This is a genomic window from Streptomyces sp. NPDC006385 (genome assembly GCF_040612485.1).
GTDB lineage: Bacteria > Actinomycetota > Actinomycetes > Streptomycetales > Streptomycetaceae > Streptomyces.
In genome coordinates, this window is the sequence record NZ_JBEXQG010000050.1 from 1 (window position 1) to 54,241 (window position 54,241).

Annotated in this window: 61 protein-coding genes and 2 pseudogenes; 31 read left to right on the forward strand and 32 right to left on the reverse strand. The window is 70.4% G+C overall.

Translation table 11 applies throughout. The features are described from left to right. Positions 1–42 precede the first annotated feature (42 nt). The 4 genes and pseudogenes from ABZ078_RS30260 to ABZ078_RS30275 form a co-directional block, all read right to left on the reverse strand. Positions 43–408, reverse strand: a pseudogene (locus ABZ078_RS30260) (cytochrome c biogenesis protein CcdA); the annotation flags it as partial. Next, positions 408–980: a thioredoxin-like domain-containing protein gene (locus tag ABZ078_RS30265; RefSeq protein WP_086755798.1), complete on the reverse strand. Its 573-nt coding sequence runs from the start codon at positions 978–980 to the stop codon at positions 408–410. The pseudogene ABZ078_RS30260 and the gene ABZ078_RS30265, both read right to left, overlap by 1 nt. 128 nt (positions 981–1,108) lie before the next feature. Then, positions 1,109–1,411, reverse strand: a complete 303-nt coding sequence (locus tag ABZ078_RS30270; RefSeq protein ID WP_086755797.1) for a mercury transporter — start codon at positions 1,409–1,411, stop codon at positions 1,109–1,111. Further along, complete coding sequence (locus ABZ078_RS30275; RefSeq protein ID WP_107468970.1) at positions 1,408–1,794, reverse strand: metalloregulator ArsR/SmtB family transcription factor; 387 nt, start codon at positions 1,792–1,794, stop codon at positions 1,408–1,410. The genes ABZ078_RS30270 and ABZ078_RS30275 overlap by 4 nt, the downstream gene beginning before the upstream one ends. 125 nt (positions 1,795–1,919) lie before the next feature. On the opposite strand from ABZ078_RS30275, the gene merA (ABZ078_RS30280) reads away from it, so the two are divergent. Next, positions 1,920–3,344 (forward strand): mercury(II) reductase, encoded by a 1,425-nt coding sequence (gene merA, locus ABZ078_RS30280; protein WP_086755795.1) that lies wholly within the window; start codon positions 1,920–1,922, stop codon positions 3,342–3,344. Positions 3,345–3,346: 2 nt separating this feature from the next. Here the strand turns inward: merA (ABZ078_RS30280) and ABZ078_RS30285 are convergent, their stop codons facing one another. The 4 genes from ABZ078_RS30285 to ABZ078_RS30300 form a co-directional block, all read right to left on the reverse strand. Beyond that, positions 3,347–3,724 (reverse strand): hypothetical protein, encoded by a 378-nt coding sequence (locus tag ABZ078_RS30285; RefSeq protein ID WP_086755794.1) that lies wholly within the window; start codon positions 3,722–3,724, stop codon positions 3,347–3,349. A 21-nt stretch (positions 3,725–3,745) separates the two neighbouring features. Then, complete coding sequence (locus ABZ078_RS30290) at positions 3,746–4,033, reverse strand: hypothetical protein (RefSeq protein ID WP_086755793.1); 288 nt, start codon at positions 4,031–4,033, stop codon at positions 3,746–3,748. A gap of 74 nt (positions 4,034–4,107) precedes the next feature. After that, a complete protein-coding gene (locus ABZ078_RS30295) occupies positions 4,108–4,431 on the reverse strand; it encodes a hypothetical protein (protein WP_198427656.1) in 324 nt (107 codons plus the stop codon). Continuing rightward, a complete protein-coding gene (locus ABZ078_RS30300; RefSeq protein WP_086755792.1) occupies positions 4,418–4,840 on the reverse strand; it encodes a metalloregulator ArsR/SmtB family transcription factor in 423 nt (140 codons plus the stop codon). The genes ABZ078_RS30295 and ABZ078_RS30300 overlap by 14 nt, the downstream gene beginning before the upstream one ends. Positions 4,841–4,963: 123 nt before the next feature. Between ABZ078_RS30300 and merA (ABZ078_RS30305) the strand changes: the two genes are divergently transcribed. From merA (ABZ078_RS30305) to ABZ078_RS30350, 10 genes are all read left to right on the forward strand, one after another. Further along, positions 4,964–6,388 (forward strand): mercury(II) reductase, encoded by a 1,425-nt coding sequence (gene merA, locus ABZ078_RS30305; RefSeq protein WP_086755791.1) that lies wholly within the window; start codon positions 4,964–4,966, stop codon positions 6,386–6,388. Between the two features lie 93 nt (positions 6,389–6,481). Next, complete coding sequence (locus tag ABZ078_RS30310; protein ID WP_086755790.1) at positions 6,482–6,988, forward strand: DUF1440 domain-containing protein; 507 nt, start codon at positions 6,482–6,484, stop codon at positions 6,986–6,988. A gap of 93 nt (positions 6,989–7,081) precedes the next feature. Next, positions 7,082–8,440, forward strand: coding sequence for an NAD(P)/FAD-dependent oxidoreductase (locus ABZ078_RS30315; RefSeq protein WP_086755789.1), 1,359 nt, complete (start codon positions 7,082–7,084; stop codon positions 8,438–8,440). A gap of 63 nt (positions 8,441–8,503) precedes the next feature. Next, positions 8,504–9,265, forward strand: a complete 762-nt coding sequence (locus ABZ078_RS30320) for a glycoside hydrolase family 15 protein (RefSeq protein ID WP_086755788.1) — start codon at positions 8,504–8,506, stop codon at positions 9,263–9,265. A 245-nt stretch (positions 9,266–9,510) separates the two neighbouring features. After that, positions 9,511–9,960 carry a MerR family transcriptional regulator gene (locus ABZ078_RS30325; RefSeq protein WP_237277184.1) on the forward strand — a complete coding sequence of 150 codons (450 nt, stop codon included), beginning with the start codon at positions 9,511–9,513 and terminating at the stop codon, positions 9,958–9,960. Between the two features lie 109 nt (positions 9,961–10,069). Then, complete coding sequence (merB, locus tag ABZ078_RS30330) at positions 10,070–10,717, forward strand: organomercurial lyase MerB (RefSeq protein WP_086755787.1); 648 nt, start codon at positions 10,070–10,072, stop codon at positions 10,715–10,717. 51 nt (positions 10,718–10,768) lie between these two features. After that, on the forward strand, positions 10,769–11,110 hold the full coding sequence (locus ABZ078_RS30335) for a MerR family DNA-binding protein (protein WP_086755786.1): 342 nt from the start codon (positions 10,769–10,771) through the stop codon (positions 11,108–11,110). 182 nt (positions 11,111–11,292) lie between these two features. Further along, a complete protein-coding gene (locus ABZ078_RS30340; protein WP_356580465.1) occupies positions 11,293–11,904 on the forward strand; it encodes a hypothetical protein in 612 nt (203 codons plus the stop codon). Then, positions 11,901–13,187, forward strand: coding sequence for a methyltransferase domain-containing protein (locus ABZ078_RS30345; protein ID WP_356580467.1), 1,287 nt, complete (start codon positions 11,901–11,903; stop codon positions 13,185–13,187). The genes ABZ078_RS30340 and ABZ078_RS30345 overlap by 4 nt, the downstream gene beginning before the upstream one ends. Beyond that, positions 13,184–13,813, forward strand: coding sequence for a class I SAM-dependent methyltransferase (locus ABZ078_RS30350; protein WP_356580468.1), 630 nt, complete (start codon positions 13,184–13,186; stop codon positions 13,811–13,813). The genes ABZ078_RS30345 and ABZ078_RS30350 overlap by 4 nt, the downstream gene beginning before the upstream one ends. On the opposite strand, the gene ABZ078_RS30355 is transcribed toward ABZ078_RS30350, so the two are convergent. Then, positions 13,795–13,959, reverse strand: coding sequence for a hypothetical protein (locus ABZ078_RS30355; RefSeq protein ID WP_356580470.1), 165 nt, complete (start codon positions 13,957–13,959; stop codon positions 13,795–13,797). The two genes, ABZ078_RS30350 and ABZ078_RS30355, sit on opposite strands and share 19 nt — an antisense overlap. Before the next feature lie 71 nt (positions 13,960–14,030). On the opposite strand from ABZ078_RS30355, the gene ABZ078_RS30360 reads away from it, so the two are divergent. Then, the gene (locus tag ABZ078_RS30360; RefSeq protein ID WP_356580472.1) at positions 14,031–15,113 is read left to right on the forward strand and encodes an NUDIX domain-containing protein; all 1,083 of its coding nucleotides are present in this window, start codon (positions 14,031–14,033) and stop codon (positions 15,111–15,113) included. A 208-nt stretch (positions 15,114–15,321) separates the two neighbouring features. Next, positions 15,322–15,411: pseudogene (locus ABZ078_RS30365) on the forward strand (transcriptional regulator); the annotation flags it as partial. A 251-nt stretch (positions 15,412–15,662) separates the two neighbouring features. Here the strand turns inward: ABZ078_RS30365 and ABZ078_RS30370 are convergent. The 5 genes from ABZ078_RS30370 to ABZ078_RS30390 are packed head-to-tail and all read right to left on the reverse strand — an operon-like array spanning position 15,663 to position 21,331. Next, complete coding sequence (locus ABZ078_RS30370) at positions 15,663–17,084, reverse strand: NADH-quinone oxidoreductase subunit N (protein ID WP_356580473.1); 1,422 nt, start codon at positions 17,082–17,084, stop codon at positions 15,663–15,665. Next, complete coding sequence (locus ABZ078_RS30375; RefSeq protein ID WP_356580475.1) at positions 17,081–18,586, reverse strand: NADH-quinone oxidoreductase subunit M; 1,506 nt, start codon at positions 18,584–18,586, stop codon at positions 17,081–17,083. Before ABZ078_RS30375 ends, ABZ078_RS30370 begins: the two co-directional genes overlap by 4 nt. Before the next feature lie 5 nt (positions 18,587–18,591). Next, complete coding sequence (locus ABZ078_RS30380) at positions 18,592–20,463, reverse strand: proton-conducting transporter membrane subunit (RefSeq protein ID WP_356580477.1); 1,872 nt, start codon at positions 20,461–20,463, stop codon at positions 18,592–18,594. Further along, the gene (locus ABZ078_RS30385) at positions 20,460–20,765 is read right to left on the reverse strand and encodes an NADH-quinone oxidoreductase subunit K (RefSeq protein WP_356580479.1); all 306 of its coding nucleotides are present in this window, start codon (positions 20,763–20,765) and stop codon (positions 20,460–20,462) included. The genes ABZ078_RS30380 and ABZ078_RS30385 overlap by 4 nt, the downstream gene beginning before the upstream one ends. Further along, a complete protein-coding gene (locus ABZ078_RS30390) occupies positions 20,762–21,331 on the reverse strand; it encodes an NADH-quinone oxidoreductase subunit J (protein WP_356580481.1) in 570 nt (189 codons plus the stop codon). Before ABZ078_RS30390 ends, ABZ078_RS30385 begins: the two co-directional genes overlap by 4 nt. 230 nt (positions 21,332–21,561) lie before the next feature. Between ABZ078_RS30390 and ABZ078_RS30395 the strand changes: the two genes are divergently transcribed. Beyond that, on the forward strand, positions 21,562–22,758 hold the full coding sequence (locus ABZ078_RS30395; RefSeq protein WP_356580483.1) for an IS110 family transposase: 1,197 nt from the start codon (positions 21,562–21,564) through the stop codon (positions 22,756–22,758). Between the two features lie 29 nt (positions 22,759–22,787). Here ABZ078_RS30395 and ABZ078_RS30400 read toward each other — a convergent pair whose 3' ends face one another. The 7 genes from ABZ078_RS30400 to merA (ABZ078_RS30430) form a co-directional block, all read right to left on the reverse strand. Next, positions 22,788–23,672 (reverse strand): NADH-quinone oxidoreductase subunit H, encoded by an 885-nt coding sequence (locus tag ABZ078_RS30400; RefSeq protein ID WP_356580566.1) that lies wholly within the window; start codon positions 23,670–23,672, stop codon positions 22,788–22,790. Positions 23,673–23,709: 37 nt separating this feature from the next. Next, positions 23,710–25,137, reverse strand: a complete 1,428-nt coding sequence (locus tag ABZ078_RS30405; RefSeq protein ID WP_356580485.1) for a hypothetical protein — start codon at positions 25,135–25,137, stop codon at positions 23,710–23,712. Continuing rightward, positions 25,128–25,478, reverse strand: coding sequence for an NADH-quinone oxidoreductase subunit A (locus ABZ078_RS30410; protein WP_356580487.1), 351 nt, complete (start codon positions 25,476–25,478; stop codon positions 25,128–25,130). Before ABZ078_RS30410 ends, ABZ078_RS30405 begins: the two co-directional genes overlap by 10 nt. A 358-nt stretch (positions 25,479–25,836) precedes the next feature. Further along, positions 25,837–25,992: a multicopper oxidase domain-containing protein gene (locus tag ABZ078_RS30415; RefSeq protein ID WP_356580489.1), complete on the reverse strand. Its 156-nt coding sequence runs from the start codon at positions 25,990–25,992 to the stop codon at positions 25,837–25,839. 407 nt (positions 25,993–26,399) lie between these two features. Continuing rightward, on the reverse strand, positions 26,400–26,612 hold the full coding sequence (locus ABZ078_RS30420; RefSeq protein ID WP_356580491.1) for a hypothetical protein: 213 nt from the start codon (positions 26,610–26,612) through the stop codon (positions 26,400–26,402). 54 nt (positions 26,613–26,666) lie between these two features. Continuing rightward, on the reverse strand, positions 26,667–27,083 hold the full coding sequence (locus ABZ078_RS30425) for a MerR family transcriptional regulator (RefSeq protein ID WP_356580493.1): 417 nt from the start codon (positions 27,081–27,083) through the stop codon (positions 26,667–26,669). Between the two features lie 27 nt (positions 27,084–27,110). After that, positions 27,111–28,550: a mercury(II) reductase gene (gene merA / locus ABZ078_RS30430; protein WP_356580495.1), complete on the reverse strand. Its 1,440-nt coding sequence runs from the start codon at positions 28,548–28,550 to the stop codon at positions 27,111–27,113. Positions 28,551–28,789: 239 nt separating this feature from the next. Between merA (ABZ078_RS30430) and ABZ078_RS30435 the strand changes: the two genes are divergently transcribed. Both ABZ078_RS30435 and ABZ078_RS30440 read left to right on the forward strand, forming a co-directional pair. Continuing rightward, the gene (locus ABZ078_RS30435; RefSeq protein WP_356580497.1) at positions 28,790–29,476 is read left to right on the forward strand and encodes a DUF305 domain-containing protein; all 687 of its coding nucleotides are present in this window, start codon (positions 28,790–28,792) and stop codon (positions 29,474–29,476) included. Between the two features lie 229 nt (positions 29,477–29,705). Next, positions 29,706–30,089: a class F sortase gene (locus ABZ078_RS30440; protein WP_356580568.1), complete on the forward strand. Its 384-nt coding sequence runs from the start codon at positions 29,706–29,708 to the stop codon at positions 30,087–30,089. Between the two features lie 390 nt (positions 30,090–30,479). Here the strand turns inward: ABZ078_RS30440 and ABZ078_RS30445 are convergent, their stop codons facing one another. The 6 genes from ABZ078_RS30445 to ABZ078_RS30470 all read right to left on the reverse strand — a co-directional run bounded on the left by ABZ078_RS30445 (position 30,480) and on the right by ABZ078_RS30470 (position 36,328). Continuing rightward, positions 30,480–30,728 (reverse strand): DUF2933 domain-containing protein, encoded by a 249-nt coding sequence (locus ABZ078_RS30445; protein ID WP_356580499.1) that lies wholly within the window; start codon positions 30,726–30,728, stop codon positions 30,480–30,482. A 447-nt stretch (positions 30,729–31,175) separates the two neighbouring features. Beyond that, positions 31,176–32,567, reverse strand: a complete 1,392-nt coding sequence (locus ABZ078_RS30450; RefSeq protein ID WP_356580570.1) for an ATP-binding protein — start codon at positions 32,565–32,567, stop codon at positions 31,176–31,178. Further along, on the reverse strand, positions 32,560–33,264 hold the full coding sequence (locus ABZ078_RS30455) for a response regulator transcription factor (protein WP_356580501.1): 705 nt from the start codon (positions 33,262–33,264) through the stop codon (positions 32,560–32,562). The genes ABZ078_RS30450 and ABZ078_RS30455 overlap by 8 nt, the downstream gene beginning before the upstream one ends. Positions 33,265–33,309: 45 nt before the next feature. Next, entirely contained in the window at positions 33,310–35,844 is a 2,535-nt protein-coding gene (locus ABZ078_RS30460; protein WP_356580503.1) for a heavy metal translocating P-type ATPase, read from the reverse strand. Next, the gene (locus tag ABZ078_RS30465) at positions 35,841–36,086 is read right to left on the reverse strand and encodes a heavy-metal-associated domain-containing protein (protein WP_356580505.1); all 246 of its coding nucleotides are present in this window, start codon (positions 36,084–36,086) and stop codon (positions 35,841–35,843) included. Before ABZ078_RS30465 ends, ABZ078_RS30460 begins: the two co-directional genes overlap by 4 nt. A gap of 32 nt (positions 36,087–36,118) precedes the next feature. Then, entirely contained in the window at positions 36,119–36,328 is a 210-nt protein-coding gene (locus ABZ078_RS30470; protein WP_356580507.1) for a metal-sensing transcriptional repressor, read from the reverse strand. A gap of 845 nt (positions 36,329–37,173) precedes the next feature. Between ABZ078_RS30470 and ABZ078_RS30475 the strand changes: the two genes are divergently transcribed. The 10 genes from ABZ078_RS30475 to ABZ078_RS30520 all read left to right on the forward strand — a co-directional run bounded on the left by ABZ078_RS30475 (position 37,174) and on the right by ABZ078_RS30520 (position 44,651). Then, a complete protein-coding gene (locus tag ABZ078_RS30475; RefSeq protein WP_356580509.1) occupies positions 37,174–37,548 on the forward strand; it encodes a BlaI/MecI/CopY family transcriptional regulator in 375 nt (124 codons plus the stop codon). An 801-nt stretch (positions 37,549–38,349) separates the two neighbouring features. Then, complete coding sequence (locus tag ABZ078_RS30480) at positions 38,350–38,724, forward strand: BlaI/MecI/CopY family transcriptional regulator (protein ID WP_356580511.1); 375 nt, start codon at positions 38,350–38,352, stop codon at positions 38,722–38,724. Beyond that, positions 38,721–39,695: a M56 family metallopeptidase gene (locus tag ABZ078_RS30485; RefSeq protein ID WP_356580513.1), complete on the forward strand. Its 975-nt coding sequence runs from the start codon at positions 38,721–38,723 to the stop codon at positions 39,693–39,695. Before ABZ078_RS30480 ends, ABZ078_RS30485 begins: the two co-directional genes overlap by 4 nt. Before the next feature lie 78 nt (positions 39,696–39,773). Continuing rightward, a complete protein-coding gene (locus ABZ078_RS30490; RefSeq protein ID WP_356580515.1) occupies positions 39,774–39,989 on the forward strand; it encodes a hypothetical protein in 216 nt (71 codons plus the stop codon). Next, positions 39,980–40,435 (forward strand): hypothetical protein, encoded by a 456-nt coding sequence (locus ABZ078_RS30495; RefSeq protein ID WP_356580517.1) that lies wholly within the window; start codon positions 39,980–39,982, stop codon positions 40,433–40,435. The genes ABZ078_RS30490 and ABZ078_RS30495 overlap by 10 nt, the downstream gene beginning before the upstream one ends. A 115-nt stretch (positions 40,436–40,550) precedes the next feature. Continuing rightward, on the forward strand, positions 40,551–41,183 hold the full coding sequence (locus ABZ078_RS30500) for a DUF3105 domain-containing protein (protein ID WP_356580519.1): 633 nt from the start codon (positions 40,551–40,553) through the stop codon (positions 41,181–41,183). Positions 41,184–41,197: 14 nt separating this feature from the next. Further along, positions 41,198–41,836 (forward strand): DUF305 domain-containing protein, encoded by a 639-nt coding sequence (locus tag ABZ078_RS30505; RefSeq protein WP_356580572.1) that lies wholly within the window; start codon positions 41,198–41,200, stop codon positions 41,834–41,836. A gap of 696 nt (positions 41,837–42,532) precedes the next feature. Beyond that, on the forward strand, positions 42,533–43,945 hold the full coding sequence (locus ABZ078_RS30510; RefSeq protein WP_356580521.1) for a rhodanese-like domain-containing protein: 1,413 nt from the start codon (positions 42,533–42,535) through the stop codon (positions 43,943–43,945). A 1-nt stretch (position 43,946) separates the two neighbouring features. Then, entirely contained in the window at positions 43,947–44,354 is a 408-nt protein-coding gene (locus ABZ078_RS30515) for a DUF302 domain-containing protein (RefSeq protein ID WP_356580522.1), read from the forward strand. A gap of 51 nt (positions 44,355–44,405) precedes the next feature. After that, a complete protein-coding gene (locus ABZ078_RS30520) occupies positions 44,406–44,651 on the forward strand; it encodes an SHOCT domain-containing protein (protein WP_356580524.1) in 246 nt (81 codons plus the stop codon). A gap of 129 nt (positions 44,652–44,780) precedes the next feature. On the opposite strand, the gene ABZ078_RS30525 is transcribed toward ABZ078_RS30520, so the two are convergent. After that, positions 44,781–45,443, reverse strand: a complete 663-nt coding sequence (locus ABZ078_RS30525) for a class I SAM-dependent methyltransferase (RefSeq protein ID WP_356580526.1) — start codon at positions 45,441–45,443, stop codon at positions 44,781–44,783. Between the two features lie 84 nt (positions 45,444–45,527). Then, positions 45,528–45,767, reverse strand: coding sequence for an SHOCT domain-containing protein (locus tag ABZ078_RS30530; RefSeq protein WP_356580528.1), 240 nt, complete (start codon positions 45,765–45,767; stop codon positions 45,528–45,530). A 539-nt stretch (positions 45,768–46,306) separates the two neighbouring features. On the opposite strand from ABZ078_RS30530, the gene ABZ078_RS30535 reads away from it, so the two are divergent. The 5 genes from ABZ078_RS30535 (at position 46,307) to ABZ078_RS30555 (ending at position 50,432) form a co-directional block, all read left to right on the forward strand. After that, a complete protein-coding gene (locus ABZ078_RS30535; RefSeq protein ID WP_356580530.1) occupies positions 46,307–46,981 on the forward strand; it encodes an SCO family protein in 675 nt (224 codons plus the stop codon). Beyond that, entirely contained in the window at positions 46,978–47,478 is a 501-nt protein-coding gene (locus tag ABZ078_RS30540) for a copper chaperone PCu(A)C (protein WP_356580532.1), read from the forward strand. Before ABZ078_RS30535 ends, ABZ078_RS30540 begins: the two co-directional genes overlap by 4 nt. Next, positions 47,468–48,694, forward strand: a complete 1,227-nt coding sequence (gene efeB, locus ABZ078_RS30545; RefSeq protein WP_356580534.1) for an iron uptake transporter deferrochelatase/peroxidase subunit — start codon at positions 47,468–47,470, stop codon at positions 48,692–48,694. The genes ABZ078_RS30540 and efeB overlap by 11 nt, the downstream gene beginning before the upstream one ends. 76 nt (positions 48,695–48,770) lie before the next feature. Further along, positions 48,771–49,718, forward strand: coding sequence for a cytochrome c oxidase assembly protein (locus ABZ078_RS30550; protein WP_356580574.1), 948 nt, complete (start codon positions 48,771–48,773; stop codon positions 49,716–49,718). A gap of 363 nt (positions 49,719–50,081) precedes the next feature. After that, the gene (locus ABZ078_RS30555; protein WP_356580536.1) at positions 50,082–50,432 is read left to right on the forward strand and encodes a DUF2752 domain-containing protein; all 351 of its coding nucleotides are present in this window, start codon (positions 50,082–50,084) and stop codon (positions 50,430–50,432) included. 964 nt (positions 50,433–51,396) lie between these two features. On the opposite strand, the gene ABZ078_RS30560 is transcribed toward ABZ078_RS30555, so the two are convergent. The 3 genes from ABZ078_RS30560 to ABZ078_RS30570 all read right to left on the reverse strand — a co-directional run bounded on the left by ABZ078_RS30560 (position 51,397) and on the right by ABZ078_RS30570 (position 53,776). Beyond that, the gene (locus ABZ078_RS30560; protein ID WP_356580538.1) at positions 51,397–53,016 is read right to left on the reverse strand and encodes an AMP-binding protein; all 1,620 of its coding nucleotides are present in this window, start codon (positions 53,014–53,016) and stop codon (positions 51,397–51,399) included. Next, entirely contained in the window at positions 53,013–53,426 is a 414-nt protein-coding gene (locus ABZ078_RS30565) for a DUF2892 domain-containing protein (protein WP_356580540.1), read from the reverse strand. The genes ABZ078_RS30560 and ABZ078_RS30565 overlap by 4 nt, the downstream gene beginning before the upstream one ends. Positions 53,427–53,503: 77 nt before the next feature. Continuing rightward, a complete protein-coding gene (locus tag ABZ078_RS30570) occupies positions 53,504–53,776 on the reverse strand; it encodes a hypothetical protein (RefSeq protein ID WP_356580542.1) in 273 nt (90 codons plus the stop codon). Positions 53,777–54,241: the final 465 nt, after the last annotated feature.

Genomic DNA, 54,241 nt, shown 5'->3' on the forward strand with positions numbered 1-54,241 from the left:
CCCCTACTCCGTGGGCGGTGTGTTCGTGTTGCGGGGGGCGGGGGGCGGGCCCCCCGACCCCCTGGTACCGGTGGACAGGTTCAGCCGCAGGCCGAGCGAGCGGCCGGTGAGCATGACGGCGCCCAGGAGCAGCAGGAGGACGCCGGTGGCCAGGCCGAGCCAGGGGGCGGCGCTGATCAGTGCGCGGGCGCCGGCGCTGACGATGAGCCCGGCGACCGCGAGGGTGCCGGCGAAGCCGAGGGTGAGGGCGGCGCCGGAGCGCAGGGCGCGGGCCAGGCGTACCGGCACCGGCGAGGTGTCGTTCTCGCCGAGGGCGGCGGTGATCCATGCGGGCAGCAGGGCGAAGCCGCACGGGTTGACCGGGGCGAGCATGCCGGCGGCGAAGGCGAGGGCGAGCAGGCCGTTCACTACGCGCCCGCCTTCTTCAAGGCGTCCTGGATCTGGTCCGCGGAGGGGTCGGTGGCCCGGTAGGTGACCTTGCCCTGGGGGTCGACGACGATCAGCGTGGACAGGGCCGAGACCTTATAGCGCAGGGACAGGGCGGCGCCCTTGTCGACGGTGGTGGGCAGGGAGGGGGCCTTGATGTACTGGAGGAACTGCATGATGGTCGTCTTCGACTCGCTCGGGTCCATGTCCACCGCGAGGAAATTGGCCTTCTTCCCGGCCTTCTCGAACTCCTTGGCGGCCGTATCCAGCGACTTCGCGCCGCCCGCGCACTCGCCGCAGCCCACGGAGAAGAAGAACAGCGCGGCGGGCTCCTTCGCGGGCAGCGCCAGCGTGGTGTCGTCAAGAAGGGTGACGGTGTCCGCCTTGGCAGCGGCGGAAGTGCCGCTGACGGTATCGGTCTTGGCCGCGGAGTCGGCGGTGGTGCCGGTGCCGCAGGCGGACAGAGTGAGTGCGGCGGTAGCGGCCGCGGCGAGGGCCAGGGCGGTACGGCGGCGCAGGCGGGTGCGGCGGGCGGTGGGGGACGGGGAAGTCATAGGTGGTGCGGGCCTTCCTCGGATGCCAGGACCGGAGCTGGTCCCGGCCGACAGCGGAGCGGACGGGTGAGTGCGGCGGGTGACCGGAAGGTGTCACCGCGGGCGCGGTGCGGCAGCGCCGGGCGGGATCAGTGCTTGCGGAGCAGGTCGCGGTCGTGCTGGTCGGTGCGGGTGGCCGGGGGGCAGCAGGAGTCGCCGCCGGCGGTGCTGCGGCGGCGCATCCACCAGGCGAGAGCGCCGGCCAGCAGGATGGCGGCCGGGGCCAGCAGCCAGGGGCTGACCAGCACCCCGCCCAGCCCGGCCAGGGCGCCGCTGGCCAGCAGCACCGGCCCGGCGCAGCAGATGATCGGCAGCAGCATGACGCCGACCATCCCGAGGGTGCCGAGCAGGCCGCCACGGCGGTCAGGTGTCTGGGTGGGCGGAGGCGTCATCGCTGCTCCCCCTCTCCGGGGATGCGGGTGCAGCAGTCAAGCGCGGCGGCGTTGTCGGCGGCCAGGGACCGGGCCAGCATGATCAGGTCCGCGACGCGGGGGTCGCCGACGGAGTAGCGCAGTTTCTTGCCGTCCCGGCGGGCGCTGACATAGCCGCAGTCCACCAGGCACGACAGGTGTACCGACACCCGCGGCTGCGAGATGCCGGCGTACTCGACGCACTGCGCGCTGGTGCGCTCGCCGCGCTGGATGAAGTCCAGCAGCTTCAGCCGGGTGGGGTCCGCAAGGGCGCGGAAAAACTTGGCCGTGGTGTCCAGGTGGAGACACGGCACCTCGGCCGCATCGGCCGTGGCAGGGGAGCCGGCAAGGGCAGGGGTTTTCATGGGCGGGGCCTTTCCACAAGCAGCTATTCGCTTGCCCGCATAGTATGGTGGTCCTCTGCCATTCGGCAAGCCGCATAGAAAAGGGGTCCGGCACGGAGCCTGGCCCCACTGAGGGAGGTAGTGCTGTGCTCCAGGCACACACTGGTTACGACCTGGCGATCATCGGTTCGGGAGGCGGCGCGTTCGCCGCGGCCATCGCGGCCCGCAACAAGGGCAAGCGCGTGGTCATGGTCGAGCGCGGCACCACCGGCGGCACCTGCGTGAACGTCGGCTGCGTGCCGTCCAAGGCGCTGCTGGCCGCCGCCGAGGCCCGCCACGGCGCGCAGGCGGCCGGCCGGTTCCCCGGGCTGGCCCCGGCCACGGTGCCGGTCGACTTCCCGGCCCTGATCGGCGGCAAGGACGCCCTGGTCGAGCAGCTGCGTACGGAGAAGTACACCGATCTGGCCGCCGATTACGGCTGGCAGATCGTGCACGGCACCGCCACGTTCGCCGACGGCCCCGTACTCCAGGTCGCGCTGAACGACGGCGGCACCACCACCATCGAGGCCGCCCACTACCTGATCGCCACCGGCTCCACGCCCTGGGCCCCGCCCATCGACGGCCTGGACGAGACCGGCTACCTGACCTCCACCACCGCCATGGAGCTGGAGGAGCTCCCCGAGCACCTGCTGGTGCTCGGCGGCGGCTACGTCGGCCTGGAGCAGGCCCAGCTCTTCGCCCGCCTCGGCAGCCGTGTCACCATGGCCGTCCGCTCCCGCCTGGCCTCCGGCGAGGAGCCGGAGATCTCCGCCGGCATCGAGGCCGTCTTCGCGGACGAGGGCATCACCGTCCACACCCGCACCCAGGTCAGCGCGGTACGCCGCGACGGCGACGGCATCCTCGCCACCCTCACCGGTCCCGGCGGCGAGCAGCAGGTGCGCGCCAGCCACCTGCTGGTCGCCACCGGACGCCGGCCGGTCACCGACGGCCTCGGCCTGGAGCGGGTGGGCGTGAAGACCGGCGAGCGCGGCGAAGTCGTGGTGGATGAGTACCTGCGCACCGGCAATCCCCGCATCTGGGCGGCCGGGGACGTCACCGGGCACCCCGACTTCGTGTACGTGGCCGCGGCCCACGGCACGCTCGTCGCAGACAACGCCCTGGACGGCGCGGAGCGCACCCTGGACTACACCGCGCTGCCGAAGGTCACCTTCACCAGCCCCGCCATCGCCTCGGTCGGAATGACCGACGCCCAGCTGGCCGAGGCCGGCATCGCCTGCCAGTGCCGCACCCTGCCGCTTCAGTACGTACCCCGGGCGCTGGCCAACCGCGACACCCGCGGCCTGGTCAAGCTCATCGCCGAACGCGGCACCGGAAAGCTGCTCGGCGCCCACGTCCTGGCCGACGGCGCGGGCGACATCATCACCGCCGCCACCTACGCCATCACCGCCGGGCTGACCGTCGACCAGATCGCCCGCACCTGGCACCCCTACCTGACCATGGCCGAAGCATTGAAGCTGGCCGCTCAGACGTTCACCTCGGACGTCGCCAGGCTCTCCTGCTGCGCCGGCTGAACTCAGCCGCCGTCCCGGGGCCCCTGCCTGAGGGGATCCCGCCCGACGGCGCCCTCGCCAACGACGCGATGACCGGACGGAGCTTGCTTGGGCGGGCAGCAGGCCCGCGTACGCTGACGCCGCACGATCAGCGAGGCAGCAATCAGCGTGGTCCCGGCCGTCAGAAACAGCCAGGACCAGGGGCCTGCCACAGCGCCGCCCGTGGCGGCCGTGCCCGCACCCGTGACGGCCAGGCCGCCACAGCACAGGCCGACCAGCGCCACCCCCGCGCCAAGCGTGGCGGCCAGGGCACCGAGAGCGGCAAGCGTGACTTCCAGCAGCCGCCGAGCAGCCCGGCCCAGCGCAGTGCGCTGGGCCGGTGCGGATGAGGCGGCCGTCATCGCAGGATTCCTCCCTGCGGTTCAGCAGCACCGCCTGCGGCGCCGGCGGGCCTGGTCGTCCGGGGAGGACGCGTCGCGCCGCAGAGAGCGGCGCACGAGCACGGTGGCGACGGTAGCGATGGCCAGAACGACCGCGACGTCGACCGCCCACGTGATCGACAAAACGAGGCCGATCCCGGCCAGGACCCCGGCGGCGAGCAGGGCAAGGCCGGTAATGCGAGCAGGGGGCGGCAGCCAGGCGGTGCCTGCGGCTGCGCCGTCACCGGACCGGTCCGGCTCGCGGCGTGAGGGCTGGGAAGGGGCATACATGACGGCCTCCTCGGTGTCAGTCACACGCGGCCAACTGGTTGCGCGGATATGAGCCGGGGCGGGCGACAGCAGTGTCAGCGGTCATGCGGGCCGCCTCCCTGGCGGGGTTCGCGGTGGCGCGTCGCGGAGGTGCCCGAGGCGTCCCCGGGCGGGCAGCAGTCGTCGCGGTGGGCGCGGCGGCGTACGAGGACGGTGACGGCCGCGACGGCCAGGACCACGGCCGCGGCGATCACCCAAGGATTGCCGAGCCAGGCGCCGATCCCGGCGAGGGCACCGGAAAGGATGAGGACGGGAAGCGCGCAGCAGGCAATCATCAGCAGGACGATCCCGATGCCCGGGGCAGCGTCCATGCCGGGCCGGTCCGGTTCGCGGCGGGGAGGCCGGTCAGAGGTCGGCATGGCGGTTCCTTCCGAGCATCGGTCCCGGCTGGGCGTGATCACCGGAGCAGCGGTCCGGGACGCCGTCGTGGTCCGCGGCGACGGCGCGGGCGAGGACGACCAGGTCCGCCACCCGGGGGTCGCCGACGCGGTAGCGCAGCCTCCTGCCGTCCCGGTGGCCGGTCACATACCCGCAGGCCGTCAGGCAGGCCAGTTGGACCGAGACCCGCGACTGGGAGACACCGGCGTATCCGACGCACTCGGGGCAGGTGCGCTCCCCGCGAAGGATGAACTCCAGCAGCTTCAGCCGGGTGGGATCGGACAGGGCTCGGAAGAACCGGGCAGCGGCGTCGGTATGCGCGCACCCGCTGTCGGCCTGGCGGGCGGCCGTTATGACTGCGGTGCGGACCAGGACAGGCGCAGGGCCCATAGCCACCAGCCCTCTTCCACATGCATCTATTCGCTTACTCGAATAGTATGGCGGCGTTCGGGCATTCGGCAAGGCGTATAGAAAGCGGACCGGGTAACCCGGTCCCCCAGGGAGGTGGTGGCTGTGAGCACGCGGCACAACGGCTTCGACCTGGCGGTCATCGGTTCGGGCGGGGCGGCGTTCGCCGCCGCAATCGCCGCACGGAACAAGGGCGCCAAGGTGGTGATGGTCGAGCGCGGCGCCACCGGCGGCACCTGTGTGAACACCGGGTGCGTGCCGTCCAAGGCGCTGCTGGCCGCCGCCGAGGCCCGCCACGTGGCCCTCGCCCAGCCGTTCCCCGGTATCCGCACCGAGGCGGGACCGGTGGACTTCACCGCCCTGATCAGCGGCAAGCAGGCCCTGGTGGAGGCGATGCGGGCGGAGAAGTACACCGACCTGGCCGCCGAGTACGGCTGGACGATCCTGGCTGGCACCGCCCGCTTCGCTTCTGGCCCGGTCCTTGAGGTCACCCTGAACGACGGCGGTACGACTACGATCGAGGCCGCCCACTACGTCATCGCGACCGGCTCCGCCCCGTGGGCGCCGCCCATCGACGGCCTGGACGAGGCCGGCTACCTGACCTCCACCACCGCCATGGAACTCGACCACCTGCCCGAGTCGATGCTCGTGGTCGGCGGCAACGCCATCGGCCTGGAGCAGGGCCAGCTCTTCGCCCGTCTCGGTACCCAGGTGACCGTCGTCGAGGCGCTGGACCGGCTCGCCCCGTTCGAGGAGCCCGAGGTCTCCGCAATGATCGAGGACGTCTTCACCGGCGAGGGCATCGGCGTGCACACCGGCCTCACCGTCACCGCCGTGCGCCGCGACACCAGCGGCTACCGGCTCACCGCCGCCCGCAGGGGCGAGGTCTTCGAACTCCAGGCGGAGCAACTGCTGGTGGCCACCGGCCGCCGCCCCGTCACCGACGGCCTCGCCCTGGAAACGGTGGGAGTCAAGACCGGGGAGCGCGGCGAAATCATCGTGGACGAGCACCTGCGCACCGGCAACGAACGGATCTGGGCCGCCGGTGACGTGACCGGGCACCCGCAGTTCGTGTACGTCGCCGCTGCCCACGGCACACTGGTCGCGGACAACGCCCTGGACGGCGCCGAGCGCACCCTGGACTACCACCACCTGCCGCGGGTCACCTTCACCACCCCGGCGATCGCCGCCGCCGGTCTCACCGACGCACAAGCCGTGGCACAAGGCTTCGCGTGCGACTGCCGCATCCTGCCCCTGGAATACGTGCCTCGCGCACTGGTCAACCGCGACACCCACGGCCTGATCAAACTCGTCGCCGAACGTGGTACCGGCAAGCTGCTCGGCGTCCATGTCATCGCCGACGGCGGTGGCGATGTCATCGCCACCGCCGTCTACGCCCTGGCGAACCGGATGACGGTGCACCAGATGGCCGACCTGTGGTGCCCCTACCTGACCATGGCCGAAGGGCTGAAGCTCGCCGCCCAGACCTACACACGGGACGTGAGCAAGCTGTCCTGCTGCGCCTCCTGACGCTCCGCCGCAGCCGTCACAAAAGGAAGGGGGAGCACCCATGAAGTCCGGGTTCAGCAGCGCGCCCACCGTCGGACGTGCGGGAGGAAAGCCATGAAGGCCCAGCATCTTGTCGAGGACCTGGCACTCGGCGCCGCCTCCGGCTACCTGGCCACCAAGGTGATGGAACCGGTCAGCAGCACGCTGTACGCATGGGAGTCACAGGAGTCCCGGGCGCGCGAGGACGCCGCCCGGCCAGGCCCGCCGTTCCAGATCGCCGCGGAGAAGAACGCCCGGCTGTTGGGGTTCGACCTGTCCGAGGAGCAGTTGGAGCGGGCGGGAATGGCGTTCCACTACGGGTTGGCGATGAGCTGGGCGCCGCTGTACGCACTGATCCGCCGCCGGTGGCACACGCCGCCGTTGACGACCGCGCTGGCAACCGGGGCGGCGATGTCCCTCATCGTCGACGAGGCCCTGACCCCCGCGCTCGGCTACAGCGCCCCCAACCGGGCCTATCCGGCCGTCACCCATGTGCGCGGAATTCTGGCCCACCTGGCCTTCGGGGCGGCCGTGGCCGTGGTGACCGAGGCGGGCTGGGCGCTGCGGCACCGCCGCCCCTGACAGCGGCAGGGATGCCCGGCCGCCACCGCAGCGTCACACAAGACACCCGCAGCGTCGCAACACCCGACCCGTACCGCCGAAAGGAACGACAGTATGCCTACGGATTTCGACGTGATCGTCATCGGAGCCGGCCCCGGAGGAGAAGTCGCCGTCTCACGCCTCGTCGCGGGCGGTCTGCGGGTGGCCCTGGTGGAGCGCGAACTCATCGGCGGTGAATGCGCCTACTGGGCCTGCATCCCCTCCAAGACCCTGCTGCGCCCGCCCGAGGCCCGCGCCGAAGCCGCGGGCGCGGCGGGCCTGTCCACCCCCGAGCAGGACTGGCCGGCCCTGCGCGACTACCGCGACTACATGATCCGCCACCTCGACGACGCTGCCCAGATCGACGGCTACCGCGAGCAGGGTGCCACCGTCATCAAAGCCGCCGCCCGCCTGACCGGCCGCGGCCCCTGGCGGATCGAGGCAGACGGCCGGCAGATCACTACCGAGCACCTCGTGATCGCCACCGGCTCCGAGGCCCTGCGTCCGCCCATCGACGGACTGGACCAGGTGGAGGTGTGGACCAACCGGGAGGCCACCACGCTGCGGGAGATCCCCCGGCGCGCCGTGATGATCGGCGGCAGCGCGGTCGGCGTGGAGTTGGGCCAGTTCCTGGCCCGCATGGGCAGCCAGGTCACGATCGTCCAGCGCGGCCAGCGGCTGCTGGACCGCGAGGAGCACCGCCTCGGCGAGCTGGTCGCCGACCGGCTCGGCAAGGACGGCATCGACGTACGTGTAGGCCGCCAGGCCACGGCCGTCCGCCAAGAGGGCGATGACACCGTGGTCGAGTTGGACGACAGCAGCCGCGTGCATACCGACGTGATGGTGCTCGGGGCGGGCCGCCGCCCGCGCACCGGCGACCTCGGGCTGGACGCCGTCGGGATCCGGGCAAACGACCGCGGGGCCCTGGACGTCGACATGCACTGCCGCGTCACCGATGACGGACTGTGGGCGCTCGGCGACGTCACCGGCATCGCCCTGTTCACCCACGTCGCCCAGTACCAGGCCCGGGTGGTCGCCGACACCATCCTCGGCACACCCCGCCGCGCCGACTACACCGCCATCCCCCGCGTCGTCTTCGCCCAGCCGGAGATCGCCGCCGTCGGCCTCACCGGCGAACAAGCACGCGAGCAGGGCATCAACCTGGCCACCAGCGAACTCGACCTCGCAGCCTCCCTCGCCCGTCCCTGGACCTACGAGACGGAACCCACCGGTCACCTCGGGCTGCTCGCTGACCGTGAGCGACGGATCCTCGTGGGCGCGTGGGCCATCGCCCCACAGGCCGGGGAGTGGATCCACCAGGCCGCTCTGGCCATCCGCGCGCAGATCCCGATCGACACCCTGCTGGATCAGGTCGCGCAGTTCCCCACCTACAGCGAGGCGTATCTGAAGGCCACCGAACGCCTGGACCTGTGACTCTTCCCCACCGCGCGCCGTAACCGCCGTTAGCAGCCCAGACAACCAGACAGGGAGTCCGCCATGCGTGCCGTCGTCACCACGCCCAGGACAGCGGATACCCACCGGCTGGTAGAACTGCCCGACCCGAAGCCCGCGCAGGGGCAGGCCCTGGTGGAGGTGCTCTCGGTCGGGCTGGACGGCACGGACGTCGGGATCGCCCGCGGTGGCTACGGCGAGGCACCCGACGGCGAGGACGAACTCCGCGCCTACGACGACCCAGCAGTGGATGGCGCACTGCTCATGCTCCCCCTCGTCGGCTTCATCGACGGCACCCGACCCGCGCAGACCGCCACCATCGACGCCATCCTCGACCACCTCGCCCCACCCAGCGGCCCCCATCAGCCATCCCTTCTGTGGCGGTACCCGCCGGCCACCCCACGCAGCAGCCCCGACGGCCTCCCCGGCGCCGAAGGCGCCTTCATCCTGTGCAGCTTCTGGCTCGTCGAAGCCCTCACCCTGGCCGGACGCCCCGCACGAGCCGAGCGTCTGTTCACCGCCCTGTGCGACCTAGCCCAGCCCCTGGGCTCCCTCGCCGAACAAATCGACCCCGCAACCGGCGAACAGCTCGGCAACACACCACAAGCCTTCACCCACATCGGATTGATCAACGCGGCCCTCCGCCTGGCAGGAACCACGGCCAAGGGCAGCCGCCGACCACCGCCCCCAACCCCACAGGCACACGAGAAGGAGGCCGGTAAACATGGCGCCCTACGGCGCGATCATGGCCGGCTGGGTCCCCGGGAGACCCAGGTCTTCTGCCCGCAGGAGGTAGACGGCCGTTGAGCGCAAAGTGCCCGGCCGAAAGCGCCCTACGGGAGCGTGCATCGCCGACCGAGACACTCCCCGACCGGCGGGTCCTGCCCCGACCGGCCACATCACACGGTCCGCAGCCTCACCGCACCGATCACCCTGCGCACTCGCCTGGCCGCCATCACGGAGAGAACGCTCAACCCAGCCGCACCAGCGGCCATTACTGACCCGATCCGCCCCGACACATCCTCGACAGAACCCGCGCCCAGTATCCGGAGATGCCTGTGACCAGCGAGCCGCCCGCGCAGCCGATGACCATCGGCGAACTGTCCCGGCGCACCCAGGTGACCGTCAAGGCACTGCGCACCTACACCGACTGGGGCCTGATCTACACTGCTGGCCGCAGCCCGGCCAACTACCGTCTGTACGACACTGACGCCCTGTGGTGCGTACGGCTGATCGGCGAACTGCGCAGCCTCGGCCTCACCCTTGCCGAGATCCGCGACCTCCTCAGCACCTACGCGGACAACGGCGAGCGAGCCCTCGGCCCCTCACTCGCCGAACGTCTGCGCACCGCCCGGGCCCGCATCGACAGCAAGATCGCAGACCTAGAAAAGACACGGCGCCGCATCGACGCCTTCGAAGCCACTCACCAGGCTGAACTTGCCCACGGCAGCGGCCCCGGCCTGCTGGCGGACGATCCGCGACGGTGCACACGGTGCGCTTGACTCTGCCCCCGGGGACAGACCCTACGGTCAACACCAGACGCCACCATCCGGACGCACGGCAGCCGGCCCTCTGCCGGCCTCCGCCCGAAGACGACAAGGAATCTCCACCATGGACACCTCCGCCCAGCAGCTCGCCGACCGCCTGACCACCGCCCTGGGCGGCGGTGAAACCGTCACCGGCCAGCCCTGGCTGTGGCGCCCGCTGCTCCAGCTGCTGGCCACCGGCCAGCCCGTCACCACCGCCCAGCTCGCCACCGCCACCGGCCACAGCGAAGACGACGTCCGCCACGCCCTGGCCGCCATGCCCGACACCGAATACGACGACAGCGGCCGCATCATCGGCAGCGGCCTGACCCAGCGCCCCACCCCCCACCGCTTCGAAGTCAACGGCAAGCAGCTGTACACCTGGTGCGCCCTGGACACCCTCGTCTTCCCAGCCGTCCTCGGCCGCACCGCCCACATCGAATCCCCCTGCCACGCCACCGGCACCCCGATCAGCCTCACCGCGGCCCCCGACGGCGTCACCGACCTCGCCCCGGCCGACGCCGTCGTCTCGATCGTCACCCCCGACGACATGACCTCCGTACGCTCGGCCTTCTGCAACCACGTCCACTTCTTCGCCAACCCGGCCGCCGCCCAGGACTGGCTCACCGACCACCCCGGCATGACCGTCCTGCCCGTCGCCGACGCCTACCAGCTCGGCCGCCCCCTCACCCAAAACCTCCTCGACGGGACAACCCCGGAGTCCTGCTGCTGAACCGCGCCCAGCCTTGACCTTCCCCCCTGCTGGAAGGTCAACGCTGGAACCATGCGCATCAGCACCCTCGCCACGGCCACCGGCCTCACCACCAAGACCATCCGCTACTACGAGCAAAGCGGACTGCTGCCCGCACCGCCCCGGACTGCGGGCGGCTACCGCGACTACCCGCCCGAGGCCCAGCCCCGGCTCACCTTCATCCGCGACGCCCAAGCCGCCGGACTCACCCTCGCCGAGATCCGCGGCGTACTCGCCCTGCGCGACAGCGGCCAAGCCCCCTGCCCCCACACCGCCGCACTGATCGAAGCCCACCTGCGCCACATCGAGGAACGCATCACCGCCCTCACCCGCACCCAAGCCGCACTACGCCAACTCACCACCCAGGCCCCCTGATCCATCCCACTCGCGTCTCAGGGCCCGCTACAGTGTGGCCTTCGTCACGACAAGCGTTGGAGATAGCGACACGGTGAGCCCTTCGAATGCGACACAGGCCAGGTCTTCGTCCCCCTTGTAAAGCGACACGACCTGCGGGGGACACAGCGTCTGCGGAGACAAACCTGCTGCGGACGCTCGCGGTGAGCGCGACCGCCTTCGGTGTGCTCCTCGGGCTCGGCGCGCTGGGCGCGGCGGCCGGGGCACTGACCGCCCCGGCGCTGGCCCGCCGGTGGGGGCCGGGGCCGATGATGCTGACCGCGCTCGCACTCACCCCGCTGACCCAGATCCCGCTGCTGCTCGCCTCCCCCGGCCTTCGCTGGCAGATCGCGATCGGAGCGGCACTGTGCCTGCAGCTCGCCTGCGCCGGTGCCGCAGGCACCACCCAGCGATCGATCCGTCAGATCATCACCACGCCCGGGATGCAGGCGCGGATGCAGGCCGTGAGCACGTGGCTGACGGCCGGCGCACGCCCCGCGGCCGCGCTGCTCGCCGGCGGCCTGGGCGCGTGGATCGGAGTGCGGCCCACCCTGACCGCCGGGACCTTCTTGCTGCTCGTTCCCCTCCTGGTCCTCGCCCGCTCTCCGCTGCGCTCGTTGCGGCATATGCCGGACCAGCCGCCCGCCACGCCGGGGACAGCCGGTGAGCCCGTACCGCCGCCGCCCCCACTACGGACGGCCGCTGCGGCCGTACCCGCCCCCGTGCATACGGAAGACGCCCGCCAGAATCGCTCGCCCGGAGGAGATGCCGCGTGAACACGGTGCCGAACACGGCGGCGGTGCCGTCCGCCGTGCCCGCCCCATCCGAGCCCGTCGGGTGCAGCGAACCCGCCCGGCCCGCCAGCGACGCCTCCGGGGCTGCGGCTGCCCGGGCGGCGATGGTCGCCCGGCTCGAGGAGAGCGGTGAGCTGCGCCCCGGGCCGGTGCGCGAGGCCCTGCTCGCGCTGCCGCGCCAGGTCCTGATGCCCCAGGCGTACGTGCGGCGCAGCGCCCCGGACGAGACCCCGCCGCGCTGGGATCTGCTGGACTGGAGCCGTCCGGCGGACCGGGATGAGCTGCTGGAGCGGCTGCACAGCGGGGACAGCGTCGCGATCCAGCACGACGGCGAGCCGATCCTCGGCCGTACGACCGGGTCGCGGCGCGGCGGCGCGATGACCGCGATGTCGAGCACGATGGGCTTGACCGCGGACCTGCTCCAGCTCCTGGACCTGCGGCCCGGGCAGCGCGTGCTGGACGTCGGGACGGGCGCCGGGGTGACCGCGGCGGTGGCGTGCTTCGTGTGCGGCCACGACCGGGTCGTCACCCTCGACATCGACCCGCACGTCACCGCGGCCGCCCGCGACCGCCTTGGCGAACTCGGCTACCAGCCGACGGCCGTGACCGGGGACGGCACCGCAGGCTGGCCCGACGCCGGCCCGTACGACCGGGTCTTCGTCTCCTTCGCCGTCCGCCGCGTCCCGACCGCCCTGGTGGAGCAGCTGGCGCCGGGCGGGCGCGCGCTGATGACGCTCGGGACGTCGTCACCGTCGTGGCCGGGCCTGGCCGTGATCGACAAACGACCGGACGGCACCGTCGAGGCGGAGCTGCGCGCGGTCGAGTTCGGGCACCGCGCCGGTGCCGGCTTCGACCGGCTGTTCCTGTCCGCCTCCTTCCGCAAGACGATCACCACGGCCGACGGGTGGACGCAGCGCACCCGGCTCGCGCCGCCGGCCGACACGGCGCGCGGCATGTGGCTCGCCCTGGACTACCTCCACCCGGGGCTGGTGCGCCACTTCGGCGCCGAGGACCTGACAATCGGCGCGCCCGAGTGCGGGTCGTGGATGCGCGTGCGCGCCGCCGGTCACCGGCGGTGGGACGTGACGACCTGCGGCCCCCGGGACATCTGGGCGGAGATCCAGGACGCCGCCACCCGGTGGCGGGCAGCCGGCGAACCCGCCGCCTACCGGCTCCACCTCGACACCGACGACGTCCAGCGGGTCACCAGCCCGGCCGGCGCCCTGACCTGGCAACTTCCTCACGCTCCTGGAGATGCACAATGACCCGCCCCGACCAGCCAGCCGCTGCGGCCGCTTCGGACGACGACCTGTTCGGGTCCGAGACCGCCGACTACGCCCGCTACCGTCCCGGCCTGCCGGACGCGGCCGTCCGCCTCCTGGCCGCCACGCAGCACGGCGTACCCGCCCCCGTCCTGCTGGACCTGGGCACCGGCACCGGCCAGGTGCCCCGCGCGCTGCTGCCCGTTCTGCGCCGGCTGGTTCACATCGATCTGGTCGACGTGAACCAGCACATGCTCGAGACGGCCCTCGCCATCCTCGGACCGGTCCGCGGGTCCTGCACGGTGAACGCCTTCACCGGCGAAGCGCACACCTTCACCCCCACCGCGCCCGGCCGAGCACCCACCTTGATCACTTGCAGCAGGTCCTTCCACTGGATGTCCCGCGCGGAGGTCCTGAACATGGCGGACCGGGTGGCCGCGCCGAACGCCGTCGTGGCCATCATGGGAGACGGCAGCCTGTGGACCCACGAAACGGACTGGACCGCCGCCCTTCGGGAACTGATCCAGACCTACCTCGGCAACGACCGGCGCGCGGCACCCGCGGCACGTACGCCGGGCGGGGCCGCTCCTACGAAGAGGACCTCGCCGACTCAGCGTTCAGCGACGTAGCCGAGCACCGCTTCCCCATCGCCCGCGCCTGGAGGCCCGAGGACGTCCTCGGATACCTGCACACCACGAGCTTCGCCCGCCCCGCCCTCTTCGCCCACCGGCACCACCAGTTCGAAGCCGAGGCACTCCGCCTCCTCCAGGGCCATGCGCGCGGCGGCGTCTTGAAGGAGGACGCAGAGTTCACGGTGCTGCTCGCCCGCCGCCCCGGCGGTGACGCGTGACCGGCGCCCAGCGGCACACCGAGCCGCTCGACGTCCACCTCATCGCCCTGCGCGACGGCCTGGCCGGGCCCGAGGTGCTGCTGTCCCGCCGGGCCGGTGACGTGTACGCGGCCGGGTGCTGGCACCTGGTCAGCGGGCACCTGGACGGTCCATGGGAGGACATGGTCACGGCGCTGGTGCGCGAAACCCGGGAAGAGGCCGGCATCGTCGTCGATCCGGCCGACGTCCGCGCGGCTGTCACCGTGCATCACCGCTCCCCCGCCGGCGGCGCGCGCATTGGCGTGTTCTTCGAGGTGAGGCACTGGGACGGCATCCCGAAGGTCATGGAGCACCGAGTGTGCGACGCCATGGACTGGTTCGCGCTCGACAAACTGCCGGAGCCGATGGTCGCGTACTGCCGGGCGGGGCTGGATGCCTACCGGGCCGGTGCGCGGATGGCCGTCCACTTCCAGGAGCCGGGCGATCCGATCGCCTACGACCCGACCGTTGACCGGCTGGTCCTGGTCCCCGAACCCGCCGACCGCGGCGTGGATCCGGATCAGGCGGTGCGCGCCTTCGCGGAGCAGGCGGTCGGCCGGATCACCGTATGGACAGACGTGTCCTGGGCGCGGGCGGAGAGCCGTGTATGGAGGGCGGACGGCGCCGAGGGCGGCACCTGGTACGTCAAGATCCACCAGAACGACCGCTTCCACCGCCGTGAAGTGGACGCGCTGCGCGGCTGGGTCACTGGGCTCGGCGCGGCGGCGCCCCGGCTGGTGGCTGCCGACCCCACGCTGCGGGCCGTGGTGCTCACCGCAGTGGGAGGACGTTCCCTGCACGGCGCCGTCCACTCGCCGGAGCAGCAGCGCCTCATCTTCCACCACATCGGGCAGCTCGCCGCCGCCATCCACACCAGCGCCCCACCGCGTCCGGCCGCTGGCACCCTGCCCCTGGGGAAGCTCGAGCGGCACCTGGCCGGAGCCCGGCCCCACCTCGCGCCCGGGGACGAGGAGTTCATCCGCGCCACCGCCAAGAAGGCCGCCACCCTGCCCGCCCCGGACACGGTGCGCACCCACGGCGACTTCCATCTGCTTCACTAGGCAACACATGTGTCGGGTTTCAACGTGTCGAGTTCCACGGCACCGCGAGCGCTGAACTGCTTGACCATGCCCGGTACCACGTCGAACCCCCTGAGCCTGGATGTGGGTCCGAGCGACGGGGTGAAGCCAGGGCACGCCGAATCCGTTTCGGGGGCAGATCGCGCTCCGCAATGCCGCGTGAGCGGGATCCCTCTCCCGACAAGCCCTTCGGTGCGGCCGCGCGCTCGCTGACCCGATCCGCTGCCGCGTCCTGCTCACCCTACGCGACGTCCCTGCCTACCCCGCCGACCTCGACGACCAGTTTCGAGATCACGCGCTGGCGCTACTGGCTGTTCCCGTGAGGAATGGCCCCCGCGACACAGGTCGTCGACGGACGGGCCAGGGAACGATGCAGCAACGGCACGCAGCCGCCCGTGCCTGCGTCGATGGGAAGTCGTGGGCTGTGGACAGGTGAGCCGAGAAGTCTGGGGGGCGGCATGTCCAAGGTCATTGCTGAGCTGCTGGCTCAGGGCCGTGGCGGGCGTGGATGCTGGGATGTAAGGCGCGGTGTCAGGACAGTAGTGCGCCATCTCCCATGAGGAGGACCACTCCGCCGGTGAGGCCGAGGATGAGGGAGAGTGCCGCGGCGGTGTATGCGGTGCCGGCGGCCCACTGCCCGAGGACGGTGTGGGCTTCGGCGGGTGCCGGCTCGGCGCTGGCGAAGAGGGGGGTGAGCCAGCGCAGGTAGTAGAAGAGGGAGGCAATGGTGTTGGCAACGGCGAGGGCGGCGAGCCAGGTGTAGCCGCCGTCGATGGTTGCGGTGAAAATCTCGAGTTTCCCGAGGAAGATGCCGGTGGGTGGGGTGCCGACCAGGCCGAGCAGGCAGACGACCAGCACGGCGGTGAGGCCGGGGTGACGGCGGGCCAGGCCGCGATAGTCCTGCAAAGTGCGGGCGTGGGGCAGTTCGGTGACGACGGCGAAGGCGCCGAGGTTGGTGGCGGCGTAAGCGGCCAGGTAGAACAGCAGGCTCTTTTGTGCGAGGTCGGTTCGAGTGGCCATGGCCAGGGCCATGAGGAGATAGCCGACCTGGCTGATGGTGGAGTAGGCGAGCAGGCGTTTGACGTCGGTCTGGAAGAACGCGGCGAGGTTGCCCAGAGTCATGGTCACGGCGGCGATGATGGCCAGCGGGAGCGGCCAATTGACGTTGGTATCCGCGAGGGTCTGGTGGAGGAGCCGGTAGCCGGCGATCAAACCGCCGATTTTGGGCAGGGTGGTGACGTAGGCGGCCACGGGGGTGGGTGCGCCCTGGGTCACGTCGGGGACCCAGAAGTGGGCGGGTACGGCTCCGGCCTTGAACAGCAGCCCGGCCAGGACGGCCACCAGTCCGACGGCGGTGAGCCCGTAGGGTGCGGCCGGGAGCGTGGCGTGCAGTTCGCGGTAGCTGGTGGCGTGGCCTGCGGCGTAGAGGAGGGCGGTGCCGGCGAGCATGGTGACGCCGAGCAGGGCGCCCATCAGGTAGTACTTCAGGGCTGCTTCGGTGCCGGGGGCGTCCTTGGCGAAGGCTGCCAGGGCGTAGGCAGGGACGCTGGCGAGCAGGTAGGCGGCGAACAGCATCAGCAGATCGTTCGCGCCGATCAGGGTGAGGGTGCCGGCGCCGGTCATCAGCAGCAGCACCCAGTACTCGGTCTGGCGTTTGTGGCCGCGGACGGTTTCCACCGACATGGCGATGACCAGCAGCAGAGCGCCCAGGACGATCAGGCGGCCGGCGTCGGTTGCCGCATCCACGGCGAAGGCGTGGGAGAAGACGGTCTGTTCGCGGTCGGTGGCCATGGTGTGGGCTGTGGCGGCCAGCCCGGTGATGCAGGCGGCGCCTGCGAGGACGGCGATGGGCCACTGGCGGTGGCGCGGCAGCCAGGATCCGGCGAGCAGGCCGATGACAGCGGCGCCGAGCAGGGCGATCTCGGGCAGCAGAGCGGTCAGGTTCTCGTTCACCGTGCCACCAGCCCGGTCACGGTGCGGCTGGCGGGTTCGATGACGTCCAGCAGCCAGCGTGGCGCGACACCGATGACCAGGGCCACGGCCATCAGCGCTACGGTCGGGACCGCCTCGCTGCCGCGCAGGTCGCTGATGCCACCGGTGGGGATGGTCTGCGGCAGGCGCGGATGTCCGAGGAACATCGAGCGCAGGGCGCGCAGGAACAGCGCGGCGGTGATGAGGATGCCGGTCACGGCGATCGCGGTGGCGGTCGTCTGGGAGGCGAGGGAGCCGGTGAAGATCTGGAATTCGGCGATGAAGCCGGAGAACCCGGGGATGCCGAGGCTGGCGAACGCGGCGACGGCGGTGACGCCGGCGAAGCGCGGGGTGTGCGCGGCCAGACCGGAGTAGGCGTCCATCGCATAGGTGTGCCCGCGGTCGTAGAGCACTCCGGTGAGCAGGAACAGCGCGCCGGTGATGAGGCCGTGGCTGACCATCTGGGTGACCGCGCCGGTCACCGCCAGCGAGCGGGCCTGGGCGTCGCTGCCGGCGAGGGTTCCGGCGGCTCCGACGGCGAGGATGATGTAGCCCATGTGGTTGACCGAGGTGTAGGCGATCATGCGTTTGAAGTCGGTCTGGCCCAGCGCAACCAGGGCTCCGTACACGATGGAGAGCGCGCCGATGATGACGATGACCAGGGCGTAGTGGCGCCAGGAGCCGGGCAATAGGGGCATGGCGATGCGGACGAGCCCGTAGGTGCCCATCTTCAGCAGGACTCCGGCGAGGATCGCCGAGCCGGCGGCAGGGGCGTCCGTGTGGGCGGGCGGCAGCCAGGTGTGGAACGGCACCGTCGGCGTCTTGACGGCCAGGCCGACGCCGACCGCCAGCAGCACCAGTGCGGCGTACAGGCCACGGCCGGCCAGAGGGTTGGTGCGGGTCAGTTCGGTGATGTCGAAGGTGTGCGGACTGGCGGCCAGGTACAGGCCGATGAAGCCGAGGAGCAGGGCGAGGGAGCCGATGAAGGTGTAGAGGAAGAACTTCAGCGCCGCGGCCCGGGCGCGTTCGCCATGGCCCCAGCCGGCGATGACGAAGAACATGCCGACGATCGACAGGTCAAAGAAGACGAAGAACAAGATGAGGTCCAGGGCGACGAACAGGCCCAAGCTCACGGTTTGCAGGAAGAGGAACAGGCAGACGTAGGACCGCACGCGTGTGGTCTCGCGCAGTGAGTACACGGCCACGGCCAGGAACAACAGGCAGGTCAGGGCCACCAGAGGCAGGGAGAGTCCGTCGACGCCCACGTGGTAGCCGACCCCGGCGCTGGGGATCCAGCGCATCCGCTGCTCGTACTGCATCCCGCCGCCGGTATCGAAGCCGGCCCACAGGGCGATGACCAGGGCCAGGTCCGCGGCAGCGGCAGCGATCCACACCCAGACGTACGCCCGGTCGGGCAGGGCACGCGGCCAGAGCAACAGCACCGCGCACACCAGCAGCGGCAGGAAGGTGACGACACTCAGCACAGGGGTTACCTCACCAACAGCACGATCAGGGTCAGCACCGCGAAGCCGACGGCGGCTTGGGCGTAGTACTGGTGCAGTAGTCCGGTCTGCGGGCGTCGTGCCCACCGGCCCAGGCTCCGGGCGCCGGACGCGATGGCGCGGACGGCGGCGTCGATGCCGCCGTCGTCGGCCCGGCGGGCGAGCCGTCCTGCGGCCAGTCCGCCGCGGGCCGCCTGGCGCACGGCGCCGTCGACGACCCGGTCGTCGAAGACCGCCAGCGTCCGCGCCAAGGCCAGGACGGGCCGTACCACCACGGCTTCGGCAGTCCGCTCCAAAAGCAGCCACTGCTCAGCCCATCGCATTGCGGCCCGGGGTGTTGGTGCCGGGCGGGCGGGCCACCACCAGGCCACGCCAGCGGCGGCGAGCGCCACGCCGGCGGACAGTCCCAGCTCCCACGCTGCGGGGCTCGGCTCGTCGGGTGCGCCGACCAGGTGTTTCAGCCAGGACGCCGGTCCGGGCAGAGCGAGCACACCCAGCACCGCCGCGGCCCCCGTCAGCGCCCACAGGGGCACCGGCGCGGCGGTAGAGAAGTGGCGGGTGCCGTGCTGCTCGGTGTCGTAGCCGGCTTCGGCGTCGTCAGGTAGGGGGCGGGTGACGTACCGCAGGGCCTTGATGCTGTAGACCGCCGCCACAGCGGCCCCCGCCAGGCCGATGGCGTACAGTCCGGTGCTCTGGGCCCGGGCGGCGGCGAGGACCTCGTCCTTGGCCGCCCACAGCGACAGCGGCGGCAGCCCCGCCAGTGTCAGCGCACCGACGGCGAAGACGGCTCCGATCAGCGGGTAGCGGCGGGCGGCGCCGCGCAGGGCGGGCAGCTGCTTGGTGCCCAGCGCGGTCAGCCACGCCCCGGCGGCCAGGAACAGCCCCGCCTTGGTGGCGGCGTGCGCCACCAACTGGGTGGCGCCGCCCGCCACGCCGCCGCTGCCGGCCGCCAGGACCATGTAGCCGATCTGTGCGGAGGTGGAGGCCGCGAGGAGCTGCTTCAGATCGCGCTGGGCGACAGCCACCACCCCGAGGAGCAGGGCGGTGAGTGCGCCCGTCCAGGCCACCAGCGGCCCGGCCCAGGCGGTGGCGGCCAGCAGGGGGTGCAGGCGCAGCAGCAGGTAGGCGCCGGCGGCGACCATGGTGGCCGAGTGCAGCAGCGCCGAGACGGGGCTGGGGCCTTGCATGGCCCTGGACAGCCAGAAGGAGAAGGGCAGTTGGGCGGACTTGCCCAGCGCCGCGACCACGGTTCCCGCCGTGACCAGATGCAGCCACGGGGTGCTCGCACCGGGCAGCGCGTCCAGGCTCAGCGAGCCGATGCCGCCTGCGAAGGCGGCCCCGGCCGCGAGATATAGGCCGAGGTCGGCGGTGCGGGTGGTGAGGAATGCGACGTCCGCCGCGCGCACCCGCTCGGGCTGCTGCCACCAGTAGCCAATGAGCGCCCAGCTGGTGGCGCCCATGACTTCCCAGGCCATCAGCAGCAGCGGCAGCGTGGTCGCCGTGACGGTGACGAGCATGGCCCCGGCGAACAGCAGCATCAGCCCGAAGAACCGGCCCCGGTTCTCCTCCGGGCCGAACTCCCCGGCGGAAAACAGCAGTACCCCCAGGGCGACCGCTGCGATGGTGACGACCATGACCGCGGAGAGACCGTCCACCGCCAGTGAGGCCCTCATCCCGGCGAACAGCGGCGCACTCGCTCCGGGGCGTGCCAGCGCGGCGGCCACCGCCAGGCCCAGCGTCACCAGGGCCGCCGCGATACCGAGGACCCGGGCCTGGCGGTTGATGCCTCTGCCGACCAGACCAAGGAGAGTTCCAGCGCCCAGAGGGACGGCGATCAGCAGCCAGAGCAGCGCGCTCACCCCTTCAGCTCCTCGGCCATGTCGGTCATGTCGACCTGCCGGGCGCGGTAGATGGCCGTGGTGACGGCGAAGCCCATGGCCATCTCCACCGCCATCGCTACCACCGCCGCCACGATCACCACCTGGCCGCTTGCCGCGGCCGGGGCGAGGTAGTGCCAGAAGTCGGCGGCGGCCACGATGACCCCGCCGATCATCAGCTCGATCCCCATCATGATCATGACGATGGACTGCTGGGACAGCGCACCGAACAGGCCGATCGAGAACAGGCCCGCGGCCAGCACAAGGAGCAGCTCGAAGGTCATCGGCCCACCCCGCCGCCGGCCGGGTCGTGCGCGGGCCGCTGGTCGAGGTCGTCGCCGAAGCGGTCGTAACGGCCCCGGTGGGTGGCCAGGACGGTGGCGCCGACCATGGTGGCCAGCAGCACGAACCCCAGCGTCACCATCGTCAGCATCTGGGGGCCCATCAGCGCCATGCCGACCTGGAAGGTCGTGTCCTTCGGCCGCGCCCCGGCTGCCTTCGGCCACGGCACGGCGAAGATTCCGGCGACCAGGCCGGCGAACACCACGGTGCTGATGACCAGGGAGCCGCACTTGTTGTGCAGCATCGACATCGGCAACAGACCGGCGGGGTTCATCATGTAGGCGATCATGAACACAGCCATGATCACCATCTCCATGACCATCATCAGCACGATCACCACGCCCAGATACGGCAGCCCCAGGACTATCACCACGCCGCCGACGCAGCACAGGGATGCCAGCAGGGAGAAGGTGACGCGGGCCATCGAGTTCAGGGTGAACACCAGCACACCGCCGGCCAGGGCGAGTACGCCCAGCACGGCCAGCAGCAGGAGGTCGGTCGTCGTCATGACGTGCCCTACCTTTCTGATGTGGGTTTGAACTGGTCATTCGTAAGATCAGTCGCCCCTGGGGCCCCGGGTATGGCTGTCATGGCTGAGACCGTGTGATGGCTTAGGGAGCTTGGCCGCCCAGGGCCCCGCGACGACTCGACCGCCAACGGGAACTGCGACTCGATCGCTGCTGTAGGGCAACGCCGGCGAGGTCGTCTGCGGGATCGACGTACGACGAGCTGGCGGAGGTGGCCGTGCCCGAGATCTGGGCCGGGGTAGACATCGGCAAAACGCATCACCACTGCGTGGTGATCAACACAGACGGCGAGCGGCTGTTGTCCCGCCGGGTCCAGAACGACGAGACCGAGCTGCTGCAGTTGATCGGCGATGTGCTGGACATATCCCGTGACGCGCTCTGGGCAGTCGACCTCAACCACGGTGGCGCCGCCCTGCTGATCGGCTTGCTCGTCAGCCACGACCAGCCCGTCGCGTACCTGACCGGCCTGGCGGTGCACCGGGCCTCCGGCACCTACAGGGGCGAGGGGAAGACGGACGCGAAGGACGCCTTCGTCATCGCCGATCAGGCTCGCGTCCGCCGGGACCTCGGACTGCTTCGGCCCGGTGACGACGTCGCGGTCGACCTGCGCACACTCACGACCCGGCGCCTGGACCTTGTCTTCGACCGCACTCGGCAGATCAACCGCCTGCGAGGTCAACTCCTCGGAATCTTCCCGGCGTTGGAACGGTGCCTGGAGCTGACGAACCGAGGGCCGGTCCTGTTGCTGACCGGCTACCAGACTCCTGCCGCCATCCGCCGCACCGGAGTGAAGCGGATCGAGACCTGGCTGAAGAACCGCAAGGTCCGGGGAGCCGCCGCACTGGCGAAGACGGCCGTGGAGGCCGCCGACGCCCAGCACACCGCCCTGCCCGGCGAGAAGCTGGCCGCCGCCATGGTGGTCCGCCTCGCGAAGGGGGTGATGGCCCTCGACGAGGAGATCGCCGAACTCGACGCCCTGATCGAGGGCCGATTTCGCGAGCATCCGCACGCCGAGGTGATCCGCAGCCTGCCGGGCATGGGTGCCAAGCTCGGAGCCGAGTTCATCGCTGCGACCGGTGGCGATATGGACGCCTTCGGTAGCGCCGACCGTCTGGCCGGCTTCGCCGGCCTGGCGCCACAGCCTCGCGACTCTGGGCGCGTGAGCGGCAATCTGCGCAGACCACGCCGCTATCACCGTGGACTGCTGCGATCCATGTACCTGTCGGCCATGGTCAGCCTGCGCTGCTGTCCGGCATCCAAGGCGTTCTACGACCGCAAGCGGAGCGAGGGGAAGGGACACAAGCAGGCGGTGCTGGCCCTCGCCCGCCGACGCATCAACGTGCTGTGGGCGATGATCCGTGACGGAGCGCATTTCCACACTTCACCGACCGTCACGGTCGCCGCTTGACAAAGTCATTGGGAAGCTCCCTTTACTCGTCATCGGTTCAGGTGGACCAGGGCCGGGATCAGGGTTTGCGCGATCGTCAGCGGGATGAACACCAGCCAGGCCAGCTCCACATACCGGTCCGCGCGGATCACCGGCAGCCTGCGCACCGCCACCACGAGTACGGCCAGCACCCCCAGCGTCTTGACCAGCGACCACGCCCAGGGCGGCAGGCCCGGGCCGGCGCCGCCACCGAGGAACAGCGGCACTGCCATCGCCGCTCCCGCGGCCAGCCACAGCCACCGCCCGGCCTCGAGCAGCAGCCGGTCCGCCCCAAAGGCTTCGCTCAGCACCCCGCCAGCAAGGTCACGGCCGGCCGGGTAGGCGAACGGGCCAAGAAAGCTGAAGGCCAGGACACCGGCCAGATAGACGATGAATGCGACCGGCATCCACACCGCGTACCACAGGCCGTGCTGGGCGGCGGCGATGTCAGCCACCCGCAGGGACTGCGCCCCGGTGGCGGTCGAGATCAGTGCGAACATCAACGGCAGCTCATAGGCCAGGCCCTGGGCAAGGAACCGGTAGCCGCCGATGAGGGAGAAGGCCGCGTTGGGACCCCACCCCGCCAGCCACAGACCGGCCCAGGTCAACACCTCCATGGCGTTGAACCACACCAGCCCGACCGACACATCGGCCACCACCGTGGTGCCGAACGGGATCACCAGTGTGGACAGCGCCGCGGCCACCGGCACCGTGATCACCCCTGCCCGCCACAGCAGCACATCCGGGGCCTGCAGGCGCCGCGGCTGCGCCAGCAGTGCCTGCGGAACGCCGAGAAACGGCCGCACCGCGGCCGAAGGAGCGAACGGCCGGCCCGCCTCACGGGCCTCGAGCACGGCGTTGCCGGCCACCGCCAGCATGGCCAGAGCGAGCAGCATCGCCGGAGCAGCCAGCAGCGTCCACCACACGCCTGCCTCAACCACAGGCCATCACCCCCCGATTGCCTGCGGCGAGTTCGTCCAAGTCCGGGTCCAGGCTGGCCACGATGAGACGGGCCGCGGCCAGCTCGGCTCCCGTCAGCAGACGCGGCAGCAGCGCAATCAGCGCGGCGGACGGCGGGCTGTCGTTCTTCCAGTGGCCGCGAGGACTTTCGTCCACCCTTGGTCGAAGCATTGCGGAGTCCTCCAGCCGCCCCACGTCTCGGCGGACGTCAGCAAGCCACTGCCGGTAGCGGGCCGTCACGTCTCCGTCGGCCCGGGCCGCTGGTCCACTCACCCCGGCCTTCTGCGCCTCGTCGGCGCTGATGCTGCCGATTCCGCGGGTCAGCCAGGCCAGTGTCCGCGACCGTCCTACCCGGTGCGCGAAGCGGTCCAGCCGGGAGGCGACCGTCGCACCCGGGGCACCGCCGAGGAGATCGTCGCGCAGCCGCCCCGCTGCGGTCACCTCGGCGGGCCAGCCGGCCACCGACAGCAGCCGAGCCAGACTGTCCAGATGGGCAGCCGCCCGCCGCCGCGCCGCCTCCCCAGCGCTCACCGGCTCCCCTTCAGCTGCGCGCAGCCACGGCTCCACCCAGAACGGCAGGGCCGATCCCTCCGTAGCCGTGAGTGGATCCTCGATGTCGGCCTCCTGGATGACGTCGCCTTGCAGGGTCAGCTTGACGGTCAGACCGGCCGGCCAGTCGGCGAGCAGCGGCCCCAACGGCACGTGCAGGCGGTCGAGCATCAAACCGTCACGGTCCTCACCCTGCTCGGCCATCGGCAGCCCGCCTGGCATCTCCATCTCCCCGCCACCGCGACCGCCGTGCCCCCCATGAGTGCCGTGATCGTCGTGACTGCCGTCACCGTCATGGCCGCCGTGACCGTCGTGGTTCTCGGCGGCCTCGTCGTTGTGGCCACCGGGGGCCCGGCCGCCCCCGTGGGGCGCGTCCGCACCGGGGTCGTGGCCGTCGTCGGGCTCGCCGGGCGCACCGGCGTTGCGGTTGTCCGCGCCCTCGTCGTGGCTGTGGGCACTGCCGGAAGACCCCTGACGGTGCGGGCGGCCGCCATCGTCGTCCCGGACCGTTTCGGCGGACGCTTCAGCATGCCGGTGTTGAACAGCCGGTGAGCCGAGCTGGATCCGTCCGGCCGCCAACGCGGCCTCGACATCGCCGGCCTCCCCTACGTGCAGGCGGGTGCGAGGCGCGGACATGTCCTGCCAGAACCGGTCCACCGCCGCGTGAAGGGCAGGGCTGTCGCCCAAGACAAGCAGGAGATCCGCCTGGGCCGGGGTGTCGGCGAGCGGCCAGTCCCGCAGCCGTGCCAAGCGCTCGGCTTCAAGCCGCGCAGCCGTTCCGCCCGGCAGCGTGGCCAGCAGCACCCGAGGCCGCGCGGCAGCAGCGCGCAGGGCGAGACCGGTCACGTCCATCGCAGTGCCCCCTCCCGCCAGGCATAGACGACCCCGGCGAGCAGAACCGCCAGGAAGACGAACATCTCGATCACCGCACTGGGCCCCATCGCGGAGATCACCCGCGTCCACGGGTACATGAAGACCATTTCCATGTCGAAGGCCAGGAACAGCATCGTGACGGTGTACCAGCGCACGTGGAAACGGCTCACCGCGTGCTCGACCGGCTCCAGCCCCGACGCGAACGGCGCGGCAGACACGGGATCGGCGGACAACCGCGCCGCCCAGGCAGCCCCGTAGACACCGGCGACCGCCAGCGCGGCCACCCCCAGCAGTGACAGCGCCGCCGTCATCCCGCTCACGGCGCCTCACCGTCTTGGCAGGTGGGCGGCAGGGGTCCGTGCCTGACCGGGCTGGCAGGCCGGTGGCGGCCTCGTCGTGGCACGGCGCACTGTACGGCCATCTGCGCATCCTCTCCTGCGTCGTCCGGACCGGTCGCGTACCCCGTGGGGCATGTGTAATCCGAGCGGCGGGCCTGCGTCCTTGTGTAGCTTTCCGACTCTGGTCTCCGGGAAGGACAGGGCACGCCGCAACGCGGAAGAAGTTTCCCGCTCGGGATCGGCCACGTCGCGGCAACCCGGGGTGGGGCCTGGGCCGGCAGAACAGGCCCCTGCCGGCCCAGGTCGCTGCGCCATTAGGCTTGGTAGGCCACCAGGGCCGTCATTCCGGTTTCGCCTTGCAGGCGTTGTGGCAGTGCAGCATCCACTGGCCTGGGTTGTCCGCGTCGAAAACCACCGACTCCGTCGTCTTCGGCAGGACGATGGTGGTGTCCTTGCGAGGGCCGCCGGTGCCGAGCTGGTAGGTGTGACCGTGCAAGTGCCTCGGATGCACATGGTCGTGGTGTTGACGAAGTCCAGACGGACGCGTTCGCCCTGGTTGACCATAAGAGGGCTGGCAGTCGGGTTTTTCATGCCGAACCGTTTGCCGTTGATGCCCCAGGCGTACGTGTCCATGCCGCCAGCCAGTCCGATGCGGTGGACGCGGTCGGCCTTCCTCGTTTCCAGCCGCGCCTCGTCGGCCGCCGTAGCTGAGATGTGGTCATGATGATGCCATCCAGTTCCTGCAGGCGGCCGGTGGGCTTGGGCGCGCCGCCGGACCCGGTGCGGACCAGGGCATGTCGCGGTGTTCTTGCCCTCGGCGAACGCGACCAGCGGGAAGACGCCGTCGGCGAGGGTGACCAGGACATCGTACCGCTCGCCCATGGCCACCAGGAGGGCGCCCACTCACTGGTGCTGGACCCGGAAGCCGTCAGTGTGGGCGGTGTCGGGCATCGCCGTCAGAGCCTGGCGGAACTCCTCACGGGCGCGGCCGATCTCGGCGGCGAGCTGGTCAGCGGTGACCGGCTCACCGACTGTCAACAGCGTCAACAGCGGCCGGAGCAGGGCCAGTTCCAGACCGGGGTCGCTGGTGAGCGAGTCGGTGAAGCGGGCGGCCAAGTGGGTGGATGGGTCCGATGCGTGGGACCGCAGGGTCTGCCCCCGGGGTGAGGGTCAAGTGCACAGCGGGTCGCCGGCCCAGCACTGGTCTTCCTCCGCCAAGTCCACCTGGTGTTCGGCCTGGAACTGCTCGATCCGGTCCAGGATCCGCTGCTGGGCGGCGAGGCGCTGGTGCAGCCGTTCGCGGGAGCAGTGCAGCAGCTCGGCCAGGTGCGAGGCCACCGGTCCGTCGGGGCTGCCGAGATACGCCGTGGTCAGTTCGCGGATTTCGGCGACGGTCAGGCCCAGGCCGCGCAGGTCGCCGATGAACCGCACGCACCACAGGGCGTCGGCGGTGTAGAGCCGGTAGTTGGCCGGGCTTCGGCCCAGGGTGTAGATCAGCCCGAGGTCGGTGTACTCGCGCAGCGTCTTGAACGGCACCCCCGTCTGACGGGACGGCTCGCCCACCGTTCGGCCGCGCCCGGCTTCCACTCATGATCCGATTCAATCCCAGCGGCTTCAGCTGCCGCAGCAGGAGAGCCTGGTGACATCTCGGGTGTAAGTTTGAGCGGCCAGCTTCAGGCCCTCGGCCATGGTCAGGTACGGGCACCACAGGTCGGCCATCTGCTGCACCGTCATCCCGCCCGCCAGCGCGTAGACGGCGGTGGCGATGACGTCACCGGCGCCGTCGGCCAGGACGTGCGCGCCCAGCAGGCGGCCGGTGGAGGCGTCAGCGACGAGCTTGATCAGGCCGCGGGTGTCGCGGTTGACCAGCGCCCGGGGCACGTATTCCAGCGGCAGGACGCGGCAGTCGCAGGTGTAGCCCTGGGCGATGGCCTCGGCGTCGGTCAGGCCGGCGGAGGCGATGGCCGGGCTGGTGAAGGTGACCCTGGGCAGGTGGTGGTAGTCCACCGTGCGCCCAACACCGGCGAAGGCGTTGTCGGCGATCAGCGCGCCGTGAGCGGAGGCGACGTAGACGAACTGGGGGTGCCCGGTGACGTCCCCGGCCGCCCAGATCCGCGGGTTCGCTGTACGCAGCTGCTCGTCGACCACGACTTCGCCCCGCTCGCCGGTTTCGACGCCGACCGCGTCCAGTTCCAGGCCGTCGGTGACCGGACGACGGCCGGTGGCCACCAGCAGCTCGGCGGCGCGCAGCTGGAACTCGCGGCGGTCGCCGGTGAGGGCGGTGGCCACGATCCCGTCCGAGTCCCGGCGCACCCCGATCAGGCGGGTGTGGGTGTGGACGGTGATGCCCTCGTCCGCGAAGACGTCCTGAAGGGCGGCGGAGATCTCGGGTTCCTCGCCGGAGGTCAGCCGACTGCGGGCCGCCACGGTGACCTTGGTGCCCAGGCGGGCGAACAGCTGGGCCTGCTCCAGCCCGACGTACCCGGCACCGAGGACCAGCAGGCTCTCCGGCAGTACGTCAAGATCCATGGCGGTGGTGGAAGTCAGGTAGCCGACCTCCTCCAGCCCATCCACGGGCGGCGCCCACGGAGCGGAGCCGGTGGCGACCAGATAGTGCGCGGCCTCGATCCGGCGGGTGCCGCCGCCGTCGGTCGGCGCCACTTCCAGGGCGGGGCTGCCCGGGCTGCCGGTGAAGCGAGCGGTGCCTTTAAGGATGTCCCAGCCGTACTCGGCGGCCAAGTCCGTGTACTTGTCCGCCCGCATCTCCTGGACCAGCTTGTCCTTGCCGTCGATCAGCGCGTCGAAGTCCACCGCCCCGGCCTCCGTACGGATGCCGGGGAAACGCTGCCCCTCCAGCACGCTGCGGCGGGCCTCAGCGGCGGCCAGCAGCGCCTTGGATGGCACACATCCGGTATTCACGCACGTCCCCCCGGTGGTGGCTCGCTCGACCATCACCACCGAGCGGCCTTGGCGCCGCGCGGCTATCGCAGCGGCGAACGCCCCGCCGCCAGATCCAATGATCGCCAGGTCGAACCTGCTGTCCGCTGCGCTCACCGCAGCACCTCCTCGCCTGCGGGCCCCGTGTAACCGAAACCGTTGTATGCGCTTTCCCGAACATCTCTTAAGCCTCCTACGGCGAACGGTCTCTTCGTCGCGGGGCGCGCCGCAGGCGCGGTGGGGCCGTGCGGGTGGGACACGCGGTGCGTGCGAGTGAATCCTGGCGGCTGCTGGGGGCTACCGACGGGTTGGGAGGTATCCGCCTTGCGACCTGTTCACTCGCAGATCGGAGCATCATGAACTGCCGAATACCCATCGCCCGCGCGTGCGTGGCCTCCCTCATGGCCGCCGGCCTCGCCGTCGTCGGCGCACCCACCGCTGTCGCGGACGGGGACACGACTTTCAAGGAGAAGGAGTTCCTCACCTCCGCCGTCGACCATCTCTTCGGCGGTGTCCACATGGCACAGATGTGCGTGGACAAGGCGACACGGGCAGATCTGCGGGGCCTTTGCGGACGGATCAAGGACACCCAGTCCGAGGACATCACCCGGATGCGCTCCTGGCTGAGGGCCTGGTACGGCACGGACGAGACACCCAGCATGCCCCCGATGACCCAGCCGATGATGGAGATGATGGACAAGCTTCGCGGCATGTCCGGCCGCGCCTTCGACGTGGAAATGGCCCGTCACTTCATCCACCACAACAGCATGTTCCTGCCCAAGGCGGACCAGTGCCGAAAGCAGGCCGCGCACGGCGAACTGCGGGCGATGTGCAATGAGATGCACGAGACCCAGTCGCAGCAGAGCGGCCAGTTCAAGGCGGTCGTCGCCGAACGGGCGATCACGGTCGACACCGGCCAAGGCGGCCTGGCCACAGCGGAGACGAACAACAGCACAGACGGCAACGCCGGATGGCTCGCCGCGGGCGGGGTGGCTGCGGCACTGATCGCCACCCGGCTCAGCCGGCGCCTACGTCGCCACTGAGAGCGGGTCGGGAACCTTGACCGGGCGCGCCGGCCGAACGGTCTGGGCGCTGGCGGCCACGTGGCTGTGGGTGGCTGCTCTCGCGGCTGGCGACGTCCCGACGCATCCGACCGCTCCCGCGCCGGCTCGGCTCGTTCCGGCACCCCTGTCGCCTTCCGATACCCGGCAAGTGGCGGGCAGGGTGCCGGCCCGCCTGTCACTTGCCGCAGTGTCACTCGATGCCGCTGTGGTGCCGGTCGCGGTAGGTGCAGATGGTCGTCTCGGGGTACCCGGCGATGGGCGCTCGGCGGGCTGGTGGCGAGATTCCGCGCCGCCGGGCGCCCATCGAGGCACCACCATCATCGCCGGGCATCTTGACACCGGGCGCGGGGCTGCGGTTTTCGCTCCCCTGACCCGCGCCAGAGCCGGTGACATCGTAAGGCTCGGTACCCGTGTCGGCGGCGAGGTCCGTTACCGGGTGCGCACGGTCACGGTCCGCCGTGGCGGCGCAATCCCCGAAGAGATGGTCGGCACGGGTGGCCCGCCTCGCCTGGTCCTCATCACCTGCACTGGGCCCTACCGGCCCGGCAGCGGCTACCGCGATCGTCTCTACATCGACGCAGTTGCCATATAGTGACCGCCCCCGGCAGGCACCGGTCAAGGCAGGAGTTCGCGTCACCCTCTTCGGCACTGTCCCCGCGAGTCAGGTACGTCGCGATAGGTGTCAGCGACGGCATAGACCAAGCTGGCGGTGGTGATGGTCGCCCCCCATAGGCCCCAGGCGGTCGCGGGTGCGTCGGTGGCCAGCAGGGCGGGGACGGGCAGCAGACCTGCTACGAGGAGAGCGGGGGCGATGCAGTGAAGTGAGCGTGCCGATTGCCGGGTATCCCGTCTCTGGCGCCGGGCGAGATCTACGGCGCAGATGGCGGTGATCATGATCGCGAGGAGCAGCAGGATCCAGGCCAGGCTTCCATGGGCGGCACCTCTGTTTGTCCACCGATCGCCGAACGAGCGGTCAGGGCTGTTATGGCCGACGGTGTGGTGATCGACGCGGATGCTGATCACCCTTGTGTATCGGGTCGGTTTTATCCGTGTTCCGGTTGTCGCTGTGGCCGTCCTGATTACCGCGCATCATGAAGAACATCATCAGCGGGCAGGCTGCGATCAAGGTCAGGATGGCAAGCGTTCCGGAGGGCACCCCGAGCGCCAGAGCACCGACGAAGGCGATAGCGAGCGCTAGCGCGTACAGGCCGTAATGGCGCTTGTTGGTCATGGCCTACTCCAAGCTGAGAGCGGGCTGAAGGTGCAGGAACCGCAGTTCTGTCCTTCGTGTGCCGCTCCCCGCCCCCAACGAAACCTCGCCTCTTCTGAGACCGAGTCGGTCCCTGCCCTGCAAGCGGCCCTCTGCCCCACCGGCCCGCGAGGCAGGCTTCGGGCCCTCGCCCCCTCGGCTACGGAGCGAATAACACGCGATGGTTCACAGCGCCTTCATCCCCCTTCGCAGCCCTCGACGCCTTTCCTCGGACCCATGTGCCCAGTCCTGTACGAACAGCGCGACCACGCCACCACGCCCTTCGAGAAGCCCTGAGCTGCCGCGGAACCGAGCCGGGCGGCGTCATCTTCCCGGGTCTGCCAGCCACCCAGCGGGCGATCCTTAAGTCCCTAGGCGTCGGTTGTGGACGGCGGCATGGGGTGCGGGCCGTGCCACCCGCTGAAGCGCTCAATGTGACAGACGCACCGGCCTCTCGGAGCGGGCGGGGATGCGGGTGGTGAAGGTGGTGCCGTGGCCGGGGGCACTCGTGGCGGTGATGGTGCCGCCGTGGGCGGAGACGAGTTCGGCGGCGACGGCGAGTCCGATGCCGGAGCCGTCCGCGCGGGCGGTGCGGCTGCGGAAGAAGCGGTCGAAGATGTGCGGGAGGTCTTCGGCCGGGATACCTGGGCCGGTGTCGGCGACGCGCAGTTCGGCCCAGCCGTTGTCCTCGTGCAGGCCGACGGTGACGGTACCGCCTTGAGGGACGAACTTCAGGGCGTTGGTGAGCTGGTTGGTGATGATCTGGCGCAGGCGGACCGGGTCGCCGTCGACAGTGACGTCCGTGACGTCGGTACGCAGGGCGACCCCGGCCTCCGAGAAACGGCCAGCCAGGCTCGTGATGGTGTCGCGGACGACGGAGGCAAGGGACAGCGGGCGGCGTTCGAGGGTGAAGGCGGCGGCGTCCGCAGAGGCGAGGGTCTCCAGGTCGGCGATGAGCCGGCCCAGGCGCAGCGTCTCGTCGTGAAGCGAGCCGATGACCTTGGGCGTGGGTTCGCGGATGCCATCCTGTACGGCTTCCAGTTCACTGCGCAGTATTGCAAGCGGGGTGCGCAGTTCATGGGCGACGTCGGATGCGAACAGGCGCCGCAGTTCGTCCTCCTTCTCGACCCGGTCCGCCATGGTGTTGAAAGCGGTGGCCAGTTGGCCGATCTCGTTGTCGGGGACGGTGGTCACACGCCGGTCGCGTTGGCCGGCGGCCAGGTCTTCGGCGGCGTGGGTGAGTTCGGCGATGGGGGCGGTGGCCCGCCGGGCGGTGTAGAGACCGACGGCGAGGGCGATCAGGCCCGCGGTGAAGGCTCCTGCGATGAGCAGACGGTTGACGGATGCCTGAAAGTCCCTGTCGACCGCGGGGATCATGCCCTGGGGGACGCGAACCTGAAGGGTGCCGACTCGCTGTCCGTCCACGGTGACGGGCACGCTACGGGGAGGGCCGAGGTCACCGGTGCCCATCATTGCCCGGTGCATGGCGAGGGTGGCAGCATCCACGTCGGCGTCGGCGAGCGACCAGACACGCCGTCCGGAGGAATCGAGGAGCTCCACCTCGGAGCCTGTCATAGTCACCGTCGGCGCGAGCTGGTTGAGCGTCGCTGGGTTCCAGCCGTCTTCGCGGACGTAGTCGGCCGCGAACCATCCGACGAGCTGCTGCTGTTGCACGCGCTGCTGCGCGTCGAGGTAGTCCTCGAAGCGGGCGTTGAAGGCGGTGTTGACCAGCACGGCCGTCAGCACCGCCGCGCCGATGCCCAGAGCGGCGAAGGCCAGGGCGAGCCGGCGGGCGAAGCGGCCGCGCAGCAGGTCACGCATCACGGTCGATCCCGAGTTTGTAGCCAATGCCGGGAACGGTGACCACCACGCGGGAGGGTGGGGTGTCGCCGAGCTTGCGGCGCAGGTTCTTCACATGTACGTCAATGGTGCGCTCGTACGCCTCGAAGGTGTGACCCTGGACTCGGCCGACCAGCTCCAGACGGGTCCAGGCTCGGCCGGGCCGCGAGGCCAGGGCGGCCAGGAGATCGAACTCTGTGCGGGTCAGCTCCACCGGCTGGCCGTCGGCGTGCACCTCGCGGCGCTCGGTGTCGATGCCCAGCCGGCCACTTCCGTACGAGACGGCTGCGGCCTCCTCAGCCGCGCCGCGCCCGGCCCCGGTGCGACGCAGGACCGCCTCGACGCGGGCGACCAGTTCGCGCGGGCTGAAGGGTTTGACCACGTAGTCGTCGGCGCCGGTGCGCAGCCCCATGATCCGGTCGTTCTCGCTGGCTTTGGCGGTGAGCATCACGATCGGCACGTTGCTGTCCTTGCGCAGCAGCCGGGCGACTTCTTCACCGGGCAGGCCGGGGAGGCCGAGGTCGAGGATGATCAGGTCAGGGTGGGCGGTGCGGGCGAGGTCCAGGGCCTGGCGGCCGTCCCCGGCCTCCAGCACCGTGTAGCCGTCGCGTTCCAGGTAGTCGCGTACCAGAGCGCGCAGCTTGGCCTCGTCGTCGACGACCAGCACAGTCGCGGTCACGGGTGCTCCTTTCCTTCTTCGTTTTCCGCCTCGGGGCTTGGTTGCTCATGCCGCGCCTGCTCGTACTGCGACCGGCTCTGGCCGCTGCGGCTGCTGCGCGGCGGGAAGCGGCTTGGAGGCGAAGGTGCGCAGCCGGTTGGCGTTGCCCACCACGGACAGGGATGACAGGGCCATCGCCGCCGCGGCGATGATCGGGCTGAGCAGCCAGCCGGTCAGGGGGTAGAGGGCGCCGGCCGCGAGCGGGATGCCGGCGGTGTTGTAGACGAAGGCCAGGAACAGGTTCTGGCGGATGTTGCGCATGGTGGCCCGGCTCAAGGCTACGGCCGTGACGACCCCGCCCAGCGCGCCGGAGATGAGGGTGATGTCGGAAGCCTCAATTGCGACATCGGTGCCAGTGCCGATGGCGAAGCCGACATCGGCCTGGGCGAGGGCCGGGGCATCGTTGATGCCGTCGCCGACCATGCCGACCCGCTTGCCCTCGTCCTGAAGGCGGCGTACCTCCTGGGCCTTGTGCTCGGGAAGCACCTCGGCGAGCACCCCCTCGATGCCGACCTCGGCGGCGATGGCCTCGGCGGTGTGCCGGTTGTCGCCGGTGATCATAACGACCTCGAGGCCGAGACGCTTGAGCTCGGCCACAGCAGCCGCCGAGTCCTCCTTGACTGTGTCCGCGACCGCCACCACGCCGGCGAGCCGACCGTCAATGGCGGCGAAGACGGGGGTCTTGCCTTCGGCGGAGAGCCGGTTGGCGTCGGCCTGCAGCGGCGTGGTGTCGATGCCCGTCTCGCTGAGCAGGGCGGCCTTGCCCACCAGCAGGCTGCGCCCTTCGACGGTGGCGGTGATGCCCTTGCCGGTGACCGAGTCGAACTCGCTCACCCGGGCCAAATCGATGCCGTGCTCGGCGGCGCCTTGCACGATCGCCTGGCCGAGGGGGTGCTCGGAGGAGTGCTCGGCGGAGGCGACCAGGCGTACGAGTTCGTCCTCAGCGAATGCACTCACCGGCACTACGTCGGTGAGCACAGGCCGGCCCTGGGTGATGGTGCCGGTCTTGTCCAGCACGATCGTCTGGAGCCGATGCGCTGTCTCCAGTGCCTCGGCGGAGCGGATCAAGATGCCTGCCTGGGCGCCCTTGCCGGTACCGACCATGATCGACAGTGGTGTCGCCAGGCCCAGGGCACACGGGCAGGCGATGATCAGCACAGCCACGGCGGAGACGAGCCCGAGCGTCAGGGCCGGAGCGGGCCCGACCAGGTACCAGAGGGCGAACGAGGCGATTGCGATGAACATCACCGCGGGCACGAAGTAGCTGGACACCAGGTCGGCGATCCGCTGGATGGGCGCCTTGGACGCCTGCGCCTGCTGCACCATCCGCACGATCTGCGCGAGCGTCGTGTCCGCACCGACCCTGGTGGCCTCCAGGCGGAAGGCCCCGGTCTGGTTCACGGTCGCTCCCACGACCTCGTCGCCCACGGTCTTGGTCACCGGGATCGACTCCCCAGTCACCATGGCTTCGTCCAGTGTGGAGCGGCCTTCGACGATGACTCCGTCCACGGGCACCTTCTCCCCCGGGCGGACCACCACGATGTCGCCCGCAGTGACGTCCTCGACCGGCACTTCGATCTCCGTCCCGTCCCGCAACACCCGTGCCGTCCTGGCCTGCAGGCCCAGCAGCTCGCGGATCGCCTGCCCGGTGCCGGCCTTGGCCTTCGACTCGAACAGGCGGCCCAGCAGGATCAGGGTGAGGATGACGCCGACCGCCTCGTAGTACACCTCTCGCACATCGGCGGGCAGCAGGCCGGGCACAGCGGTGGCCACCAGGCTGTAACCGTAGGCCGCGGTCGTCCCCAACGTGATCAACGTGTTCATCTCGGCGCTGCGATTGCGCAGCGCGAGCCACCCGGTGCGGTGGATCGGCCAGCCCGTGTAGAACATCACCGGCGTGATCAACGCGAACTGGAACCAACGGTCCAACAGCAGCTCCGGCACGCCGACGCCGAGGAACTCGTGAAGCATGACCGCCACCGCGACGGGCGCGGACAACACCGCCCCGACCAGCACCCGCCGGGACAGATCGCGGATCTCCTCCTGCCGCGTCTCGGCTTCCGAGTCCTCCGCGCCGGCGGCCTCCTCACCGCCGGGAACGGGAGTGGGCGGTACGCGCAGTACCTCCTCCGTCGGAGGGCTCGGTGCCGCCTGGCCGTCACCGGAACCGGTCTCGACCAGCAGTTCGCCGCGCACCATGTTCATCCCGCAGGCGAAACCGAACCGGCCGGCCTTGTCGGGAACGAACTCAACGACGGCTTTGCCGAACGCCGGCAGCGACTTCGACACGGCGAAGTCGGGGAAGACCACGCGTGAGGTGCACTCCCCGCTCTCCTGCCGGTCGAAGACCAGACGTACCGGAACCCCCTGGTGGACGCGGATGACGTCCGGGGAGTACCCGCCCTTCACCGTGATCCCGACCTCCTGGATGCCGCCCACGACTTCGGCAAGCTGCCTCCTCTTGGGACCGAAAAAGAACCAGCCGAGCAGGGCGATCAGTCCGCCGGCCCCGACCAGGACCCCAATGTCCGCGGCGCTCATACCACGCTCCTCTCCGTCTGGTGCCCGACCCGGTATCCGGCGATGGAGTAACCGGCGTCCTCGACCGCGAACACGATGCCGGGCAGGGCCGTCGCTGGTTCGTAGGCGGCGGTCACCGTCTTGTCTTCAAGATCCACCCGCACGGGGGACACTCCGGACAGGGCACCGACCGCGCTGCGGATGACCTGGCGGCAGTTCCCGCAGAAAACCCCGGGAACGGACAGCGTGATCACACTGGACATGGGCCTCACTCCTTGCTCTGATCCAGCAACGGTCAGCGGTGCCTGAACAGCACCGTCATCAGCTCATCGAGGACGCTCGGGTCGCCGCCCCCGTCCGCCGCGGCCTCGGCCACGGTGTGCTCCAGGCAGTGACGCACCACCTGGCGCGACGCCGCGTCCAGGGCTTTCTGCGCCGCGGCCAGCTGGTCGAGGACCTCGACGCAGTGCCGGCCCTCTCTCACCATCCGGGAGATGCCCTGCACCTGCCCGGACGGCTAGGGAAGCCGTGGGATTCCGGATAACGGCGGTGCACAGAGCCCGCACATGGTGGCTTCATCGCCTCTTCACAACGCCCGCCTGCTCCGATCCCTAGCACCGCTGCAGGGACTGAGCAGCAAGCATGATCGAGCCGAGCAGTCGACCAAGCCGAGCGGTCTGTGGCAGGGGACGCGAGATCGGCCATGTCGGTGGAACAGCAGACCATCGGCGCCAGCGATCCGGAACAGCGAGCTTCGTGAACACTGCAACGCGAATCAGCGGGCCAGGACTCGGATTGCTGCGGCGCGGGAGGGCTGCTGCCTGGACCGGCTGGCTGACTGGCTGGCCCTACTTTCTGCCGAGGCCCACAGTCCACATCAGCCGTGCCTCGGTGCCGTAGTTCGGGAATCCGGACCGGCGGGCGAGATGAGCCACTGGCCGCGTTCGCGCGCGCCCTCCTGGACAAGGGCAAAGAGGGCACCGAGCGCCACAGCAGTCCTGGCGTTCATCATCCGCCCTGTGGCGGCACCGTCCTCGACGACCACCACAGGCGGTCGCGCATACCCATCGGCACCCAGGGACCCACCTTCGCACCCGGACCCACCGCCGTCTGAGGCAACACCGAGTAGCGCCACCTGTTCCGCGGGCCTGTTCGAGCTGCCCCGTCAGGCGGTACGGAAAGGACGCTGAAGCTGGCTCCGGCGCGCCCCGCGCTGGAGCCGGCTCCTGCGCGCCGCGACAGCGCCCCTGCGCGCATTGCCTCCTGGAATGCAGCAATTCCCGGGGAGAACGCCGGGGCACGAGACGTAAGTACTATGCAACTTAGGTTTTTGTGGAAGGAGGTGTCCGGATGTGGGGCTTCGGGGAGCTGGAGCAGGCGATTATGGATGTGATCTGGGCCTCGGACCAGCCACCGACGGTGCGCGAGGTGCTGGAGCGGCTGAACCGCGACCGGGCGCAGCCGCTGGCGTACAACACGGCGCAGACGGTGATGGAAATTTTGCACCGCAAGGGCTGGCTGGCGCGGGCCAAGGACGGCCGCGCCTTCCGCTACAGAGCGACGTCGAGCCGTGAGGAGTACGCGGTTTCCCGGATCGACCAAGTATGGGCCACGGGCGCGGACCGCACCGCAACCTTGATTCGCCTGTTCGAGGAGATGGGCGAGGCCGAGCTCTCTGAGTTGCGGACCGCGCTCGCCGAGCACCGAGCCAAGGACAGCTCATGACGACCGCGCTCTTGGTCGACTATCCCGCGGTGCCGGCTCCGGTGCTGCTGGTCGGGCCCGCGGGACCGAGCGGGCGCCCAGGCTCGGGGGCGCTGGCCGCCCAGGTCGCCGCCGGCGTGCCGCGCGCGGTGCTGAACCGCGCCCTGCTGATCGGGCCTGACATTGCGCCGCCGGGCATTGGCCGGGCAGGCCGGCCTTGGTGTGACGGCCGGACGGCGGCGTACTGCCGTCCCGGTTACGGCAGCAGGGTCTTGCCGGCCTCTGTGCGCAGGATGCTGTCGCGTGCGGGTTCAAAGCGAACCCTTGCGCGTGGGATAGCTGACGAGGACCCAGCGGCAGTACCGGCAGCCACAGCCTGAGCAGCCAGGACAGCAGCACAGCGGGGCGGCCCTTCGCTGGGGACGCCGGCGGTGATCAGGCCGACCGTCAGGGTTGCCTCCGCCGCGCCGACGCCGCCCGGCGTCACTGCCGCGGAGCCCAGCGCGTCGCCGGCTAGGAAGACGACCACGACGCTCACCAGGCTGAGCGACATCGAGTCATCGCCGAAGGTGGGATGGAGGCGTCCAGGCACATCACGCACGAGGTGTGAGCAACAGCATGCCCCGACCAGGCACCAGCCTCCCCCGTTGACCTGTGGCCGCCATCGGCCGCCCCGGCGGCTGGGGGCTGAGCAGGACTTCCTGCCTCCTACCCGGCCCAGCGGTGGGCACCGTGAGCATCACGGGAGCCAGCTGGACCTGGACGCCGCCTGGGCGGCACGTACGATGGCGCTTAGGTTTTTCGTGGAGGAAGGCGGCCGGGATGCGGGGTTTCGGGGAACTCGAACAGGCGATCATGGATGTGGTGTGGGATGCTCGGAGTCCGCTGACGGTGCGTGAGGTGCTGGAGCGTCTCAACCAGGGTCGGCCGCAGCCGCTGGCGTACAACACGGTGCAGACGGTGATGGAGATCCTGCACCGCAAGGGCTGGCTGGCCCGGGCCAAGGACGGCAGGGCCTTCCGCTACCAGGCCACGAAGAACCGCGAAGAGTACGCGGCGTCGCTGATCGACCAGGTCTGGGCGACCGGTGCCGACCGCGCCGCGACACTGGTACGGCTGTTCGACGAGCTGGACGAGGCCGAGGTCGACGAACTGCGGACGGCGCTCGCCGCACGCAGGGAGGGAAGCCGCTCATGAGGGTCGCGGTCCTGCTGCTTGGCTACGCCGCCTTGGTCGGCACTCAGGCCCCGACGCTGCTGAGTCTCAAGGGCTGGGCGGCGCGGGCGCCGCGGCTGGCTATCTGGGCGTGGCAGGCACTCACCGCCACGGTCGTCGTCTCGGTGGCGCTGGCGGGGCTCGTCCTGGCCGTGCCCACAGTGCCGGTCAGCGGCAACCTGGCCGACATGCTGCACGCGTGCGTGATGGCGCTGCGCGCGCAGTACGCCGCGCCGGGCGGCGCGATGGCCGCCGCGACCGGGACGGTCCTGGCCCTGGCTGTGGTGGGCCGCGTCGGCTGGTGCCTGGGAGCGTCCCTGTGGCAGGCGCGGCGAGAACGCCGTCGTCACGCCGAAGTGCTGGCGATGGTCGGTCGCGCGCACCCCGATCTTGACGTGACCGTCCTGGAGGACGACCGCCCGGCGGTGTACTGCCTGCCCGGCACCGGAAACCGGATCGTACTGACCTCGGCGGCACTCGCCGCACTCGAGCCGCGTGCACTGGATGCGGTGATCGCCCACGAGCAGGCGCACATCCGGCAGCGGCACCACCTGGTCCTGGCCTTCGCGGAGGCGCTGGAGCGGGCTTTCCCGCGAGTGCCGCTGTTCCGTACCGCTGCGGAGGAGACGCGGCGGCTGGTGGAGATGGCCGCCGACGACGAGGCGACGGACCGTACCGATTCGCTCACCCTGGCCGGGGCGCTGGTCGAGCTGGCCGGGGCGGGGGTACCGGTGGCGTCACTGGCAGCTTCCGGCGGTCAGGTGGCCGGCCGCGTGCGGCGGCTCCTGGGACCGCAGCGGCCACTGCGCCGCGCGGTCGTCTGGACCGGGGCGCTGGTGGCGGGCACGGCGCTGGCCCTCCCCATCGTGCTGGCGGCCCAGCCTGCGGTGGCCGCGACCAGCATGACCACCTGCCCGCTGCCCGACACCCCCGTCGCCCAGCGTTCCTCGTGATTCCTCCGAGGCCGGACTCGGCCATCTGATAACTTCACCCCTATCACCTATGAAGGTTAGGTAATGGGAGTGACCCGCATGCCCAAGTGCGCCACGGCCAGGAACGCGCAGGCGGTCCACCGCCGGGACCGGATCGTCATGTGGACGGCACTGTGCCTGGGGATCGGGCTGTTCGCCTCAACTCTGCTCGGCAACATGCTGGGCTTCGTCGTACTGCCCTTCGATCCCCACCACACCTACGGGCAGGTCGGCGGCATCGTGCTGGTGCTCTTCGGACTCACCCGGTGGCGCTGACGATCTCGCCACCCCGCCCGCCGCGCCTTGCCGGCCGCGGCACGCGGGAGCTCTTCGCGCTGCTGCTGGCCGTCGCATTGACAGTTCTGGCCTTCGCCACCGTGCTGTGCGGCGCCGCCATGGCCGTCCAGATGTCCCCGGGTATGGCACCGGACAGTCCCGCTGCACCGCAGGTGAGCATGGTGGGCCATGGCGTCTCCACGGCGGGCATGGGCGGCCAGGCCGCTTGTGAGGAGTGCGCACGCGAGAGCGGCCGCGGCCACTGCGACAGCGGCCTGCCCGCTCGGGTCCACGATGGTTCTGCCCATCCCGGCCCGTGCACCGTACCTGCTCGCGAGCAGACGGTCACGACGGCCGCGCCGGTGCGGGCCGCCACTGCCGCTGTCCGCGGCAGCCCGGCATCCCGACCACCCGGTCTTCATCAGCTGCAAGTTCTGCGGGTGTAGCACGCCCGGCCGGAGAGCGTACACACGTGCCATCCCCGGCTTCGTGCAACGACCATCCTCAGATCAGCAGCACCGCCGCGCCTTTCGTTGCGACGGCGGGAGAAGGACAGACATCATGGGTTCCAACTCGAAAGCCAAGAGCGCGGACCGCAAGGCCCGTATCGCGGAGATGCGCCGCGCCGAACAGGCCCGCGAGAGGCGCAACCGAATCCTGGCGATCACTGCCTCCACGGTGATACTCGCCGGCGTCGTCGGCGGCGTCTGGTATCTGCTCAACACCGCCAACGAGAAGGAGGAGGCCAAGGCCGTCCCCGTCAAGGGCGAGCAGACCTGGTCCGACCTGAGCCAGAACCACGTGCAGAAGCAGGTGGACTACCCGATGAGCCCGGCCGCGGGCGGCGACCACGCCCCGGTCTGGCTCAACTGCGACGCCGAGGTCTATACGGAGGAGGTGAACGAGGAGAACGCCGTGCACTCCCTGGAGCACGGCGCGGTCTGGATCACCTACAACGACAAGGCCGCCGAGGCGGACGTCAAGACGCTGACCGAGAAGGTGACAACGACGCCGTACTCGTTCCTCAGCCCCTACAAGGACCAGTCCTCGCCCATAACCCTGACCGCCTGGGGGCACCAGCTGAACGTCGACAAGGCGTCTGACCCGCGTGTGGACCGGTTCCTCGACAAGTACGTGCAGGGTGAGCAGACGCCGGAGCCGGGCGCCGCCTGCACCGGTGGGAGCATGGCGTGAGCGACACGACCGACATGACCGCGATTACCCGCACTCCCAGCCGGTGGCTGCCGTACGCCGCAGCCGCGCTCGCCCTGTGCCTGGCCGTCCTCGCCCTGGTGGCAATGACGTCCTCCCGCGCCGACGCCACGCCCCCGGGTGCGGACTCGGCGGACGCCGGATTCGCCCGCGACATGGCGGTCCACCACCAGCAGGCCGTGGAGTTGTCGTTCATCGTGCGCGACCGCACCGACGACGAGGACGTGCGGCGCCTGGCGTACGACATCATCAACACCCAGGCCAACCAGCGCGGCATGCTCCTCGGACGGCTCGACGCCTGGGGACTGCCCAAGTCCTCGCAGGAATCGCCGATGGCCTGGATGAACCACGACATGGACTACAAGCCCCACGACGGTTCACTGATGCCGGGCATGGCCACCAACACCGAGATGGACAAGCTGCGCAACACCGAGGGCAAGGACGCGGAGGTGCTCTACCTGCAACTGCTGACCGCGCACCACCAAGGGGGCATCGAGATGGCCCAGGGCGGCGCCGACCTGGCCGAGGACCCCACGGTCGTCCGGCTGGCGGAGGGCATGGTCCGTGGCCAGCAGTCGGAGATGAAGCTCATGGCCGACATGCTCGCCGACCGCGGAGCAAGCGCACCGCAGTGACCTCCGGGCTCCGGCCGACCGGGCGCCCGTCCGGTGGCGGCGCGGGAAGCGGCGGTCAGACATGAACGGCTCGCCACATCCGCAGCGCCGCCCCGGTCCGGGCCTCCAGGATCAGCGGGACCCGGCGCCGTACAGCAGCAACCCGGCCGGCGTCCGGGTCTCGGGGCTGGCGTACAGCACGTCGGTGTAAGTCGGCGGGGCTGTCAGCCCTGCGCAAAGGACCAGCCGAGCGCCAAGGCGGGACGCAGACGCGTCACCTGTACCTTCAACCAGGGGCCGACCAGCCTACCCGCCGCGACGGGTGCCGGTAGGTATCGAGGGAACCCGGTCTTCCAGAACCGTCGCATGAGCACCGCACGGCGTCCTGCGAACCGCACCGTCCACCGGGAGCCGTCGCGGCATCCGCTGACCTGCACCCCCTGGGCCCTCGTCCAGCAGCCGACGCATGCTTCTTGGCAACCCTCGCTTCGCCGCCCCTGTCAGCGCCCGGCTTACCGTGGTCCGTCCGTCCTGCGCGGGCATGGCGTCTCATGCGACGGGTACCGGCGGCGGTGAAGAGGTGGGGCCAAATGAATCCTTCGCCAAGGAACGCGGTCAGGACGGGCCCCACTGGTTGCCGGTGCATACCGCCTAACGCGCATCGGCCGACCGGCGGGCGCCGCAGCGCACCGAATGAACTACTGAGGGTGTGGAGTGATGTTCTTCCACCAGTTCCATCTGCAAGGTCTGGGGCATGCCTCGTATCTGCTGGGATCGGAGAGCACCGGAGAGGCGCTGGTATTCGATCCCCGGCGGGACATCGAGAACTACCTGGCTCAGGCTCGCCGTCAGGGCTTGCGGATACGCTACGCGCTGGACTCGCACGGTCACAACGATTACCTGTCCGGGCTCACCGAGCTCGCCGCCCGCACCGACGCGGAACTGCTCGCGCCGGCCAGGGCCGACCTGGGTTATGACCACCGGCCGCTGCGCGACGGGCAACAGTTTGAGATCGGTGATGTCGGCATTCAGGTACTTCACACTCCCGGGCACACCCCGGAGCATCTCAGCCTCCTGGTCTACGACCGGTCGCTGAGCGCGGACGAACCGGCCCTGCTCCTGTCCGGCGGCGCCCTGCTGGTCGGCGACCTGGCCCGGCCCGACCTGCTCGGCGGGCACGCCCAGGCCGAGGAGTCTGCCCGGGCCTTCTGCTCCACTTTGCAGAACAAGATTCTTCCCCTGCCCGACCACGTGGAGGTCTTTCCCACCCATGTGGCCGGGTCGCTGTGCGGCGGCAGCATCGGCAGCCGACTGTCCACCACGGTCGGCTATGAGCGGCGCACCAACCCGTTGCTCACCGAGATCGACTCCACGACGCAGTTCGTCGAGGACTGTCTGCGGATGGAAGAGTTGCCCGCCGTGCCGCCGTACTGGCGCCGGATGCGTGCGCAGAACCTGGCCGGCGTCCGGACTCTCGGCGCGCTCCGGGAGCCTCCCGCCCTGCGGGTTGAGCAGTTCAAACAGGCCCGAGATGACGGCACCGCGGTATTGGACGCCCGCTCACCGGAGGCATTCGGCGGCGGCCACGTCCCCGGCGCGTTCAACGTGGCACTCGGGCCCTCCTTCGCCACCTGGGCAGGCACCGTACTCCCCGAAGACGCCCGCGTGCTCCTCGTCCTCGACGACCCCGATCACATGTGGTCGGCGGTCTGGGACCTGCTGCGCATCGGCTACGAGACGCCCGTCGGCTGGCTGGCCGGCGGCATGACCGCATGGCGCGCCGCCGCCGAACCGTTGGAGAGTATCCCGCAGATCACCGTGCAAGAACTCCACGAGCACCTGCAGGCCGGTGAGGTAAACCTGCTGGATGTCCGCCAGCCTGCCGAATGGGCCGCAGGGCACGCGCCCGGCGCCCGCTTCATCACCGGCGCCGAACTGCCCGACCGGCTCCAGGAGGCCCCGGACGGCAAACCGCTCGCCGTTACCTGCGGCTCCGGCTACCGCTCCTCGGTCGCCGCCAGCCTGCTGGCCGCACACCGCGACCTGCCCGTACTCAACGTGCTCGGCGGAATGTCCGCGTGGAAGGCCGCCGACTACCCCATCGAGATACCCCCGGACAAGGACAACTGACATGGACTACGCCAATACCATCACCCTCGACCTGCCGTACGACCAGGCTGTACCCAAAGTCAAGGAAGCCTTCAAGGAACAGGGCTTCGGCATCCTCACTGAGATCGACGTCCGCGCCACGCTGAAAGACAAGCTCGGCCAGGACATGGAGGACTACGTCATCCTCGGCGCCTGCAATCCGCAACTGGCCCACCGCGCCCTAGACATTGAGCGTGCCATCGGCCTGCTGCTGCCCTGCAACGTTGTCGTCCGCACCACGGAAGACGACAAGACCCTGGTGCAGGCACTCGACCCCAAGGTCATGGTCACCGTGCCCGAACGCCCGGAGGTGCAACCGGTCGCCGAAGAGGCCGACACCCGCATCCAGGCCGCCCTCGACGCACTGGCCCACCGGCCCGGACAGGACTAAACGACGACACTCCCGCAGCGCGAGGAACGCGGGGAAAGAGACGAGCCGATCATGATGAACGACATGATGAGCGGCATGGGCGCCTGGATGATCCTGTGGGGACTGCTGGCCTTCGTCCTCCTGGGGCTTGTGGTCATCGGGGCGACCTGGCCGGTCCGCTCCCTCACCGGGCAGAGCCGCCCCAGGCGGCAGGTAGCTCCTGAGAGGCCCGAAGAAATCCTGCGGCGACGTTACGCGGCAGGCGAGATCGGTGAGGAGGAGTATCTTCGACGCCTGTCCGGACTCGACAAGAGCTGACCGCCCGCCCCCGCCACAGCACGTCCCTCACGTCGCTCTGCTCGCCAAGCCAATGCTCCGCGGTCCCTCCAGCTGCGTCGCTGTCAAGGCTCCCCCGCCGCCTCGGCCAGCCGGTGGCCGACCGAGGGTTCAGGGCCGGGGCTTGGTCGCCGTGCCGATGATGTGTGCGGTGCGCGGGACCAACGGGGAGAAGGCGAAGCCGAAGCGGTCGACGTAGTCGACGGTGAAGCCGGCGGTGCGGATGGCCGACTCGGTGTCCCGGTTGGGATGGCAGCCGCCGCCGACGCGCCGCCACAGCGGGGTGATGGTGTCCTCCAGCAGTCCGGCGATCCGGCGTCGCGAGCGGACGTGCTCATAGAAGCGGACCTGGCCACCCGGCCGCAGCACCCGGGTCGCCTCGGCCAGTGCAGCGGACGGGTCGTCCACGCTGCAGAGCACGAGCGAAAACACAACGGCGTTGAATTCTCCGTCCTCACCCGGAAGTTCACCGGCGTGGCCAGCACGTACGGTGACGGGCACGCGGGTCTGGGTCGCTGACCGCTCGGCGGTGGCGCGCAGGGTGTCATCGGGTTCCAGAGCGACGACCTCAGTGACGGTGTCCGGGTAGTGGGGGAAGTTGCGGCCCTGGCCCGCGCCGACCTCCAGGACGCGCCCGGTCAGGCCGTCCAGCAGGCGGCGCCGGTGCACGGAGCCGCCGCGGCGGTCCGCCTCGGCGGCAAGCTTGAGGTACTTGCGTGCGAAGCGCGGGTGCTGCAGGTTGGAACGACCGGTCGTGCTGACGTCCTCGTCCATGGCGACTCCTTTGCTCGACGGGGGACTGGGAACGGCCGCGTCGACGGGCGCTGCGATACCCCGTGCCCCAGGGACTGGGTGTGGTCAGTAGTACTCCAGGTCGACCTTGCGCTGCAGAAACTCCTCACGTTCGATCTCCCCCGACGCATACCGCCTGCGCAGCTGCTGCTGCGCAGGGTCCAGCGCGAAGGGCGGCACCTTCGGGCCCGGATCCACCCTGGGCCGCCTGCGCCGCAGGCCCAGCGCCGCCACCGCACCGGCGACGAGCAGCAGCGTGAGCAGCACCGCCCCGAACCAAGCCAGAGTTCCTGACGCGTCACACACGGTGTACCTCCTGTTTCGGCTGTATGGCGCGTGCAGCGTCCGGCCGCAGTGGCAGAGCACCGAGGCCCTCTCTACTACGAATACGTAGTCAGTTCGCGCAACGAGGGCCGACGCGCCGACGAAAGGCGACAGAGGCTCGCCATGAACTCCCCACCATAACCTAACTCACTTAGGTTATGGTGGGGAGGCGATGCCGGTCGCGACGGGACAAGCCGAGCGGGCTCCCGGCACTGCCGACAGGGCGCACCGTGCGGACACCCCCGCCATGCCCCCCAGTCGCGCTCGGCCCACCGCCGGGCCGTGACCCGATGCCCGGGCCCCCGGCATTGGCCGTACCGCCTTCGGCGCCGCCCGGCGCCACGGCGGCCCCTTGGAACGTCCGCGCATAGCCGGCCCACGACGGCAGTGGGGGTGCCTGCCGCGCCCGAATCGGGCTGCCGTAGACTCCCTCAGCAAACACCTAACGCACTTAGGTCTTGGGCGGGTGTGCAGCATCCGCACGACCATCACCATCACCACCCCCTGGGGGTTTGTTCATCATGCGTCGACGCACCGTGCTCGCCGCCGCGCTCAGCGCCGGCGCCGCGCTGACTCTGTCCGCCTGCGGCAGTGGCGCCGGAACCGAGGCCGGGAGTGGGGCCGAACCCGTTGTCTCCGTGGAGGCCACCGCGGGCGCGGAGAAGGCCGCGACTATCCTGGACCAGCCGTTCGCCAAGCCGGAGCTGGTCCTCACCGACACCCACGGCGAGAAGTTCGACCTGCGCGAGGAGACCGGGGGCAAGCTCACGCTGCTGTACTTCGGCTACACCCACTGCCCGGACGCCTGCCCTCTGACCGTAAGCAACCTCGCCCTCGCCTACAAAGACCTGCCCAAGGCCGACCAGGACAAGCTGCGGTTCGTGTTCGTCACCACCGACCCCGAGCGCGACACGCCCGAGGAACTGGGCAAGTGGCTGCGCAGCGCCGGGAACCCGGACTTCATCGGGCTCAGCGGGGACTACAAGACCGTCGAGGCCGCCGCCCGCAGCGTGGGCGTGGGCATGGCGCCACCCGTGAAGAGTAAGGACGGCAAGGTCACCGCCACGCACGGCAAGACGGTCCTGGCCTTCTCCCCGAAGGACGACACGGCGCATGTCATCTACAGCGGCCAGGAAGCCACGGCGGAGGACTACGCCAAGGACCTGCCCAAGCTGATCAAGGGACAGCTTCCGTGACCGGTCGCCGCACCCCCGCGGCGCCCCTCGCCCTCATCGCCACCGGGGTGCTGGCCACCGTCCTCGCACTCGGCGTGACCACCGGGCTCGCAAGCCCCTTCGGGTCGCGCGGTCCCGACCTCGCCGTCTCCAGTGCGTTCATGCCACAGCCGGTGACGACAAAGATCGCGGGCGCCTACCTGACGGTGACCAACACCGGGGACGCCGCCGACGAACTCACCTCGGTCAACAGCGACCTCACCGCCGACATCACAATGCACCAGTCCGTCGGTGACGAGATGCGGCAGATGACATCCTTGGCGATCCCTGCCCACGGCAGTCTCGAACTGGCACGCGGCGGCAGCCACCTGATGCTCATGGGCCTGGACCGGAAGCCGGTCGAGGGCAACCGTGTCTCCGTGACGCTGCACTTCGCCAAGACCTCCGCGATCACGCTTGATATCCCGGTCGAGGCGCCCACCTTCAACCCGAAGCAGGACCACGCGCATGAGCAGTGACATCACCCGGCGTCGGCTGCTGGGCACCGTCGGCGCGGCAGGCGCCGCAGGCTTGGCGGTGGGGGCGAGCGGCGGTGCGCTCGGCGTCCGTGTCACCCAGGACGATCCGCCGACCGCCCTGGCCGCGGTCGGCTCCGCCACCGTCCCGTTCCACGGTCGGCACCAGGCGGGCATCACCACGCCCCTGCAGGCCCGCGGTCACCTGGTCGCCTTCGACCTCGCGCCAGGCGCGGACCGCAGGGCGGCCGCCGCGCTGCTACGACGCTGGTCCACGGCGGCGGAGAAGCTGACGGCCGGCGAGCCGGTGGGCGACGACACCGGCGTCGCACTGGACGCCGGCCCGTCCTCGCTGACCGTCACCTTCGGGTTCGGATCCAGCTTCTTCGACCGGACCGGCCTGGCCAAGCAGCGCCCGGAGGCGCTGGCGCCGTTGCCGGACTTCACCTCCGACGCTCTCGATCCAAAGCGCAGCAACGGGGATCTGTGGGTGCAGATCGGAGCGGACGACGGTCTGGTGGCCTTCCACGCACTGCGCGCCCTGCAGAAGGCAGCCGGGGACGCGGCCCGGGTGCGCTGGCAGATGAACGGCTTCAACCGCACCCCCGGCGCCACGAAGCAACCAATGACCGCTCGCAACCTGATGGGCCAGGTCGACGGCACCAACAACCCCAAACCCACGGACGAGGACTTCGACCGGAGGATCTTTGTCCCCGCCGACGGAAACCCGGGGTGGATGGCGCACGGTTCGTACGCCGTCGTACGCCGCATCCGTATGGTCCTGGACGACTGGGAACGGCTGTCCCTGACCGAGCAGGAGAAGGTCATCGGCCGTCGGAAGTCCGACGGTGCCCCGCTCTCTGGAGGCACCGAGACCACCCCTGTGGACCTGAACAAGACCGACGCTGCGGGCAACGCCCTGATCGCGGCCGATGCGCACGTGCGGACGTCGGCGCCGGAGACCAACGGCGGGGCGGCGATGCTGCGCCGCCCGTTCTCCTTCCACGACGGCATCGACGCAGATGGCGTGCCGGACGCGGGTCTGTTGTTCATCGCCTGGCAGGCCGACCCGCTCAAGGGTTTCGTGCAGGTCCAGCGCAAGCTCGACCGCGGGGACGCGCTCTCGGCGTTCATCCGCCACGAGGCCAGTGCGCTGTTCGCGGTCCCGGGCGGGGCGGCCAAGGGCGAGTACGTCGGTCAGCGGCTGCTGGAAGCCTGACCGCTCCGGGCTCACGAGTAGCCCGCCCCAGCCTTCCGCCATGGCAGGTAACAGCTGGGACTATCGAGGAGTGACGATGGATCACGGTGGCCACGGCACGCCGACGGATCTGCCGCCGTTCACGCTCGGGCGCGGGCTGGCCTTCACCGGCGAGCCGTTCTTCCTGTCGGCAAGCCTGCTGGTTCTGGTCCTGTACGGCTGGGGCGTGGCACGGTTGCACCGCCGCGGGGACGCCTGGCCGGCCCTGCGGACAGTGGCGTTCGTGCTGGGCGTGCTGACGGTGGTGCTGGTGATGTGCACCAGACTGAACGCGTACGGCATGGTGCTGTTCAGCGTCCACATGGTGCAGCACATGGTGCTCAGCATGCTGGTGCCGATCCTGCTCCTGCTGGGTGCCCCGGTGACGCTGGCGCTGCGGGCGCTGCCGGCCGCGGGCCGGGGGCGCACCGGCCCGCGCGAGCTGCTGGTGCGGCTGCTGCACAGCCGTTATGCACGCGTGATCACCCATCCGGCGTTCACGGTGCCGCTGTTCATCGCCAGCCTGTACGGGCTGTACTTCACGCCGCTGGTCGATGTCCTCATGGCCTCGAAGGCCGGACACATCGCCATGAACGCGCACTTCCTGGCGGCGGGGCTGGTCTTCTTCTGGCCGATCATCGGCGTGGACCCCGGTCCGCACCGGCCCGGCCATGTGATGCGGATGCTGGAACTGTTCGCGGGCATGCCGTTCCACGCGTTCTTCGGCATCGCCCTGATGATGGCCTCCACACCGATGATCGACACCTACGCGGACCCGCCGGCCTCGCTGGGCGTCTCGGCATTGACCGACCAGAACGCGGCGGGCGGCATCGCCTGGGCATTCAGTGAGGTCCCGTCCGTGCTGGTGCTGATCGCCCTGTTGTTCCAGTGGCACGGCTCCGAGCAGCGCCAGGCCCGTCGGCACGACCGCCAGGCCGACCGGGACGGGGACCGGGAACTGGCCGCGTACAACGCCTATCTCGCATCACTCCACTCCCGGCGATGACTGGCGGCGGATGCGAGCCGCCGGGCGTGACGACCGCCCGCGGACAGAGCAGCCGGTGCACGGCGACTCGTCCTCTCGCGTCGGCTACGTCCGGCTGCTGGTGCCGCGGTCGGCCCACACGCCGTGCGGAGCAAGCATCTCGCCGGGAGTATGGTCTGGTCCGGATAGGGACGTCAGCACGGACTTGTCTGCCGAGTGGACCACCATCGCCTCGACCCCCCACAGGTGAGGAGAGCAATGTCAAAAGCCGGAGCTCCTCCCGCTGCCCAGGCCCGCGCACGGTGGATCCCTGATGTCCGGCTCAGCTGGGAGACACGGAACGTTCGATGGTGGCTCTGGTGCGCGGCCGGGACCGTGGTGGTCGTGGCCGGGACGGCGATGGCGGTGTGGGGCATGTTTCCCGTGGACCTGCACGGGCCCGGTCATTTCGCTGGGATCATGGCCCCGACGTGTGGCCTCACCCGCTCGGTTGTGTCGGTCTTTCGCGGTGATCTGGCGATGGCCTGGCGCTACAACCCGCTCGGGCTGCTCATCGCGTTCAGCGCCGTTGCCGCTCTCGCCCGCCTGGCGGCCGGGGCTGTCACGGGCCGCTGGCCGGTGCTGCGCATCCGGCCGGGCCGAGCGGGATGGATCATCCTCGCCCTCGCCCTGGTAGCGCTGGAAATCCGTCAGCAGAGCCAGGCGGACCTGCTGATGACCACGGGACTGCGCTGACCGCACCCGCATCATGAGTCCGGCCGAGCCTGGCCACTCACTCTGGAGCGGGCGGCGTACTTTCGACGCCGCCGAACACGCTGACGCCCGCGCGGTCTCAGCCCGCGACCTGACTGACATTGGCCGACCCCGCGCCGTGAGCGTCCGCTTCACCGGCGCCTTTGTGCTCAGGAAGCCGGGTTCGAGCGGGTGCGGAGCATGGACCGTATCAGCCTGGCCGCAGCGCTCTTCACCGATGGTGACGCCGAGCAGGCAGCGGCAGCGGTCCATTAGGCGCTGGACGACACCGCCCGCCTCGACTCCACGTTGGTCGCCCCTCGGCTGAACACGATGGTGGACGCCGCCCACTCGTAGAAGACCGCCGCCATGGAAGAGGACCGCACCCGAGCGCCGCCTCCCGTCCGACGACGGTCGCGGCCTGAGTGAGCATCGAGAGCCATTGGGCAGGCATTACCGGCCGAGACTACTGGACCAGCCGTTCCGCGTGTCGACGGCAGCGGCCCGCTCGCCTTGTACGAGCGAAGGCGCAAGGCGCCGATGGAGGTCGGGCGACGGCGCGACCGCTGAACGGCGGTGGCGGCTACCTCCGCCCTGGTGAGCCGCGAGCCCTTGAGGACAGCCCGGCACCGAGGCCACGGCTGAGTAGGCACGACTGGACGCCGCCCGGCAGCCGGGTCCGCGTCCGGCCGATGGCCACCCCGGGCCCTTTCTGGCCGGGAACGGACATCGTTGCTCCTCACGGGTTCTCCCTGGACATGCCCCCGTCCGCGCCGCTACCGGGAACTCCGTGTGTGACACGCTCCACGTCGCAGTACATCGACCTGGCCCGGTAGCTGCCGGGTGACCGTGGCCTGGGACCTCGGCGTGGTCAGTACCCCGACTACGGGAAGGCTTCAAGGGCCGCCGTGTCCGTTCACGACCGCGTCGGCCTCTGGTCACGACCCCGCCTCACACAGTAAGGGTCTCAGCCGCCGTCACGCATGGCGCGGTCATGGGGGAAGAGCTGGTCGCGCAGCGCGGGTCTGCGCACCTTCCACGTCGCGGTGGTGGGGAGCTGATTCCAGCTCAGTACCAACGGAGTTCCCAAGCCGGGGATGTCGGAAGTGGCCGCGGCCCAGCGTGCAGGATCCAACGGCTGGTCGCCCCGGGTGGTCACGACCACGGCCGGGCGGCCTGCCGGGTCGGCCAGGATCACGAGCTCCTCCAGCTCCTCGAGACGAGCGAGAACGATGTCCTCCCAGGCCAGGTAGTCCGGGATGGCGTCCACCGCGTCGACGGCACGGCCTTGTAGGCGCACCGCTCCGTCGATCCGGCGTGACCCGAGGTCACCGGTGCGCCACCAGCCGTCGTGCCATCCCTGCGCCGTCCGCTCGGGTTCGCCCAGGTAGCCGGCGAACAGACCCGGGCCGCGCATCTCAATCGCGCCGCTGCGGCCGGGACGCCGAAGCACTGAGCCGGTGGTCGGATCGACCAGGCGTACCCGATTGAATGCCAGGGCGGGCCAGCCGACATGGCGCGCGTCGCCGGCGTGTCGTCGGGAGAGGCGGAAGCTCAGTGCGATCGCGCCGGTCTCACTCTGTGCGTATGCCTGCGCGTACACCGGTAGGCGTCGGCGTGAGGAAGCCAGCATTCGGTGGATGGTCCGTGGATGGGCCGCGTCGAACGTCGACAGGAAGATCCGGACATTCGCGAGCGGGGCGGCCGGGTCCTCGGCGAGTGCTTCCCAGCGGGTGAAGACGTTGGGGAAGGTCTCGATGAGCGTTGGCCGGTGCCGTGCCATCAGCGGGGCTGCCGAGGCCGGGTCGGGATCGACCATCGCCAGGTGGGGAAGGCCGAGCGCCGCGATGGTCGCCAGCCCTGACAGGGTCCGTGCGTGCGCCGTCGTCAGGCAGGTGGCGATGACGTCGCGGCGGCCCAGTAGGACGCGTCCGCCGAGAACCTGCACGAGTGACTGTCCGGCCAGGCTTGCGCCGCTGTGGGAGATCAGCTTCGGCACTCCGGTGGTGCCGGAGGTGTGGGTGATGGCCACGAGCTCGTGATCGGCTCGGGGCGCCGCCGGCGGGACGCGGTGCCCGCGGTACTGATCCAGTGTGGTTCCGCCGGCGTCGGAGCCGTCCACACTGATCAGGCGTCGGGTCAGTCCGGGTGAGGCGAGGCTGTGCCTGATGATCGCCGCGTCATCGGCGATGGTCATTGGGTTGCCCAGCCGGTGCAGGAGGACGCGAATGGTGCCGGGCTCGAAGTCAGGCGCGAGCAACGCGGGTACGGCGCCGAGCCGCGCGGCCGCCTGTGCCAGTGCTATCACGTCGATGTTGTGCGCTTTGACGATCGCCAGCACGTCCCCCCGGGCCAGTCCAGCCTCATGCAGCGATCCAGAGGTCTCGACGACGAGTTCGGAGAAGGACGCGTAGTCGGTGTCGACGCCGAGTCCGGGCGCGATGCGCAATGGACGATCCAGCCGCAGCGGGACGCGACCGTGCGTCTCAGCGGCGGCCTCCGCGAGGAGTCCCCAGGGCGCGCAGCCCGCGCCCCAGGTGCGCCGGCGTCCGGCCGGACTCGCCAGCCACCGCCCGAGGCCCGTCATGGTGAAGCCTTGTCGGTCGGCGCGCCGGGCGCCAGCGGCGTCCGACGCCGCAGCGCCCCCGCGTTCCGCCAACGAGGTTCCCAGGGCATCCGCAGGAACCGGTGGAGCGGGCAGTGGCCGATCAACCCGCTCACCACAAGATCGACAACTGCGAGGCCGCTCAGCACCGCCAGGCCCACTCGCCAGCCGCCGACCGTGTCGGGCAGGACCAACGCGGCGATCACCGCGATGGTCAGCCCCGCTGCGACTCGTACCACCTGCTCCGCCCGGGACATGTTCACCGGCAGGTACCGCCGCCATCCTGTCGTCGCGACCGATACACGCGCGCCCGCCCCGCTCGTCGCAGTCGGCGCGCCCGGGTGCCCTTGGCGCCGCCGCAGCCGGGCCAGCTCGACTCGTGCGTGCCGCAACTGCGAGTCCAGCTCAGCGGCCGCGACTTCTGAGCGCGCGGCAGGCGAGCCGCGGCCTCCTCGTGCGGGAGCCGGCGTCATCGGGACCACTTCGGCACCCGACGAGCGTCGTTCTCAGCGGCCCGGAGCTGATCGATCTCAGCCTCAAGGCGCACCAGCTCCGCCTGTTTGGCCGACTCGGCCTTCGTCCTGCCGGGCTGGCCCGTCGGTGTCTGCTGCGACCCGCCGTCACGGCGGCGCGAGAACCACATCATGACACCCATGATCAGCGGACACGCCACGAGGCACAGCACGAGCAGGGTGCCGCCGCTCGCCAGGCCACCGCCCGCCGCTGCAAGGAGATTCGTCATGTCCCCTGCCCTTCTTCACCTGGCATTGCGCCTGGCGATGTCTGTGTTGACTGGCGCAGCCCCGATACGCCGGTGCCCGCTCGTTCTGAGTGGTCCCAGGGACGCGCGCCGGTGTGTCCGGCGAACGAACCCGACTTGTCAGCAATGCTGACCCAATGCCGTGAAGGGGTGATGAAGGCCCTATACGCGTTCGATGTGGACCCTGGGTCGACGGCCTCTGCTGCTGGACGACGGCTCCGGCTGCGGGACCGGTCAGAGCGGGTGGGTAATCGGCGGGACGGCTTGGAAGAAGATGCTGCCGACGCGGAAGCCTGCGAAGAGGGTGAAGACGGTCCAGTCCTGTGGCCTGACCACGGTTCGGCTATTGTGCGGGCCCGTTCTCGTATAGAGAACCGCCGTTAGCGCCCCCACGGAACAGGCGTTGAGCCCCGGGTGCCGCTGATCGACGATGCTGATCGCATAGCG

What these genes read in the sequence shown, in the direction of transcription:
- ABZ078_RS30265 (WP_086755798.1), bottom strand. Translation starts at nt 980, where the DNA reads ATGACTTCCCCGTCCCCCACCGCCCGCCGCACCCGCCTGCGCCGCCGT.
- ABZ078_RS30270 (WP_086755797.1), bottom strand. Translation starts at nt 1,411, where the DNA reads ATGACGCCTCCGCCCACCCAGACACCTGACCGCCGTGGCGGCCTGCTC.
- ABZ078_RS30275 (WP_107468970.1), bottom strand. Translation starts at nt 1,794, where the DNA reads ATGAAAACCCCTGCCCTTGCCGGCTCCCCTGCCACGGCCGATGCGGCC.
- ABZ078_RS30285 (WP_086755794.1), bottom strand. Translation starts at nt 3,724, where the DNA reads ATGACGGCCGCCTCATCCGCACCGGCCCAGCGCACTGCGCTGGGCCGG.
- ABZ078_RS30290 (WP_086755793.1), bottom strand. Translation starts at nt 4,033, where the DNA reads ATGTATGCCCCTTCCCAGCCCTCACGCCGCGAGCCGGACCGGTCCGGT.
- ABZ078_RS30295 (WP_198427656.1), bottom strand. Translation starts at nt 4,431, where the DNA reads ATGCCGACCTCTGACCGGCCTCCCCGCCGCGAACCGGACCGGCCCGGC.
- ABZ078_RS30300 (WP_086755792.1), bottom strand. Translation starts at nt 4,840, where the DNA reads ATGGGCCCTGCGCCTGTCCTGGTCCGCACCGCAGTCATAACGGCCGCC.
- ABZ078_RS30310 (WP_086755790.1), top strand. Translation starts at nt 6,482, where the DNA reads ATGAAGGCCCAGCATCTTGTCGAGGACCTGGCACTCGGCGCCGCCTCC.
- ABZ078_RS30315 (WP_086755789.1), top strand. Translation starts at nt 7,082, where the DNA reads ATGCCTACGGATTTCGACGTGATCGTCATCGGAGCCGGCCCCGGAGGA.
- ABZ078_RS30320 (WP_086755788.1), top strand. Translation starts at nt 8,504, where the DNA reads ATGCGTGCCGTCGTCACCACGCCCAGGACAGCGGATACCCACCGGCTG.
- ABZ078_RS30325 (WP_237277184.1), top strand. Translation starts at nt 9,511, where the DNA reads ATGCCTGTGACCAGCGAGCCGCCCGCGCAGCCGATGACCATCGGCGAA.
- merB (WP_086755787.1), top strand. Translation starts at nt 10,070, where the DNA reads ATGGACACCTCCGCCCAGCAGCTCGCCGACCGCCTGACCACCGCCCTG.
- ABZ078_RS30335 (WP_086755786.1), top strand. Translation starts at nt 10,769, where the DNA reads ATGCGCATCAGCACCCTCGCCACGGCCACCGGCCTCACCACCAAGACC.
- ABZ078_RS30350 (WP_356580468.1), top strand. Translation starts at nt 13,184, where the DNA reads ATGACCCGCCCCGACCAGCCAGCCGCTGCGGCCGCTTCGGACGACGAC.
- ABZ078_RS30355 (WP_356580470.1), bottom strand. Translation starts at nt 13,959, where the DNA reads ATGGCCCTGGAGGAGGCGGAGTGCCTCGGCTTCGAACTGGTGGTGCCG.
- ABZ078_RS30385 (WP_356580479.1), bottom strand. Translation starts at nt 20,765, where the DNA reads ATGACCTTCGAGCTGCTCCTTGTGCTGGCCGCGGGCCTGTTCTCGATC.
- ABZ078_RS30390 (WP_356580481.1), bottom strand. Translation starts at nt 21,331, where the DNA reads ATGACGACGACCGACCTCCTGCTGCTGGCCGTGCTGGGCGTACTCGCC.
- ABZ078_RS30400 (WP_356580566.1), bottom strand. Translation starts at nt 23,672, where the DNA reads ATGCTGCTCGCTCTGGCCATGCTGGCGGTGGCCGGCAACGCCGTGCTC.
- ABZ078_RS30405 (WP_356580485.1), bottom strand. Translation starts at nt 25,137, where the DNA reads ATGGACGTGACCGGTCTCGCCCTGCGCGCTGCTGCCGCGCGGCCTCGG.
- ABZ078_RS30435 (WP_356580497.1), top strand. Translation starts at nt 28,790, where the DNA reads ATGAACTGCCGAATACCCATCGCCCGCGCGTGCGTGGCCTCCCTCATG.
- ABZ078_RS30445 (WP_356580499.1), bottom strand. Translation starts at nt 30,728, where the DNA reads ATGACCAACAAGCGCCATTACGGCCTGTACGCGCTAGCGCTCGCTATC.
- ABZ078_RS30450 (WP_356580570.1), bottom strand. Translation starts at nt 32,567, where the DNA reads ATGCGTGACCTGCTGCGCGGCCGCTTCGCCCGCCGGCTCGCCCTGGCC.
- ABZ078_RS30460 (WP_356580503.1), bottom strand. Translation starts at nt 35,844, where the DNA reads ATGAGCGCCGCGGACATTGGGGTCCTGGTCGGGGCCGGCGGACTGATC.
- ABZ078_RS30465 (WP_356580505.1), bottom strand. Translation starts at nt 36,086, where the DNA reads ATGTCCAGTGTGATCACGCTGTCCGTTCCCGGGGTTTTCTGCGGGAAC.
- ABZ078_RS30475 (WP_356580509.1), top strand. Translation starts at nt 37,174, where the DNA reads ATGTGGGGCTTCGGGGAGCTGGAGCAGGCGATTATGGATGTGATCTGG.
- ABZ078_RS30480 (WP_356580511.1), top strand. Translation starts at nt 38,350, where the DNA reads ATGCGGGGTTTCGGGGAACTCGAACAGGCGATCATGGATGTGGTGTGG.
- ABZ078_RS30485 (WP_356580513.1), top strand. Translation starts at nt 38,721, where the DNA reads ATGAGGGTCGCGGTCCTGCTGCTTGGCTACGCCGCCTTGGTCGGCACT.
- ABZ078_RS30490 (WP_356580515.1), top strand. Translation starts at nt 39,774, where the DNA reads ATGCCCAAGTGCGCCACGGCCAGGAACGCGCAGGCGGTCCACCGCCGG.
- ABZ078_RS30500 (WP_356580519.1), top strand. Translation starts at nt 40,551, where the DNA reads ATGGGTTCCAACTCGAAAGCCAAGAGCGCGGACCGCAAGGCCCGTATC.
- ABZ078_RS30505 (WP_356580572.1), top strand. Translation starts at nt 41,198, where the DNA reads ATGACCGCGATTACCCGCACTCCCAGCCGGTGGCTGCCGTACGCCGCA.
- ABZ078_RS30510 (WP_356580521.1), top strand. Translation starts at nt 42,533, where the DNA reads ATGTTCTTCCACCAGTTCCATCTGCAAGGTCTGGGGCATGCCTCGTAT.
- ABZ078_RS30515 (WP_356580522.1), top strand. Translation starts at nt 43,947, where the DNA reads ATGGACTACGCCAATACCATCACCCTCGACCTGCCGTACGACCAGGCT.
- ABZ078_RS30520 (WP_356580524.1), top strand. Translation starts at nt 44,406, where the DNA reads ATGATGAACGACATGATGAGCGGCATGGGCGCCTGGATGATCCTGTGG.
- ABZ078_RS30525 (WP_356580526.1), bottom strand. Translation starts at nt 45,443, where the DNA reads ATGGACGAGGACGTCAGCACGACCGGTCGTTCCAACCTGCAGCACCCG.
- ABZ078_RS30535 (WP_356580530.1), top strand. Translation starts at nt 46,307, where the DNA reads ATGCGTCGACGCACCGTGCTCGCCGCCGCGCTCAGCGCCGGCGCCGCG.
- efeB (WP_356580534.1), top strand. Translation starts at nt 47,468, where the DNA reads ATGAGCAGTGACATCACCCGGCGTCGGCTGCTGGGCACCGTCGGCGCG.
- ABZ078_RS30550 (WP_356580574.1), top strand. Translation starts at nt 48,771, where the DNA reads ATGGATCACGGTGGCCACGGCACGCCGACGGATCTGCCGCCGTTCACG.
- ABZ078_RS30560 (WP_356580538.1), bottom strand. Translation starts at nt 53,016, where the DNA reads ATGACGGGCCTCGGGCGGTGGCTGGCGAGTCCGGCCGGACGCCGGCGC.
- ABZ078_RS30570 (WP_356580542.1), bottom strand. Translation starts at nt 53,776, where the DNA reads ATGACGAATCTCCTTGCAGCGGCGGGCGGTGGCCTGGCGAGCGGCGGC.